50 protein-coding genes and 1 pseudogene (1 of these 51 only partly in view) are annotated in these 57,288 nt (G+C 62.0%); 20 read left to right on the top strand and 31 right to left on the bottom strand.

The features are described 5' to 3' along the window. A protein-coding gene (locus tag C4N04_RS29630; RefSeq protein WP_077989040.1) for a hybrid-cluster NAD(P)-dependent oxidoreductase crosses the window boundary here: on the bottom strand, positions 1–341 show its 5' end (the start). 751 nt of this gene lie to the left of the window's left edge; only the first 341 of its 1,092 coding nucleotides appear in the window; it begins with the start codon at positions 339–341; its stop codon lies beyond the left edge, outside the window. Beyond that, a complete protein-coding gene (locus C4N04_RS29625) occupies positions 331–1,584 on the bottom strand; it encodes an aromatic ring-hydroxylating dioxygenase subunit alpha (protein WP_096763116.1) in 1,254 nt (417 codons plus the stop codon). The genes C4N04_RS29630 and C4N04_RS29625 overlap by 11 nt, the downstream gene beginning before the upstream one ends. Positions 1,585–1,695: 111 nt before the next feature. Here C4N04_RS29625 and C4N04_RS29620 point away from each other — a divergent pair, with 111 nt between their 5' ends. Then, on the top strand, positions 1,696–2,583 hold the full coding sequence (locus C4N04_RS29620; protein ID WP_106797675.1) for a LysR substrate-binding domain-containing protein: 888 nt from the start codon (positions 1,696–1,698) through the stop codon (positions 2,581–2,583). Here C4N04_RS29620 and C4N04_RS29615 read toward each other — a convergent pair whose 3' ends face one another. Continuing rightward, on the bottom strand, positions 2,584–4,236 hold the full coding sequence (locus tag C4N04_RS29615; RefSeq protein ID WP_077989043.1) for an acyltransferase: 1,653 nt from the start codon (positions 4,234–4,236) through the stop codon (positions 2,584–2,586). It abuts the gene before it with no gap. A 380-nt stretch (positions 4,237–4,616) separates the two neighbouring features. On the opposite strand from C4N04_RS29615, the gene C4N04_RS29610 reads away from it, so the two are divergent. Then, positions 4,617–5,072, top strand: a complete 456-nt coding sequence (locus C4N04_RS29610) for a hypothetical protein (RefSeq protein ID WP_245425676.1) — start codon at positions 4,617–4,619, stop codon at positions 5,070–5,072. Between the two features lie 106 nt (positions 5,073–5,178). Here C4N04_RS29610 and C4N04_RS29605 read toward each other — a convergent pair whose 3' ends face one another. After that, a complete protein-coding gene (locus C4N04_RS29605) occupies positions 5,179–5,673 on the bottom strand; it encodes an Lrp/AsnC ligand binding domain-containing protein (RefSeq protein WP_077989045.1) in 495 nt (164 codons plus the stop codon). A 171-nt stretch (positions 5,674–5,844) separates the two neighbouring features. Between C4N04_RS29605 and C4N04_RS29600 the strand changes: the two genes are divergently transcribed. From C4N04_RS29600 to C4N04_RS29590, 3 genes are all read left to right on the top strand, one after another. Next, positions 5,845–6,051: a hypothetical protein gene (locus tag C4N04_RS29600; RefSeq protein WP_106797674.1), complete on the top strand. Its 207-nt coding sequence runs from the start codon at positions 5,845–5,847 to the stop codon at positions 6,049–6,051. A gap of 29 nt (positions 6,052–6,080) precedes the next feature. Next, positions 6,081–9,788 carry a trifunctional transcriptional regulator/proline dehydrogenase/L-glutamate gamma-semialdehyde dehydrogenase gene (gene putA, locus C4N04_RS29595; protein WP_106797673.1) on the top strand — a complete coding sequence of 1,236 codons (3,708 nt, stop codon included), beginning with the start codon at positions 6,081–6,083 and terminating at the stop codon, positions 9,786–9,788. Positions 9,789–10,010: 222 nt separating this feature from the next. Continuing rightward, positions 10,011–12,551: a HAMP domain-containing methyl-accepting chemotaxis protein gene (locus C4N04_RS29590; protein WP_077989048.1), complete on the top strand. Its 2,541-nt coding sequence runs from the start codon at positions 10,011–10,013 to the stop codon at positions 12,549–12,551. A gap of 33 nt (positions 12,552–12,584) precedes the next feature. On the opposite strand, the gene C4N04_RS29585 is transcribed toward C4N04_RS29590, so the two are convergent. Next, complete coding sequence (locus C4N04_RS29585) at positions 12,585–13,910, bottom strand: FAD-binding oxidoreductase (protein WP_077989049.1); 1,326 nt, start codon at positions 13,908–13,910, stop codon at positions 12,585–12,587. A gap of 231 nt (positions 13,911–14,141) precedes the next feature. Here C4N04_RS29585 and C4N04_RS29580 point away from each other — a divergent pair, with 231 nt between their 5' ends. Together C4N04_RS29580 and C4N04_RS29575 are read left to right on the top strand one after the other, a co-directional pair. Continuing rightward, a complete protein-coding gene (locus C4N04_RS29580; RefSeq protein WP_040112276.1) occupies positions 14,142–14,618 on the top strand; it encodes an Lrp/AsnC family transcriptional regulator in 477 nt (158 codons plus the stop codon). Between the two features lie 295 nt (positions 14,619–14,913). Beyond that, a complete protein-coding gene (locus C4N04_RS29575) occupies positions 14,914–15,270 on the top strand; it encodes a cupin domain-containing protein (protein ID WP_064685941.1) in 357 nt (118 codons plus the stop codon). A 238-nt stretch (positions 15,271–15,508) separates the two neighbouring features. Here the strand turns inward: C4N04_RS29575 and C4N04_RS29570 are convergent, their stop codons facing one another. Genes C4N04_RS29570 through C4N04_RS29555 form a run of 4 tightly spaced genes read right to left on the bottom strand, consistent with a single transcriptional unit; the run spans position 15,509 to position 19,794 of the window. Next, positions 15,509–17,011 (bottom strand): NAD(P)/FAD-dependent oxidoreductase, encoded by a 1,503-nt coding sequence (locus C4N04_RS29570; RefSeq protein WP_077989050.1) that lies wholly within the window; start codon positions 17,009–17,011, stop codon positions 15,509–15,511. Beyond that, the gene (locus C4N04_RS29565; protein WP_077989051.1) at positions 17,008–17,310 is read right to left on the bottom strand and encodes a (2Fe-2S)-binding protein; all 303 of its coding nucleotides are present in this window, start codon (positions 17,308–17,310) and stop codon (positions 17,008–17,010) included. Before C4N04_RS29565 ends, C4N04_RS29570 begins: the two co-directional genes overlap by 4 nt. Further along, entirely contained in the window at positions 17,291–18,418 is a 1,128-nt protein-coding gene (locus tag C4N04_RS29560) for an FAD-dependent oxidoreductase (RefSeq protein WP_077989052.1), read from the bottom strand. The genes C4N04_RS29565 and C4N04_RS29560 overlap by 20 nt, the downstream gene beginning before the upstream one ends. Positions 18,419–18,471: 53 nt before the next feature. Next, positions 18,472–19,794: an FAD-binding oxidoreductase gene (locus C4N04_RS29555; RefSeq protein ID WP_077989161.1), complete on the bottom strand. Its 1,323-nt coding sequence runs from the start codon at positions 19,792–19,794 to the stop codon at positions 18,472–18,474. 448 nt (positions 19,795–20,242) lie between these two features. Between C4N04_RS29555 and C4N04_RS29550 the strand changes: the two genes are divergently transcribed. Continuing rightward, entirely contained in the window at positions 20,243–20,941 is a 699-nt protein-coding gene (locus tag C4N04_RS29550) for an aspartate/glutamate racemase family protein (protein WP_077989053.1), read from the top strand. A 155-nt stretch (positions 20,942–21,096) separates the two neighbouring features. Here C4N04_RS29550 and C4N04_RS29545 read toward each other — a convergent pair whose 3' ends face one another. From C4N04_RS29545 to ltnD, 10 genes are all read right to left on the bottom strand, one after another. Continuing rightward, positions 21,097–22,752, bottom strand: a complete 1,656-nt coding sequence (locus tag C4N04_RS29545) for an ABC transporter ATP-binding protein (RefSeq protein ID WP_077989054.1) — start codon at positions 22,750–22,752, stop codon at positions 21,097–21,099. Next, positions 22,752–23,606: an ABC transporter permease gene (locus C4N04_RS29540; RefSeq protein ID WP_077989055.1), complete on the bottom strand. Its 855-nt coding sequence runs from the start codon at positions 23,604–23,606 to the stop codon at positions 22,752–22,754. Before C4N04_RS29540 ends, C4N04_RS29545 begins: the two co-directional genes overlap by 1 nt. Next, a complete protein-coding gene (locus tag C4N04_RS29535; RefSeq protein WP_077989056.1) occupies positions 23,603–24,553 on the bottom strand; it encodes an ABC transporter permease in 951 nt (316 codons plus the stop codon). The genes C4N04_RS29540 and C4N04_RS29535 overlap by 4 nt, the downstream gene beginning before the upstream one ends. Positions 24,554–24,639: 86 nt before the next feature. Beyond that, on the bottom strand, positions 24,640–26,250 hold the full coding sequence (locus C4N04_RS29530; protein ID WP_077989057.1) for an ABC transporter substrate-binding protein: 1,611 nt from the start codon (positions 26,248–26,250) through the stop codon (positions 24,640–24,642). A gap of 60 nt (positions 26,251–26,310) precedes the next feature. Continuing rightward, positions 26,311–27,024 carry an HAD-IA family hydrolase gene (locus C4N04_RS29525; protein WP_199852514.1) on the bottom strand — a complete coding sequence of 238 codons (714 nt, stop codon included), beginning with the start codon at positions 27,022–27,024 and terminating at the stop codon, positions 26,311–26,313. Positions 27,025–27,241: 217 nt separating this feature from the next. Next, positions 27,242–28,618 (bottom strand): aspartate aminotransferase family protein, encoded by a 1,377-nt coding sequence (locus C4N04_RS29520; protein ID WP_040112271.1) that lies wholly within the window; start codon positions 28,616–28,618, stop codon positions 27,242–27,244. Between the two features lie 11 nt (positions 28,619–28,629). After that, positions 28,630–28,755 carry a hypothetical protein gene (locus tag C4N04_RS32545; protein ID WP_280954374.1) on the bottom strand — a complete coding sequence of 42 codons (126 nt, stop codon included), beginning with the start codon at positions 28,753–28,755 and terminating at the stop codon, positions 28,630–28,632. A 104-nt stretch (positions 28,756–28,859) separates the two neighbouring features. Then, complete coding sequence (gene otnK, locus C4N04_RS29515; RefSeq protein WP_040112270.1) at positions 28,860–30,140, bottom strand: 3-oxo-tetronate kinase; 1,281 nt, start codon at positions 30,138–30,140, stop codon at positions 28,860–28,862. A 357-nt stretch (positions 30,141–30,497) separates the two neighbouring features. Then, a complete protein-coding gene (gene otnI / locus C4N04_RS29500; protein WP_106797672.1) occupies positions 30,498–31,274 on the bottom strand; it encodes a 2-oxo-tetronate isomerase in 777 nt (258 codons plus the stop codon). An 11-nt stretch (positions 31,275–31,285) separates the two neighbouring features. Next, entirely contained in the window at positions 31,286–32,230 is a 945-nt protein-coding gene (gene ltnD / locus C4N04_RS29495; protein WP_106797684.1) for an L-threonate dehydrogenase, read from the bottom strand. Positions 32,231–32,429: 199 nt separating this feature from the next. Between ltnD and C4N04_RS29490 the strand changes: the two genes are divergently transcribed. The 4 genes from C4N04_RS29490 to C4N04_RS29475 all read left to right on the top strand — a co-directional run bounded on the left by C4N04_RS29490 (position 32,430) and on the right by C4N04_RS29475 (position 35,951). Then, the gene (locus C4N04_RS29490; RefSeq protein WP_106797671.1) at positions 32,430–33,428 is read left to right on the top strand and encodes a LacI family DNA-binding transcriptional regulator; all 999 of its coding nucleotides are present in this window, start codon (positions 32,430–32,432) and stop codon (positions 33,426–33,428) included. A 15-nt stretch (positions 33,429–33,443) separates the two neighbouring features. Beyond that, positions 33,444–34,112 (top strand): aldolase, encoded by a 669-nt coding sequence (locus tag C4N04_RS29485; RefSeq protein WP_040112267.1) that lies wholly within the window; start codon positions 33,444–33,446, stop codon positions 34,110–34,112. A gap of 191 nt (positions 34,113–34,303) precedes the next feature. Then, a complete protein-coding gene (locus C4N04_RS29480; protein WP_009983979.1) occupies positions 34,304–34,972 on the top strand; it encodes a haloacid dehalogenase type II in 669 nt (222 codons plus the stop codon). Positions 34,973–34,985: 13 nt separating this feature from the next. Continuing rightward, complete coding sequence (locus C4N04_RS29475) at positions 34,986–35,951, top strand: FAD-binding oxidoreductase (RefSeq protein ID WP_106797670.1); 966 nt, start codon at positions 34,986–34,988, stop codon at positions 35,949–35,951. Between the two features lie 92 nt (positions 35,952–36,043). Here the strand turns inward: C4N04_RS29475 and C4N04_RS29470 are convergent, their stop codons facing one another. From C4N04_RS29470 to C4N04_RS29435, 8 genes and pseudogenes are all read right to left on the bottom strand, one after another. Further along, positions 36,044–37,501, bottom strand: a complete 1,458-nt coding sequence (locus C4N04_RS29470; RefSeq protein WP_096763125.1) for an NAD-dependent succinate-semialdehyde dehydrogenase — start codon at positions 37,499–37,501, stop codon at positions 36,044–36,046. A gap of 66 nt (positions 37,502–37,567) precedes the next feature. Continuing rightward, on the bottom strand, positions 37,568–38,611 hold the full coding sequence (locus C4N04_RS29465) for a tartrate dehydrogenase (RefSeq protein WP_077989065.1): 1,044 nt from the start codon (positions 38,609–38,611) through the stop codon (positions 37,568–37,570). Positions 38,612–38,620: 9 nt separating this feature from the next. Beyond that, positions 38,621–40,084 (bottom strand): aldehyde dehydrogenase family protein, encoded by a 1,464-nt coding sequence (locus tag C4N04_RS29460; RefSeq protein WP_106797669.1) that lies wholly within the window; start codon positions 40,082–40,084, stop codon positions 38,621–38,623. Positions 40,085–40,208: 124 nt separating this feature from the next. Then, a pseudogene (locus C4N04_RS29455) lies at positions 40,209–40,561 on the bottom strand (cupin domain-containing protein). Between the two features lie 37 nt (positions 40,562–40,598). Further along, positions 40,599–41,522: a glyoxylate/hydroxypyruvate reductase A gene (locus C4N04_RS29450; protein ID WP_106797668.1), complete on the bottom strand. Its 924-nt coding sequence runs from the start codon at positions 41,520–41,522 to the stop codon at positions 40,599–40,601. 23 nt (positions 41,523–41,545) lie between these two features. Continuing rightward, positions 41,546–42,670, bottom strand: coding sequence for an acetylornithine deacetylase (gene argE / locus C4N04_RS29445; protein ID WP_106797667.1), 1,125 nt, complete (start codon positions 42,668–42,670; stop codon positions 41,546–41,548). 474 nt (positions 42,671–43,144) lie between these two features. Next, positions 43,145–43,348: a hypothetical protein gene (locus C4N04_RS32365; RefSeq protein WP_106797666.1), complete on the bottom strand. Its 204-nt coding sequence runs from the start codon at positions 43,346–43,348 to the stop codon at positions 43,145–43,147. Positions 43,349–43,598: 250 nt separating this feature from the next. Continuing rightward, positions 43,599–43,910: a hypothetical protein gene (locus C4N04_RS29435; protein WP_106797665.1), complete on the bottom strand. Its 312-nt coding sequence runs from the start codon at positions 43,908–43,910 to the stop codon at positions 43,599–43,601. Between the two features lie 286 nt (positions 43,911–44,196). On the opposite strand from C4N04_RS29435, the gene C4N04_RS29430 reads away from it, so the two are divergent. Together C4N04_RS29430 and C4N04_RS29425 are read left to right on the top strand one after the other, a co-directional pair. Next, the gene (locus C4N04_RS29430) at positions 44,197–45,102 is read left to right on the top strand and encodes a LysR substrate-binding domain-containing protein (protein ID WP_106797664.1); all 906 of its coding nucleotides are present in this window, start codon (positions 44,197–44,199) and stop codon (positions 45,100–45,102) included. 54 nt (positions 45,103–45,156) lie between these two features. Beyond that, entirely contained in the window at positions 45,157–46,287 is a 1,131-nt protein-coding gene (locus C4N04_RS29425; protein ID WP_106797663.1) for an HPP family protein, read from the top strand. Between the two features lie 62 nt (positions 46,288–46,349). Here the strand turns inward: C4N04_RS29425 and C4N04_RS29420 are convergent, their stop codons facing one another. From C4N04_RS29420 to groES, 4 genes are all read right to left on the bottom strand, one after another. Beyond that, positions 46,350–49,418 (bottom strand): FAD-binding and (Fe-S)-binding domain-containing protein, encoded by a 3,069-nt coding sequence (locus C4N04_RS29420; RefSeq protein ID WP_106797662.1) that lies wholly within the window; start codon positions 49,416–49,418, stop codon positions 46,350–46,352. Between the two features lie 361 nt (positions 49,419–49,779). Continuing rightward, positions 49,780–50,031 (bottom strand): hypothetical protein, encoded by a 252-nt coding sequence (locus C4N04_RS29415; RefSeq protein WP_040112253.1) that lies wholly within the window; start codon positions 50,029–50,031, stop codon positions 49,780–49,782. A 57-nt stretch (positions 50,032–50,088) separates the two neighbouring features. After that, complete coding sequence (gene groL / locus C4N04_RS29410; protein ID WP_040141894.1) at positions 50,089–51,717, bottom strand: chaperonin GroEL; 1,629 nt, start codon at positions 51,715–51,717, stop codon at positions 50,089–50,091. Between the two features lie 48 nt (positions 51,718–51,765). Then, a complete protein-coding gene (gene groES, locus C4N04_RS29405) occupies positions 51,766–52,080 on the bottom strand; it encodes a co-chaperone GroES (protein ID WP_009992998.1) in 315 nt (104 codons plus the stop codon). Positions 52,081–52,429: 349 nt separating this feature from the next. On the opposite strand from groES, the gene C4N04_RS29400 reads away from it, so the two are divergent. From C4N04_RS29400 to C4N04_RS29375, 6 genes are all read left to right on the top strand, one after another. Then, positions 52,430–52,720: a hypothetical protein gene (locus tag C4N04_RS29400; protein ID WP_009992999.1), complete on the top strand. Its 291-nt coding sequence runs from the start codon at positions 52,430–52,432 to the stop codon at positions 52,718–52,720. A 6-nt stretch (positions 52,721–52,726) separates the two neighbouring features. After that, a complete protein-coding gene (locus C4N04_RS29395) occupies positions 52,727–53,083 on the top strand; it encodes a hypothetical protein (RefSeq protein WP_009993000.1) in 357 nt (118 codons plus the stop codon). A 46-nt stretch (positions 53,084–53,129) separates the two neighbouring features. Continuing rightward, positions 53,130–53,453 (top strand): DUF2934 domain-containing protein, encoded by a 324-nt coding sequence (locus C4N04_RS29390; protein ID WP_096763133.1) that lies wholly within the window; start codon positions 53,130–53,132, stop codon positions 53,451–53,453. A gap of 5 nt (positions 53,454–53,458) precedes the next feature. Next, entirely contained in the window at positions 53,459–53,878 is a 420-nt protein-coding gene (locus C4N04_RS29385; RefSeq protein WP_040112248.1) for an HD domain-containing protein, read from the top strand. 199 nt (positions 53,879–54,077) lie between these two features. Then, a complete protein-coding gene (locus C4N04_RS29380) occupies positions 54,078–56,453 on the top strand; it encodes a PAS-domain containing protein (protein ID WP_245425675.1) in 2,376 nt (791 codons plus the stop codon). 61 nt (positions 56,454–56,514) lie between these two features. Continuing rightward, entirely contained in the window at positions 56,515–57,090 is a 576-nt protein-coding gene (locus C4N04_RS29375; RefSeq protein WP_106797661.1) for a histidine phosphatase family protein, read from the top strand. Positions 57,091–57,288 lie beyond the last annotated feature (198 nt).

Here is a 57,288-nt window from a genome sequence, read left to right as displayed (position 1 = left end):
TTGACCGACGCGCCCGGCACCAGCGTGTCGTGAAGCCAGTTGGAGATCTTGCCGCCCGGAACGCGCTTCACCGTTACCGAGAAAGCGTTCGTGCGATGCGGCGACGAGGAGATGCTGTAGCAGCGGCTTTCAGGCTCTCCGTTATGCTCCAGGTCGAACAGGAAATACTGGCCGGCCTTGAAGGCGAACCGCTTGCCGTCAGGGGAGGCGAAGGTGAAGGTCTTGACGTCATGGGTCTCCTGCTGGACGTCGAGGCAGACGAGCGCATCGTCTTCCTCGGGATTCCAGACGTCGTGACGGGCGGTTTTTGCGAGCGGGGCTTGCGGGTTCCTAGTATCCATGAGCGCGCATCCGGTCGATGTACCAGCTGGCGAACTTGTCGAGGTTCGTCTCGGAGAAGCGGGAATAGGGACCCGGCCGATAAGCGGGATCGAGCGCACCGGCATGGGAGCGGGCGACGAGGTCGGCGTCCTGGTCCGTCGTTGCGACCCAGACATCCGTCAGCTTGTCGAGGTCGTAATCCACCCCTTCGACGGCGTCCTTGTGGACCAGCCACTTGGTCCTGACCAGCGTCTTGCCGGCCGAAAGCGGGATGACGGTCGCCACGATGGCATGGTCGCCCATGAAGTGGTTCCAGCTGTTATGGCCCCAGAGATGGGTGTCGCCGAGATCCTTGCGGGTCATCTGCCCGAGGAGCTTGGAGGATGCGGCGGTGGCGTCATGCGTCTGGGATTCGCCGGCGCCTGATATGATCAGCCGCTGCGTGCGGAAGTTCGTGGCGCAGTCGGCGAGCTGCTCGATGGCGGCGGACGGGAAGCCATCGGCTTCCCATGCCTGGGTGCGCTCCTCGTAAAGCCGGAAATGCTCCTCGGCCTGTTCGCGATCCTCCGGGCTCAGCGTTTCGGGATCGAAGCCGAAGTCGAGGTCGACGAAGGAGACGCAGAGCTCTGGATGGTTGGCGGAGCAATGATAGCACTCGCGATTGTTCTCCATCGTCAGCTTCCAGTTGCCGTCCTCGATGACGTCGGTCTGGTGGGCGATCTTGGCATTGCGGATGTCGTAGGGCGCGAGACGCTCGACCATCGCCTGCTCGAGGCCGGCAATGTCCTCCGGCGGATTGTCGGACAGGCAGACATAGATCAGGCCGCCGATCGATTTGAAGGTAACCGGCTTCAGACCGTGACAGTCCTTGTCGAAATCCTTGCCCATATGCGGGGCATAGCTGAGCTCGCCCGTCAGCTCATAGGTCCAAGTATGATAGGGACAGACGAGCTTCGAGACGATCGTCTTGCCCGGGTTGAGAAGACGGGAACCGCGATGGCGGCAGACATTGTGCAGCACGCGGATTTCGCCGTCGTCGTCACGCAGCAGGATCAGGCTCGTCTTGCCGATGTCGACGACTGTGGCGTCGCCGGCCTCCGGAACATCGCAGTCGAGGCCGACGCAGATCCAGTGCTTGTGGAAGAAGACGTCGATATCCGCTTCGAACACGTCTTCTCTAACGTAGAGGCCGGCCGGCAACGAATGGCCTTCCGCGCGGGAGTCGAGAAGCGCCGAAATGGAAGAAGGAAGCCTGTTTAGCATGAGAACCTCTTATGTGAGAGTTTCCCTAGATTGCTCTTGCAGCGTCGGCCTTTCAACGGCATAAAAAATTAGCTTCGCATAAGTTTTTATCATGCGAATAGGAGTCTTGTGATGCAATTTCGAAGACGGCTCCCGTCGCTGACGGCGCTGGTGACGCTGGAAGCGGTGCTGCGCAGGAAGAGTTTCACCACGGCGGCGAGCGAACTCGGCGTTACCCAGGCAGCCGTCAGCCGGCAGATCGCCGCTTTGGAAGAGGAACTCGGCCAGCCGCTCTTCCTGCGCAAGCACCGGGCGATCGAGCCGACGGCGGCCTGCGTCAGCCTCGGCGCGACGCTGGCGAAGAGCTTTGCCGATATCGCGGAAAGCGTGGAGGCGATCCAGTCGCGCAGCCAGGACGTGGTGACGATCGGCGCGACCGTCGCCTTCTCCTCCTTCTGGCTGCTGCCGCGGCTTGCCGAGTTCCGCCGGGCCAATCCCGGCATTCTGGTGCGGGTGATATCCCAGGATAACCCGATCACTCTGGACGATGGAGAGATCGACGTTGCGATCCGATACGGCGTGCCGCCCTTCAGCGATGGCACTGTCATTGCCTCGCGCGGCGACGTCGTCTGCCCGGTCTGCTCTCCCGACCACCTCAGGCGCCGCGGAGATGGCCCGCTCGGCTCTGCCGACGAATTCATCGAAACGGATGTGCTCGATCGTTCCTGGTATGGCTGGGCGCAATGGGTGTCGCTGACCGGCGGCAATATCGAGATCAAGCCGTCGCTTCGATTCAACCATTACACGGAAAGCATCGCGGCGGCGCGTGCGGGGCAGGGGATCGCCTTGGGATGGCGCATGCTGATCGGCACTTTCCTCGATGATCGAACCCTGGTGCCGGCCGCGGAAACCGAGCTTGCCGCCGAAGGCCGCTACAACGTGATCGTGCCGATCAAGGCCAAGCGCAGCCATGCGGGCGATCTCGCCGCCGCCTGGCTGACGGCATCGCTGCACGGTTGATCAGAGACCAAGGCCGGGTGTCGCCGTCCGATGCACGCCCTTCGGGACGAAGGCGAACTGATCCGCCAGGTCGAGGAAGTCGGCCGCCAGGTGAATGACCGAGAGCCACATTTCCGTTCCCTGCAGGCTCGGCTCGCCGCCGTCGGCGAATGGGAAACCCCCGCCGTCCCGCCATCTGTCGAGTGCCCTGGATATCAAGCTGCGGGCGATCGCCTCGCCATCGGTCCGGCGGTAGTCGGTCTGCCGCCCGATCAGCAGGAGAGGATGGATCGTGTCGAGCAGGTTGCAGGCATTGTATTTCTCGGCAACGAAGCCTTTGTGGTTGCGATAATTCAGATGAACCGTCTCGATCGCGGCATGCGGATGCGGAAGCGGCATGCCGAACTGCGCGTAAGTACCGCGCGTCAGGCGATAAAATCCATTCACCGGCTGGAGCCATCCCTCCAGCGCCGTCGGCTCACCCCAGAGGCCAGAGACGCTGTTGGCATTGCGGCTCAGCCACTCGAAGAGCGCCTGTCGCGGCCCTTTGATGCCGAAATACCTGGCGTTGAAATACATGGCGGTTCCGATGGCATCGACGACGCTACCGGCGTGCCATGCCCGGCTCGACCAGGGCAGGGTGCTCAGCCATTGCTCCAGCTCTTCAGCCCCGAGTAGCACCGCCTGGATCGGTTGCCGTGGTCCGGAGCCGAGCAGTTCGAGCGCATAACCGACCGAAAGCACGTTGTAGAGCGCCTTCGGATCTTCTCTCAACGCCCAGTCCTGGACACGCGAATGCGCTTGCGGAAAGAGGCCGGTCTCCCGATCCTGGAGGCCTTGGAGACGCTCGACGGTTTGCGCCGGATCGAGCCCGGGCGGCAGCTGATCGAAGCCGGCGGCGATCTCGATGGCATCGCAGAGATGCCGGATCGCCGGCCGCCTGACGCCGTCCGCTTCCAGCGATTCATAGCCCTCAGGTGTCTTCCATTGCGCAAGGATATCAGGCCATTGCTCTCTCGCCTTCTGCCCAAGCCTGACCAGCCGATCCTCGATCTCTCCAATGGCGGATTTCCTCGCCGGTGCGCCCCGGCTCCGCAGCACCTTTGCCGGTACGCCGCCGGCAATCGCAAGCGCAGGAATATCTTGCGTGACGACCGCTCCGGCCGCAATGACGGCGCCGTTGCCGATCGTGACGCCATCGAGGATCACGCAATTGGCGCCGATCCAGACATCGTCGCCGATCACAATGCCGATGCTGACGACGCCCTGGCGATGGATGGGCCGATCGGGATCGTCGAAACCGTGATTGAAGCCGACGATCGACGCATGCGAGGCAATCCTGACCCCATTGCCGCACGTCACCTTGCCGGAAACGCAGGCATAGGGATTGATCGAGCAATCCTCACCGAGGATCACATCGCCCCGCACCAGCGCATGCCCGCCAATCCAGGACCGCTCGCCCATCGCCAGGCTCTCGGTGAAGATCGCAGCGTTTTCGGCGATATAGGAGGTCTCGGCCAATTCTGCGCCGCACGCTCGCTGTAGCGCTGCCTTGCGGGCGAGATGAGCGGGATGGTCGAGATCCGCCGCGATGTGCTCCCAGGGGAGATATTGCAGCCTGCGCGCTTCTCGTTGTACGTTCGCCGATGCTGGCGAGCTGCTGGTCTGGTCCATCTTTCCTCATTCTATATTTCGGCAGCAAAGCACCATAAACGCACATTGCCTCCATCGTAGAACGTTGTTAGGCCGGCGCAATTTCAATGTCCGCACGCCTATTTGAGAATCCAATCATGTCCTTGGCAAGTTACGAGTCCATATGAGTTTCATCATTATTACACTAGTCGTGCTCGCCATTTGCGTCCTGTTGTTCATCGCGGCCATAGCAATTGTCTTTCTTTGGGCTGCGCCGTATCTGGCGACGGACACAACCCAACCAAGTCGTTTTAAGAAGCGTCATCATAGCTTGTGGTCTGGGCGCTGTCGCACTGCCATACGTTGCCATCAAAGTTAGCGAGCGAAACAACCTTCTCGCACGCGTTCCCGAACCCCTTGAAGTGGCTGAAATTGAATACCGCCTGGAAGAATCTTGGGGCCTCGGTTTCATGCCCGGAGACAACGAAACCGGCTTTGTCGTCTATCGGCTGACCAATGATAGTGCAGACTGGGCACGGAAACAGGGAAGCCGGCTAGGCGATATGCTTTCGGGAACAAGGGGAACGTGGCATGAAACACCGGTCGACGACAGGAGCGACCAGACCGCGATAAGCCAATGGCACCCCTACGACCGTGATCCGGAGATGATGGCAATGGAGCGTATTCAGCGCCACCCTCCTACAATATTTGAATACCTGGAAAAGTACGGTTTCATAATCTCGATCGAAAAAGGTCGCGATCACGAAGCCGACCGGGCAATCCAGTCAAGTGGGTCGTTTTACTCCTACGGAAAGGGCGGCAGCGTCACGATCGTTGATCCGGCAAGGGGCAAGGTTTATTTCGCCTATGCTGGATGAGCATCGACGGCCTGCCGCAACACTATACACGTAAGTCTGTCGCCCAGTATGGCCGCGTAGGTGGTCTGTATTGCTCATCGCGCCAGAGGTCTGCCACGGATCACCTTCACGAAAGACTCGACCCGAATTTGTCCCAGCCTTCCTTGATTGTCTCCATCGCCACATTCGTCGAGGTGTTGGCTACATGGGGCAGCGTTGAGATGCGTTCGCCGAGAACGCGGCGGTAGCGACCGATGTCGCGGGTGCGGATCTTCAGGAGATAATCGAAGCGGCCGGCGATCATGTGGCACTCCTCGACTTCCCTGATCTTCTTGATGGCCTCATTGAAGCTCTTCAGCGCATCCTCGCGGGTGTCGGAAAGCTTCACCTCGACGAAGGCGATGTGGTCGAGCTGCATTTTCGATGGATTGAGGACGGCCTTGAAGCCTTCGATATAGCCGTCGCTGATCAGCCGTTTGAAGCGGATCTGGCAGGGCGTCTTCGAAAGCCCGACGCGCGCGGCGAGATCTGTGATCGACAGCCTGCCATCCTCGGCGAGTGCGGCGAGGATCTTTCTGTCGAATTGGTCCAATTCACTAAAGATATCGGCTTCCGTGGCCATTTGAACTCTCGATGATCGCTTTATAAGTTCATACAGCTTGAAAACTATTGAAATCAAGTGAGATCGCGATCTGCGGCTGTGGTAGATTATGCCTCGGCAATGGGAGGAAGGGCGCGGACGCTCGGCGCATTGCCGGGATCGATGGCTGCGACGCGCAAAGGGAGATCACAGATGCATGAGAGAAAAGCGGACGGCGATCAGAAACCCGATCTGCTCGCTCACTATCGGCCGGTGGCCATTAGAGCGGTCGCGGCGGCATTCACCCTTAAGCGCGACAAGCCCAATGCGCGTCCACTTCACGAGACGGAATATTCCGGCCCGATTTTCACGGACGATGCCACCTGGGATGATGAGCCCGGTGTTCCATTTATCCGTTAGACGAAACATTCACTGATCAGGGATTTCCCATGTTGAACGCAGCGATCGACCCCGCATCCTCCAAAGAACCTGCCTGCGGCGCGCCGTTCGCCGCTTTTGCGCCGCCGATCCGGCCGCAATCGGAACTTCGCCAGGCGATCACGGCAGCCTATCGCCGTCCGGAAACCGAATGCCTGCCGCCCCTCGTTGCGGCCGCGCGCGTTTCCGAGGCGAAACGCTATGACATCCGCAGCACCGCTCGCACGCTGATCGAAGCCTTGCGCGCCAAGCACAAGGGCACCGGCGTCGAAGGGCTCGTGCAGGAATATTCGCTCTCCAGCCAGGAAGGCGTGGCGCTGATGTGCCTTGCCGAAGCGCTGTTGCGCATTCCCGATACCGACACCCGCGACGCGCTGATCCGCGACAAGATCGCCGAGGGCAACTGGACCTCCCATATCGGCGGCGGCAAATCGATGTTCGTCAACGCCGCCACCTGGGGCCTCGTCGTCACCGGCAAGCTGACGTCCACGGTCAACGCCCGCAGCCTGTCGGCAGCGCTGACGCGGCTGATCGCGCGCGCCGGCGAGCCGGTCATCCGCCGCGGCGTCGATATGGCGATGCGCATGATGGGCGAGCAGTTCGTCACCGGTGAGACGATCGAGGAGGCGCTGAAGCGCGCCCGGCCGCTCGAAGCGCGTGGCTTCCGCTATTCCTACGACATGCTCGGCGAGGCCGCGACGACGGCCGCCGACGCCGAGCGTTATTTCAAGGATTATGAAAAGGCGATCCACGCCATCGGCAAGGCCTCGAACGGACGCGGCATCTATGACGGCCCGGGCATCTCGATCAAGCTTTCGGCGCTGCACCCCCGCTATGTCAGGGCGCAGGCCGGTCGCGTAATGGGAGAATTGCTGCCCAAGGTCAAGGCGCTCGCCGTTCTCGCCAAGACCTATGATATCGGCCTCAATATCGATGCCGAGGAGGCCGATCGGCTGGAGCTTTCGCTCGATCTGCTCGAGGAGCTCTGCTTCGCGCCGGAGCTTGCCGGATGGAACGGGCTTGGCTTCGTCGTGCAGGCCTATGGCAAGCGCTGCCCCTTCGTCCTCGATTACATTATCGATCTCGCCCGCCGGTCCGGGCGCCGGATGATGGTCCGTCTCGTCAAGGGCGCCTATTGGGATGCGGAAATCAAGCGCGCCCAACTGGATGGCCTCGAGGACTATCCCGTTTATACCCGCAAGATCTACACCGACGTCGCCTATATCGCCTGCGCGCGCAAGCTGCTCGGTGCGCCGGATGCGGTTTTCCCGCAGTTCGCGACCCACAATGCGCAGACGCTGGCGACGATCTATCATCTCGCCGGTCCCGATTTCGCGGTCGGCAAATACGAGTTCCAGTGCCTGCACGGCATGGGCGAGCCGCTCTATGACGAGGTCGTCGGCAAGGAAAAGCTCGACCGCCCCTGCCGCATCTATGCGCCAGTCGGAACCCATGAGACGTTGCTCGCTTATCTGGTGCGCCGCCTCCTGGAAAACGGCGCCAACTCCTCCTTCGTGCACCGCATCTCCGATCCGAACGTTTCGGTCGAGGCGCTGATCGCCGATCCCGCCGAGACCGTTGCGGCTATGCCCGTCGTCGGCGCTCCTCATGTGCAGATCGCTGCGCCGAAGGCGCTCTACGGCCATGCTCGCGCCAATTCGGACGGGCTCGATCTCTCGAACGAGGCGACGCTGACGGATCTGGCGCAGGCGCTCGCCTCCACGGCCGCGAACCCGTGGCATGCGCTTCCGATCCTCGCCGACGGTTCCACCGATGGGGTGACGCGCGACGTCCTTAATCCCGCCGATCACCGCGACGTCGTCGGCACGGTCACCGAGCTGAAGGTCGAAGAGGCCGCCCGCATCGTTGCGATGGCGGCCGACTATGCACCGCAATGGGCGGCCGTGCCGCCGGCCGAACGGGCGGCCTGCCTGGAGCGGGCGGCCGACATCATGCAGGCCCGCATCAAGACCCTGATGGGCATCGTCATGCGCGAGGCCGGCAAATCGGCGGCAAACGCCGTCGGCGAAGTGCGTGAGGCGATCGACTTCCTGCGCTATTACGCCGAACAGGCGCGCAAGACCCTCGGGCCGTCCCACGCGCCGCTTGGGCCCATCGTCTGCATCAGCCCGTGGAATTTCCCGCTGGCGATCTTCACCGGACAGGTGGCCGCCGCCCTCGTGGCCGGCAATCCCGTGCTGGCCAAGCCCGCCGGCATGACGCCGATCATCGCCTCGGAGAGCGTCAAGATTCTCCACGAGGCGGGCGTGCCGGTCGGCGCTCTGCAATTCGTGCCCGGCAGCGGCCGGCTCGGCGCCGGCATGGTCGGGGCTCCTGAAACCGCCGGCGTCATGTTTACCGGCTCGACCGAGGTCGCCCGCATGATCCAGGCGCAACTGGCCGAACGGCTGTCGCCGAGCGGCAAACCGATCCCGCTGATCGCCGAAACCGGCGGTCAGAACGGCATGATCGTCGATTCCTCGGCATTGGCCGAGCAGGTCGTCGCCGACGTCATTGCCTCTGCTTTCGACAGCGCCGGCCAGCGGTGCTCGGCTCTTCGGGTTCTGTGCCTTCAGGACGATATCGCCGACAGGACGCTTGCCATGTTGAAGGGCGCCTTCCGTGAACTGACGGTCGGCCGGACCGATCGCCTGAGCGTCGATGTCGGCCCCGTCATCAACGACGGCGCCAAGGCCGAGATCGACGAGCATATCGCGCAGATGCGCGGCTCCGGCTGCAAGGTGGAGCAGCTGGCGCTGCCCGCAAGTGCTGCGGCGGGCACCTTCGTTCCGCCGACGATCATCGAGATCAAGTCGCTGTCGGATCTGACCAAGGAGGTCTTCGGACCGGTCCTGCACGTTTACCGCTTCAAGAGAAACGGGCTCGACCGCCTGATCGACGACATCAATGCCTCGGGCTACGGCCTCACATTCGGACTTCACACGCGGCTTGACGAAACCATCGCGCATGTGACGAGCCGCATCAAGGCCGGCAACCTCTACGTCAACCGCAACATTATCGGCGCCGTCGTCGGCGTCCAGCCGTTCGGCGGCCGCGGCCTGTCGGGAACGGGTCCGAAGGCGGGCGGTCCGCTCTATATCGGCCGCCTGGTGCAGCGCGCGCCGGTGCCGCCGCAACAGGATTCGGTTCATACGGACCTTGCCCTTCGCGATTACATCGTCTGGCTCGACAAGAAGGGCCTGACGGGCGAAGGGGAGGCGGCGCGCGGTTATGCCGGCCGCTCGGCACTTGGGCTCGAACGCGAGCTCACCGGCCCGGTCGGCGAGCGCAATCTTTACGCGCTGCACCCGCGCGGCCGCATTCTGCTCGTGCCGCAGACGGAGAGCGGGCTCTATCGCCAGATCGCCGCAGCCCTTGCAACGGGCAATCATGTCGCGGTGGATGCCGGTTCCCTCTCGAAATCGGCGCTCGCCGATCTTCCGGCGGCGGTCGCAAGCCGCTTTTCCTGGACCTCGGACTGGGAAAAGGACGGACCTTTCTCGGGCGCGCTCGTCGAGGGCGATCGCGACAGGGTCCACGCGGTCAACAAAAGGATCGCGGCTTTGCCCGGTCCGCTTCTCCTGGTTCAGGCCGCCACGAGCGAAGAGCTTGCCGGCGATCCTGAGGCCTATTGCCTGAACTGGCTGTTGGAAGAGGTCTCGACCTCGATTAATACCGCCGCTGCCGGCGGCAATGCCAGCCTGATGGCGATCGGCTGACCGAAACCGACGAGGGCGCAGAAAACACGCCCTCGTCCTACCTTCTATGCTCCGACGAAACTCGACACCATTGACTATTTTTTTAAGAGTTATGCCTATCGTGATGGCCTTGGGCGCGGCCACCGCCAATTGAGGACAATGGTCAATTTGCACGCAGGCGTGCTGTTGCATGGTGGGCGCCGGAGTTAAGAGCCGAATTTCCTGGGCGGGGGCCACCATTTCATGTCGTTGATTGATCGTCTGTTGCAGCGTATGCGGATCGTAACGAAGGTCCTCTTCTTCGTGGTGCCTCTCGTCATCCTCATCGCGGGCATCGGCCTGTTCGGTTATTTCACGGCTGGTACGCTGAATGGCCAGATGACCCTGACCCGGCAGACGATCGATACGCTTTCCAGTTTCCAGCAGCTGCGCTCGTCGCTCACCGCCTTTACCGATCTTCCGACACCGGCCACGCGCGATCGGCTGGTCGCCAGCATCGCCGATCAGCAGAAGGGTGCGGCGACGCTCGATGCCATGTTGATCGATCCCGCCCAGAAACAGCAGATCTCCGCCGTGCGCGAACTCGGCGGCAAGATGCAGGGCGGCGCCGACGCGCTCTGGGCGGTGGCGCAGGAGCGGGCCAATACCGAACTGGCGATCGATGGGGCGGTGGCGCAACTTTTCAAGGAAAGCCAGACCGCCCGCAAGCAGCTCGACGTTCTTCAGGATCAGGCCAACGGCAAGGAGGCCTTCGTCCGGGCGCTTCTTCTCGACGCCTCGGCCTACAAAAATCTCGCGGAACGCATTGCGAAATTGCGCAACGCGACCGCAGCCGCAGCCGACCCTCAGAAGCTTGGCCAGGCCATAGGCAACCTTCTGCCGCCACTCGTCAAGGAAGTCGGCGAGAGCGAGGCGCTTGGCTCTGATAAGGCGAAAAGCCAGATCGCACCGCTGAAGCCGGTTCTGGACAAGCTTGCCGCCATGGTGAAGGACAGCGCCAATCTGTCGCTCGAGGGCTATGCTCCCGTCGACCAGGATCTGCAGCGGTTCGAGGAGCAGTTTGCAAAACTTGCTTCCGGCAATGCGGATACAGCGATCGAGCGTTTTGCCGGCATGGATGCGAGTATAGCAACGCTTCGCTCGATGGTGGCGATCGTCAATGCCGCGTTCAAATCGATCGACGATCTGCGACTGCACCTGAGCGAACTGAACAGGCGGGTCGATACCGCGTCGCGGGATGCGGTTCTGGTGGATCTGAAGGCCCTGCGCGAAAGCGCTGCAAAGCTGGAGCCCTTGAGCGGCAAGAACGCCGCTTTGAAGGATCTTGCCAAGAAGATCGAGCCTTCCCTTGTCTTGATCGAAAAGGGTACCTCGGCACTGATATCGATCGCCGATCGGTGGCAGGGCAACAAGCAGGCGGCGACGGAGCTGGTTGCAGCTGCAAGTCACACGCTCGAACAGTTCGTCAGCACGGCGCAGGAGAGCGGCAAGGAAATCAGCCAGCGCTCGGCCACAATGTCGCTCTCGGCGATGATTGCGGGCACGGTGCTTGCCATCATCGGCGGCCTGATGCTGATCGAGACGCTGCGCGGACCGATGAAGCGGATCACCCAGACGATGACGAGACTCGCTGCTGGCGATCTCAATGTTCCGATCGGCGACGGCAAGCGCGGCGATGAAATCGGCGATATGATCCGCTCCGTGACGGTCTTCCGTGACCAGGCGCTCGAAAAGACGAGGCTCGAAGAGGTCGCTGAAACGAACAGGGCGCGGGACGAACAGGAACAGGCCCGCCGCGCGGCCGAGCAGGCCCGCATCGAAGCCGAGCAGAGCGAGGCCCTGGACGCGCTGTCCGACATGCTCGGCAAACTCGCCGACGGCAACCTCGCTGCCGTGATGAGCGAGGAGCTGGCCGCCGATTATGTCGCGATGGCCAGGACCTACAACCAGGCGATCGATGCGTTGCGCCGCACACTCGCCGAGGTTCGCAACACCACCTATGAAATCGCCGAGGGCAGCACCAATCTTTCGGGTGCGGCCGACGATCTGGCGCGGCGCACGGAACAGCAGGCGGCCGCTCTCGAAGACAGTTCACGCGTGCTCGGCGAGCTGACCGCCAGCGTCCGCACGACTGCCGAAAACGCGCGCCAGACGTCGGTTTCCGTCGCAGAGGCGCACCGGCAGGCGGAGCATTCCGCGGCCGTCGTCGCCAAGGCCGTCGAGGCCATGGACGCCATCAACCGGTCGTCGGACAAGGTCACCAGCATCATCGGCGTGATCGACGAGATCGCCTTTCAGACCAACCTTCTCGCACTCAATGCCGGCGTCGAGGCGGCGCGCGCGGGAGAGGCAGGCAGGGGTTTTGCCGTTGTCGCGCAGGAAGTGCGCGAGCTGGCACAGCGCTGCGCCAAGGCCGCCCGCGAGATCAAGGATCTGATCTCCAACAGCGCGTCGCAGGTCGGCACCGGCGTTCGGCTCGTCGAAGAGACCGGCGAGGCGCTTTCGGCGATCATGGAACACTTCACCTCGATCAACGGGCTGGTGCAGGTCATTTCGACGGCCACGAGTACCCAGTACAAGGGGATCGACGAGGTCAACAACGCCGTTCGCGACATCGAGCATATTACCCAGCACAATGCCGCCATGGTCGAGGAAAATACCGCGGAAATTCACCGGCTCCGGCAGCAGGTGGAACTGCTGAACGAACGCATCTCCCGCTTCCAGACCGCCGACGGCCGCAAGGCTTCACAGGCCGCCGGCCAGCGGATCGCCCTGGCCTCCTGAGCGGCGTCTATGTCTTTCCGTTGGGGCGCGCCTTTAGAAATCGGCGACTTTGCCCCAGGCGGACGCCGCGAAGCGGCTGGGATGGTAGGGCCGCGGATCGACGATCGGCTCATCGCCGGTGACGATGTCGGCAATCAGATGACCGGCGCCGGGTCCGATGCCGAAGCCATGACCGCTGAAGCCCGCAGCGAGGATGAAGCCGGGGAGGGTGGCGATCTCACCGATCCCAGGCACGCCGTCGGGCGTGCTGTCGATATAGCCCGCCCAGGCTGCACTGATACCGGTGCCCTTCAAGGCAGGCAGAAGCTTAAGCGCCCGCGCATGCGTCAGAGCAATGGTGGCCGCGTCGACTGCCGGGTCGAGGATGCGCATGCGCTCCATCGGCGTCCGGCTGTCGAGCCGCCAGCGCGCCAGGGATTCATGACCGGAACGAATCCCCTCCAACCCGCCGGGCGCGAGGCTCCGCCAGCGCCGGGCGAACATCGGCAGGAACTGCGGCGTGAAACGGAGCTGCTGCGCAGTGGGATCGACGCGACCGCGGCCGCTGATCGCCAAAGTGTAACCGCCATCGCCACGACGCGTCACGGAAACCGCCGATGTATGCAGCGCATCCGGCAGGCCGCTCGCACCTGGTGACACCGAGAGGATCGACGAGCGGATCGACGCTTGCGGAAATCGAATGCCAAGTTGCCGGCAGAAGGAGGAGGCCCAGGCCCCGCCAGCCAGGATTGCGACTTTTGTCCGGATCGTGCCGTGCTCGGTAACGACACCCGCAAGCCTGCCGCCTTCAATGTCGATGCCGCGCGCTGCGCAGGATTGATGCACTGTGCCGCCGAGCTTCAGGATCGCACGCGCGACGGCCGGCGCGGCATTGGCCGGATCGGCGATTCCGTCCGTTGGTGAAAACACCCCGCCCTTCCACGCGGCGCCGGTGGCACGCCCCCGTTCGGTTGCTTCCGCGCCGCTCAGCATATGAGTCGTGACGCCGACCGACCGGGCAAAATCGCGCCAGCTAGCCCAGCCGGATAGTTCCTCCTCACTGTTGCTAAGATAGAAAAGACCGCAGCGCCGGAAGCCGGTCTCCTCGCCGGTTTCGGTCGCGAATTGCTCCCACAGGTCGAGGCTCTTCGTCGACATCGGCAATTCCCGTGCGTCGCGGTTCTGCTGCCGGCACCAGCCCCAATTGCGGCTCGACTGTTCCGCCCCGATCCGGCCCTTCTCGATCAGGGCGACCTTCAATCCGCGCCGGACGAGATAATAGGCTGCGAAAACGCCGACGATGCCGCCGCCGATCACCACCGCATCGGCGGCAGAAGGTATCTCTGGTGTGGTGTCGACGCGCGTTAGCGGTGCGGGCATGGCATGGTCTCCGGTTCAGGGCTAGTCTAACGGATCCTAAGCCACGCCTTTGCCGGAGATCGACCGGCGGCAGCAGAAGATTCTGTCTTGCGGGGAGCCCGGCAGCCATTTGTGCTTCGCCATGTCCCGCAATCTGATCGACACCGCCTTGGTATATGTTAAGCTCGGTGTTGGAAAGCCGCAGCATAATCTGCTGCGTCATTGGCGATCTCAAGCACACGAAGGCGCGTGATGAAACTCGACCGGATCGACATAAAAATCCTCTACGAACTGCAGAAGAATGGCCGCGTCACCAATGTTGAACTGGCCGAGCTGGTCAACCTGTCGCCGAGCCCGTGCCTAATGCGGGTGAAGAAGCTGCAATCCGAAGGTTACATCGAAGGCTATTCGGCTCAGATCAATGTCAGCAAGCTCGGTCAGACGCTCACCGTGTTCACCGAGATTACGCTGAAGAACCATCGGCAGATCGACTTCGCCCGTTTCCTCGCGGTAATCGAGAAGGTCGATCAGGTGATCGAATGTCATCTGGTTTCCGGAGGCTATGATTATCTCTTGAAATTCGTCACCGCCGGCATCGACGAATACCAGACGATCATGGAACGGCTCACCGACATGGACGTCGGCATCGACAAATATTTCAGTTTCGTCGTCCTGAAGTCGCCGATCATCAAAGCCCACATGCCGCTGACCACGCTGTTTCCGCATTAAAGAGCGCGCATCGCTCGGAGATTTATGGCCCGCACGTTGTCTCCTCGGTGACAGCTGTCGCAGCAGCCGGCAGGTTTGGCTGGGTCGTGGATAGATTTCGAAATTATCGACTAAAGCGAGGCCTTCTTCGGCAACGCTGGCTTCCGCATTGCCTTAATCTCGGGTGACACCACGATCCACCCTAGAGGCAATAGGTGGTCCGTATTGCTCAACCTGGCCGCCGCCCCATCGCGCTCGGAAGCAGTCTACCCCCCGCCTCGTAGATTCAGAACCGCCTCCCAAGAAGGAAGATGACATGTCACTGTTGGTTACCATCGACACCGATCCGGATTTCACGCCGAAGGACGCGATCCCCGGACCGGAGCGGCTCATTTCAGGCAATCCCTTTTTCAAGACCTGGGCTCAGGATGCTTCTAAGGGAGAGAAGGTGTTAACCGGCGTCTGGGAAGCGACGCCTGGCGAGCATCATTCGATCAAGGGTACGACCTACGAATTCTGTCACATCATTTCGGGTCTCGTAGAAATCGAGGAGAAGGGCGGGGAGACGAAAACCTACCGTGCTGGTGACAGCTTCGTGATGAAGCCGGGTTTCGTCGGTGTTTGGCGCACGATCGAGACTGTCCGCAAAATCTATCTTTGTGTTTACGAGTGACCCGCAAAACTCAGGTGCGCCGACGACTGGCGCACCTTTGAACCGCCGTGATGGTGCGCCTCCTCAAAAGCCCAGGGCGATGATCTGCCCGCTCTTGTAATGTTGCGGGGCTCGCGAGCAGCTCCTCGTGCCCGCCTCAGAATGGCCCCCACTGCGGCCTGCGGACGCTCCATCAGGTTCTTGCCGGCGCCGCAAGATGATCGCGACGACAATGCCCCGACGACAGCGGCAGGGGAGATCAGTGGTCCTGCGGACTATCGGCGGCCCTTTCGACGAATCCGGCGACGGCGATGATGGCTGCCTCCGTGTGCGGCAAAGCGGCGAGCTCGCCCAGCGTTACCGGTTTGATGGGTGGGCGCAGCCGATAGTAACCGAGCTCGCCGGGCGCTACGCCACGGCATTGCGCCAGCAGCTCAACCGCGGTCAGACCGCATAGACGGCCCTGGCATGGTCCCATTCCGCATCGGGTGAACGCCTTCATTTGGTTAGGGCCCGGCACGCCGAGCGCCGCAACTTCACGCAGCTTGCCAGCCGTAATTTCCTCACAGCGGCAGACGATGGTGCCGTCGTCTTCTGGCACACGACACGTTTTGGCGGGCCGGAACCGATGCTCTATGAAACTCCTGCCTCTGAGGGCGCGCGCGAGCTTTCGTGCGAGTTCGTTGCGGCGCTGTTCGTAGACACCCTGGCTAATTCGATGGAGATCGAGCGCCGCGGTCAGGCCCGCCAGCTCACCTTGGTGAGCCGAGGCAACCGCCCCGACAATTCCCGCCGCATCACCGGCGATCGAGACCCCCGGAACCGAACTTGCGCCGCAAATGTCAACGGCCGGGCGGAAGGCTGCCAGGCGCTCGTCCCAGACGTAGTCGCAGCCGGCCGCCAGCGCGAGATTGAGGTTTGGTGCGATCCCTTGGTGCAGAAGGAGCAGGTCGCCCGGAATGTCCCGGGACCTGTTGCCGCGAAGAACCCTTAGAGCACTGAATTGTCCGGAACCAACCGCCTCGACCGCGGTCGCTCCGCGGATGACACGGGTTCGACGGTGAACCTCCCAGAGGAGCTTCAGGCCCTTGAGGGCATAGGGCGACGCGGCAAAGCCAAGCACGTGAGGCAGGGCAAAGCGCCAGTTCTCGACCGGCGTGGTATCGACGACCGCTATCACGGACACGCCTGCCCGGAGAAGCTGGCTTGCCAGCAAATACAGCAGGGGCCCGGTCCCGGCGAGAATGGTTCGCCCGGACGGCACGAGACCCGACGACTTCATCAGGATCTGCGCCGCCCCCGCCGACATGACCCCGGGCATGGTCCACCCCGGGAATGGGAACGGACGCTCGAGCGCGCCGGTCGCGAGGATCACGCGATGGGCTGCGATCGGTCGAGCGATGCCTCCGAGCGAGATGCCGACCTCGAGCCCATGCGCGCCGTCGCCAGTTTCCTCGTCGGCAGGCCCGACGCTCCAGACCGTCGCCCGACGGGCATAGCTCAAGTCTGCCGCCTGAAACCGCTTTATCAGCGTTCGACCGGCAGTGTAGTCCGGCCCCATGCGCGCGAGATCGGCGTTCGAAGCCCGGTCGACCGCCCGATAGATCTGGCCACCGGGGGATTCGTTTTCGTCGGCCAGCAATACGGTGATGCCGTGGGCCGACGCTTCAACGGCTGCCGCGAGGCCGGAAGGCCCCGCGCCAACAATGATCAGGTCGTAGGCAGGTGCGAGATCAATGGCAGAGTGAATGTTCCGGATCATGCTTGCTGTCCTACCACGGCGGCGCCATCCTGCGTTTCGACCCGCATGCCCTCTTCCACGGTGATCAGGCAAGCCTGTCGGTTCGCTTGGCCGTCGATCTTGACGAGGCACTCGAAGCACACGCCCATCATGCAATAAGGAGCGCGGGCAGCGCCGGAAACCGGAGAGCGGCGCGTGATGCAATGTCCGGCAGCCAGCAGTGCAGCGGCGACGCTGTCACCGCTGCAGGCAGTGGTCCGCGTGCCGTTGAATGTGAAGGAGACAGAACTCTCCGTTCTGTCAGGCAGCCGTTGGAACACGGAACCTCCGGGAATGAAAGACGGAGAGATCTGCGCAGAGCTCGCCGGCCGAAATTTGCCGCGGCAGGACCAGCGCATGGTTCGCCGCCAGCGTCACGCCGGAATGGCAGGCGAATGCAAACGCACCTGGAAAACTCTCCGATTGCTCGTAAATGGGGTAGCCATCCGGCGTGACCACACGGAATGCCGCCCAGGTCCGCACCGACTTCACATCCCTCAGAAGTGGGAATGTGCGCACAGCGCGTTCGGCGAGGACCGCGGAAATCGGGCCGCGTGGCCGCTGGTGATCGATTGTCGCTTCCTTGCTCTCACCAATCAGTACTGAGCCCTCGTCTGTCTGCCGCAGGTAGCCGGTGGCATGGCTGAGGAAGGGCTTCAGCCGCTCGGTGACGATAATTTGGCCGCGGCTGGGCGAGAGTGGAACGTTCAGCCCAACCATCGGGGCGAGGGCGGTGTTACCGATCCCGGCCGCAAGCACGATCTTGCCGGAAGTCAGCCTCCACCCGTCCCCGGTCAATTCGAACACGCCGGCCCGATGGCGGATCGCCGTCGTCTTCCGATGCGGCAGATAATGAACGCCACGCTGCTGCAGCGCCTTGTGAAAGGCCGCGAACAGCCGCAGCGGGTTGACGTGTCCATCAAGAGGACTGAAAATCGCGCCTGCCACCGTCTCCCCGACCAGCGGCAAGCGGCGGCGTGTCTCCGCCTGATCGAGTATCTCATATTCGAGCGGCGGAGTACCTTCCGCCTCCATTCCCGGCTGGCTGGCGAGTTTCGCCATGGATGCGATCCCGCGCTCCAGCTCCGTTGGCGTGAGCCGAATTGAGAAACCGCCTGATTGGATGAAGCCAGTGTCGATGCCGGTTTCTCCCTTGAGCTCGGCTGCTAGCTGGTGCCAGTTCGCTGTGGAGGTTCGCGACCAACGGGAGTAGGCCGCGTTGCCGAGACCTTTGCTTGAGCTCCAGACGAGACCGAAATTTGCCCTGGCGGCCCTGTCTGCAACGTCGCCTTCATCAACGACAGCAACCCTCTGCCCGCACTTCGAGAGGCCCCAGGCAATGGATACGCCTACGAGCCCGCCGCCGATGACGATTATGTCGTAATCCATTCCGCTAGCTGTCCCGAGGCACCCCATGGCTTTCTCCGGATTTGGCCTCACGATCAGATTGCGCCGACTTTGACCTTCGAACCGTCAAGAAGGCGCGACAGGCGGAAGGGGGTGGGGTCGACACAGGGTGTATCATTGGCAACCAGGTCGGCCGCCAGGCGGCCGATGCCCGGGCCAAGGCCGAACCCGTGGCCAGAGCAGCCCGCAGCCAAGTATAGACCTCTCACGCCATCGGCAGGTGAGATGACCGGCACTGCGTCCGGTGTGAAATCCACATAAGCTCCCCAGCTGTCGGCGATTTCGATCCCAGCCAGCGCGGGAAATTGTTCTTTGACCCGTTTCAAAATAGCGGCGGCCGTCTGACGGCTCGGAGACGGATCAAGCACGCGCGTCTTCTCGAAGGGCGACCTTCCACGCCCATCCCAACTCTCAAATGCTTCTGGACCTTTGAAAAAGGATTCGCCGATCCCGAATTGCACCGCCTTCAGACGCTTCATGAACATCGGCATGAACCAGCGGGCGTAGCGAAGGCCCTGTGGTGTTATGTCCAGCGTCGCCCGGCCGCTGATCGCAAGTGTGTAGCTGCCATCCAACCGGCGGGTCAAAGCACACTCGGGCGTGTAGATCGCCTCGCCGAGATCGGCCGTAGGGCGCGTGCGAAGCGCGGTCTGACGCACGCTCGCCTGTGGAAAGAGAACGCCATGCTGACGGCAAAACATCGACGTCCAGGCACCGCCGGCGCAGAGAACGGCTTGGGTCCGGATCAGCCCCTTTTCTGTGATCACTCCGGCTACTGCTCCATTCGCCAGATCAAGACCTCGCGCAGCGCAATCTTGATGGACCGTCGCTCCAAGTTTGCGAGCGCCCTCAGCGATGGTCGGCGCGGCGATAGCGGGCTCGCCCTTGCCATCGTCAATGGAATGAACCCCGCCGAGCCATAGGCGACCATTTGCCGGGATTGCGGCAGCCGCTTCTGCGGCACCAAGCATCTTCGTATTGACGTTGAACTGGCGAGCCGTATCACGCCATGCTTCCCATTCCGCCAGTTGCTGCGGGTTGTCAGTAGCGTAGAGCAAACCGCATCGACGGAAACCGACGTCCTCGCCAATTTTGGATTCAAACTCACCCCAGAGCCGCAGCGCGACACCCGAGAGCGGCAACTCCCGCTCATCCCGGTTCTGCTGGCGGCACCAACCCCAGTTGCGGCTCGACTGCTCGCAGCCGACCTGGCCTTTTTCGACCAGAGCGACCGAGAGTCCCCGCTCCGCTAGAAAGAAAGCCGCCGTTGCGCCAATGATGCCGCCGCCGATGACGACGACATCCGCCTTGGCGGGGAGTGCTTCATCGCTGTGTATTCGTTTGAGGAGTGGAGACATGGAGGCTGACCTGAACTGATTTGGAACCGACTTATACGGCACTGTTTCTGCCCCTCAGGCAGAAGTATCTGAGCCGATGACGGCTATTGTATTGAGTTGAAATGGCGGTGCGAGCTGCCCGCAAATTCGGTGGGCAGGGGCAGACTGCCTGGATCAAAGATTGGTGTCATGGCGCGTCCTCGAAGTGAACTCAGCTGAAGCTACCGGAGGAAGGCGAGCAGCATGCATCGAATGAAAATGCACGGACGGCGGAATGTTCCGTGTTCGGCGGCATGACAGTCAAAACTTTGGCCGTTGAGCTGGTAAATTGTAAAGCATCCTCTGACGACAGTGGTTTTGAATCGACTTCCGGTCGTAGCACGACAGACGCCGGGTTCAGGGCCACATCAACCCGACTGCTGCCGGCTCCAATTGATGAGCGCGCACAACCAAAATAGAGATCTAAGCCATGCCTACGGAAATTAATGATCGCCCTGCGCTTGCCATGATCCATACGGTTCCCGGGATCATCCCCTCATTTAACGAACTCGTCGGTCTCCATCTGCCCGGTTGGCGCGCGTTCAACATGTTAGATGAGAGCCTGCTGGGAAACACAATTCGTGAAGGCGCGTTGTCACCTCAAACTATGCGGCGGCTTGCGGGTCATATTTGGTCGGCGGTGGATGCAGGGGCTTCGGCGGTCCTCGTCACCTGTTCCTCACTCGGTCCGGCAGTGGATGCGGCAATGCCGCTCTGCCCCGTCCCACTCTTCCGAATAGATGATGGCATGGCGATTGAGGCGATCCGGCGCGGGAACCGAATTGGCGTCCTTGCAACTCTGGCTACGACAATGAACCCTACAACCCGGCTAATTGAACGCCATGCTCAAGGAATAGGTCATACTGTATCTGTGACCGGTCGTCTTTGTGATGGCGCCTTTGATAAGTTGCGAAGCGGTGACAGGGCAGCGCATGATGCAATGATACGTGAAGGCTTCGCTTCGCTCGTGGGCAGCGTCGACGTGGTTGTTCTTGCTCAAGCGTCAATGGCGAATGCTCTCAATGAAATGAGCGAGGCATCGATGCCGGTACTTACCAGCCCTGAGCTTGGTATCCTGCACATGGCCGCCGCGCTAAATGCGCGCTCCCGCATCCAGGAAAGGCTCTAGGCCAGCGGGTTCACCGGTTTTCCGCAGTTCGACCAGGCCGGCTTGGTACTGCGCGATCCTGATCGCAAAGCAGTGAACAAGACGGCCTCGCGCATCAGGCGGCGCGGCTTTGTAGAACAAGCCAGTCTACCGCGAGCCGCACCATCGGCCTGACCTCAGTGACGGCAATAGGCCCGCACGAGTTCCGGATCCTGCCTGAGCCCGTCGAGCCACGCCGGATCGAGCTTCGGCACCGACGAGAACAGCAGTTGCGAATAGGGATGCTGCGGCGTTTTCACTTTCGAGGGGGTGATTTCCTCGACTTTCCGGCCGCCATACATCACGACGATCTCGTCGCAGATCGCCTCCACCACCGAGAGGTCGTGGCTGATGAAGATGTAGGAGAGGCCGAGTTCGCGCTGCAATTCCTTGAGCAGGTCGATGACGGCGGCGGCGACAACGGTGTCGAGTGCCGAGGTGATCTCGTCGCAAAGGATAAGCTTCGGATCGGCGGCGAGCGCGCGGGCGAAGTTGACGCGCTGCTTCTGTCCACCCGAGAGTTCTCCCGGCCTGCGGTGGCGCAGGTTGCGGGGCAGGCGCACCATGTCGAGCAGTTGGTTGATCCTGATGTTCTGCGCCTGTCGATCCATGCTGTGGTAGAACACCAGCGGCCTGGCGAGGATATCCTCGACGGATTTCGCCGGATTGAGGGCGGTATCGGCATATTGGAAGACGATCTGCATCTCGCGCAGCTGATCGCGTGAACGCTCGCGCGCATTGCGGCGCAGCTCCGTGCCGTCGAAGACGATCTTCCCGACTGCGGCCGGCAGGATGCCTGCGATGGTGCGCGCGAGAGTCGACTTGCCACAACCGGATTCACCGATGATGCCGAGGTTGCGTCCTCTTTCGACTGTCAGGCTCACATGCTCGACCGCACGAACGAGAGGCAGGCCGTCAGCCTGGCGCTGCCCGTAACCGGCAACGACGTCTTCGATTTTCAAGAGCGGCGCCGGCGCGTTCTCGGCAAGGCTTGCTGGGCCGCGCCGTTTCGGTTCGAAGGCTTCGAGCAGTTGCCGGGTATAGGGATGCTTCGCATTGTTGAGGATTTCATCGGTGGTGCCGATTTCCTGGGTCTCCCCCCCTTTCAACACGACGATTCGGTCGGCGATCTGTGCGACGACAGCAAGGTCGTGCGAGACATAGACGCCTGATATGCCGCCCTTCTTCATGACCGATTTGAAGGCGCGCAGCACTTCGATCTGGGTCGTCACGTCGAGCGCCGTCGTCGGCTCGTCGAAGATGACAAGAGTCGGGTTGCCGATCAGCGCCATGGCGGCAGCCAGACGCTGCAGCTGACCGCCGGAAACCTGGTGCGGATAGCGGCTGCCGATCGTTTCCGGTTCCGGCAGGGACAGCGCCCGGAAGAGTTCGATGGCCTTGGCACGCGCTTCTTCCGGCGACATCAGCTGATGAATACGCGTGATCTCGACCACCTGATCCATGATTGATGTGGCCGGGTTGAAAGCGGCAGCGGCCGATTGCGGCACGTAAGCAACCTGGGTGCCGCGTAGTTTGGCCCGCTGCTTTCCGCTGAGCGCCACCAAATCCTTGCCGGCGACCGATACAGTGCCGCCGGAGATGCGACAGCCTGGGCGGGTATGACCCATGAGGGTCAGCGCGATCGTGGTCTTGCCGGAGCCGCTCTCGCCGATCAGCGCGACGATCTCACCCTCGGCAATGTCGAGGTTGACATCTTTGATGATCTCGACACGTCGGCCGGAATCGGTAGTGGCTTCGACCCGGAGGTTACGAATTTCGACAAGATTGCTCATCACTCGCTCCGATCCCGGATTTTCTGCGGCAGGTTGTCGATCAGTAGGTTCACGCTGATCGTGAGGCTGGCAATGGCAAGCGATGGGAACATGACGGCGGGAGCCCCGAATGGCAGGCCGCCGATGTTTTCACGCACGAGCGCACCCCAGTCCGCATACGGTGGCTGCACGCCCAGTCCCAGGAAGGAAAGGCCGGAGAGCAGGAGAACGATGAAGACGAAGCGGAGCCCGAAATCGGCAAGTACGGGACCCATGATATTGGGCAGAATTTCCGAGCGGATCAGATAGAGCGTGCTTTCACCGCGGATGCGGGCGACAGTGATGAAGTCCATGGAATTGACGTTGACGGCGAGCGCCCGAGCGAAACGATAGGAGCCCGGAATATAAATTACCGAAAGCGTCAGGATCAGCACCGGGATCGACGATCCGACGGCTGCGACCACGACCAGGCCGAAGAGCTTGGACGGAATGGAATTCATGGCATCGAGAAAACGGGAGAGCAACGTGTCGAGCCAACCACCGGCGACCGCCGCGATCATGCCGAGTACGACGCCGCTGAAGCAGGCGATCGTCACCGCCGCAAGAGAGATGCCGACCGTGTAGCGCGCGCCCATCAGGATGCGCGAGAAGACATCGCGGCCGAGATAATCCGATCCCATCCAAAACTGCTGGGATATCGGCCCGAAATAGTCGTAATCGACGATTTCGCCCACTGGGTAGGGGATGAGCGTGTGCGCGAAGATCGCGATAAAGGCCCAGAACAGGATGACGGCAAGCCCCAGGAGCCCAACGAGATTGAAGCGGTAGCTGAGCCGGCGCGCCATGGCGGGCCGTTGTTCGATATGGGATGTCATCGCAGCCTCGGATTGGAAAGAATGGCAATGATATCGGCAAGGGTGATGAGGATGAGGTAGCCGACACAGAAGATCATAGCGCAGGTCTGAATGAGCGGCAGGTCGCGCGTGGCCACCGCATCCACCATCAGTTTGGCAATGCCCGGATAGTTGAAGATGGTCTCAACGATGATGACCCCGCCCAGCAGATAGGATAGCGAAAGCGCGATCGCGTTGACGATCGGACCAAGGGCGTTCGGCAATGCATGCTTCAGAACAATGCGACTGCGGGAGGCGCCTTTCAGCAACGCCATTTCGGCATAGGGCGTGTTCAGAGTTTCAACCACGGCAGCCCGCGTCATCCGGATCATCTGCGCCGATACGCCGAAGGTCAGTGTGATCACCGGCATCGCATAGACCCGCAGCAGATCGGTGAAGGTTTTCGCTTCATTCGTAAAGGAAATTGCCGGGAGCCACTGCAGATAGACCGCAAAGAACAGGACCGCCGATGTTGCAATCATGAATTCGGGCACGGAGATCACGCCAATCGTAAGCACCGTGACCGCCCGGTCATAGAGCGAGCCACGCATCATGGCGGCCGTGATGCCGAGCGTCAGCGCGATCGGAACCGCGAACAAGGCGGTTATGCCGGCGAGTTTCATAGAGTTTACGAAACGCCCTCCGATCAAGTCGGCGATCGGCATGTCGTTGGCGTAAGACGTGCCGAGGTCGCCGGACAGGAGCCCTGTCATCCAGTAGACGAAACGCAGGAACGCCGGCTCGTCGAGATGCATGGCCTTGCGTAGCCCCTCGACCGCCTCCGGGGTCGCGGCCTGCCCGAGCAGGATCGACGCCGTGTCACCGGGAAGCATCGTCGTTGCGAAGAACACCGCTAAGGAGACGATCAGAAGCGTGACAGCGGAGATGAACAGTCGACTGGCAATAAGAGACAGGACCGGATTCTTCATATGCAGGCCTCCCGTCGGCCGTTGGCTGACAGTACATTACGAAACAGGGGGACGAGCGGGGACTTATCGCCCCCGGCATGTGCCGATCAGCCTTCCAGCCAGATATATTCCGGGAAGGAGTAGCCCATCATTCCGCCGAGCGGGTTGGTCTCGAGTCCCTTGACCTTGGAGGACACCGCATCGACGTTGGAGAGGTAAGCCGGAATGATGGTGCCGGCTTCTTCCGACACCATGACCTGCATCTCGTTGTAGATCTCGCGGCGCTTGGCCTGGTCGAGCGAGCCGCGCGCTTCGAGCAGCATCCGGTCGAATTTTTCCGACTTGTATTGGCTCTCGTTCCATGGCGCATCGGATGCATAGAGGAGCGAGAACAGGATGTCAGGTGTCGGCCGCGGATTGATATTGCCAAAATGGATCGGCGCCTTGAGCCAGTAGTTGTCCCAATATCCGTCGGACGGTACGCGCTGCACGTCGAACTTCATGCCGATTTCTGCGCCGGCGGCCTGGACGATCATGGCCATGTCGATCGCCGAATTCGCTGCATCGGACGCGATCACCGGGATCGACTGACCGAGAAGGCCGGCTTTCTCGAAGAGGAACTTTGCTTTTTCGGGATCGAACGATTTCGGTTTCAGGTCCCCATTATAATAGAAGTTCGACGGTGAGATCGGCTGATCGTTTCCGATCTCGGCGAGCCCGCGCAAGGCCGATTTTTGAATCTGCTCGCGATTGATCAGATATTTCATGCCCTCTACGAAGCCCTTTTTGTCGCCGGGCGCTGTGTCCAGGCGGATATTCAGGTTCGTGTAATTGCCGGCGGTCGTCTTATTAAGGAAGAATCCTTCCTTGCCATCCACGAGGCGCACAGAGCGCGGATTGATGGCGGCAGCGAGGTGGATGTCGCCCGAGAGCAATGCATTGACGCGGGCGTTGTCCTCAGCGATCGCGAAGAATTCGAACGAGTCAACGTTCGGATGGTTGGGCTTCCAATAATTCTTGTTCTTCAGGCCGACCGAGCGAACGCCGGGCTCGAAGACCTCGCGGACGAAAGCGCCGGTACCGTTGCCCTTGGAGAAGTCGGTCGTGCCGTCGGCGACGATCATGAAATGGTGCATGCCGAGGATCATCGGCAGGTCGGCATTCGCGGTTTCCAGCGTGATCTCAACCGTCAATTTGTCGACCGCCTTGAACCCGGTCATCTGCTTGGCGATCTTAGCGACCTTCGAGCCGACCGCCGGGTCGAGATGACGCTTCATCGAGAAGACGACGTCGTCGGCCGTAAGCGGCTTGCCGTCGTGGAAGGTGACGCCGCTGCGCAGCTTGATCGTCCAGACCTTTGCGTCCTTGGTTTCGACCGACTCGGCGAGCTCCATTCGCGGCGTGCCATCGGACTGAATATAGGTGAGGCGATTGTAGAATGCGCAGCAGCGCACATAGTCGGTCGAAAGCGAAGCTTTCGCCGGGTCGAGCGTGTCGGCCGTCGAGGACGACCAGCCGGCCGCCTTAAGGGCGCCGCCGGCAACGGGCGTGGCCGCGACCGCCTGCGAGGCGCGGCCGAGGATGAGGCCGCCCGCTGACATCGCGACGCCGCCGGCCAGCATCAGTTGCAGAAGTTCGCGCCGAGTCGCGCCGCGGCGGATGGCGGTTTCGATCATGGCGTCGTCGGCTCTGGTCCAATTGGTGATCTTGTCGTTCATCTCATTCCCCTTTTCTTTTGCGGCGGCTGCCTTGCGAGGCGAGTCCGCACCGGTTCATAGTCAGGCACGCGCGGCGGCCACGGCAGCGGAAAGGCCTGCCATGGACGTGAAATGATAGTCTGGTGTCGTGAATTCGGCCGGTTCGATCGTGCCGCCGTAACCCTTCTGGTCATGGCGCCGCTCGATCCAGCAATTGGTCAGCCCCAGCTTCCTGGAAATCCCGATATCGTGATGCTGGCTCTGGGCGACATGCAGGATGTCGTCCTTGGAATGCCCTTCCGAAGCGATGTAGGCGAAGACCGTCTCGAAGAAGGCGGGATCGGGTTTTTCGGTCCCTGTGTCGTCGGCGGTGAAGGCGGCATAGAAGGGATTGCCGAGCTCTTTCTCAAAGAAGGCGAAGGCCCAGCGTCGGGCATTGGTCATCGCAACCAGACGGTAGTTTTTCGCCAGGCTTGCCAGTGCTGCGGTGCTGTCTGCGAAACCTTTCCAGTTTTTCGCCGAGTCCCGCAGCCGCTCGCCGTATTTGCGATCGGCGGGAAGGCCGAGCGTCGGCGCGATTGTGAGATAGACGCGCACGAGGTCGTCGGGAAAGAGGTCGGCGTCGCCGGAATAGCGGGCCTCGCGATAGAGGCTGAGGGCACGTTCGCCATCGATTTCAATTCCCGTTTCGGCCGCGATCTCGGCGAGACAGGCCTTGAGGCCGCCCTCGAAGTCGATGAGCGTGCCGACGACGTCGAAGGTCATATACTTGAATCCCAAAAGGCTCTTGCTCACGCGAATTCCCCAGTGTTCGGCTCCGATGGGAGCACGCTTCTCAAAGAAGAATATTCTGTTCCCGGCGGGATCTTTGTCCCGCTCTTGTGGAAGGCCCGCCTTTGCCGGGATCAAGGCCTTTCGTCGATTTCAGTTTGTCACCTGCACTGCGCCGGATTCTCCGAAATGACGCCCTTGAGCGGCACAAAATTCCGAATCCGGCAGTTTCGCGGTATACTCAGGCGCGCAGCGCCCGGCGCACATCCGGGTCCTCAAGCGTCTCGTCCAGCGTGATGCGCGTGCGCTCGACGATCGCATCGATTTCCGTTTCGGTGCAGCATAGCGGCGGCGCATAACCGAGGACGCCGTTGGCGAAGGCGCGGATGACGAGGCCGTTCTCCCATGCGCGATCGAAGATCCGGCGGGCGGGTTCAGCAGATGACGGCAGCGGCGTCTTGTTGCTTTTGTCGACCACCAGTTCGACGGCCGCGAGCATGCCGCGGCCACGGACATCGCCGACGAGCGGGTGATCTCTCAGCGATTGCAGGCCCCGCATCAGCCGCGCCCCGGCTCTGACGCCATTCTCGAGAAGGCCATTTTCGTAAAGCTTCAGGACTTCCAGGCCGACCGCGGCGCTGACGGGATGGGCCGAGTAGGTGTAGCCGTGACCGATGGCGGTGGCGCCGGCCCCCTCGGCAATCGTTTCATAGACGTGGTCGGCCATGAAGACGGCACCCATCGGGACATAGCCGGAGGTGAGGCCCTTGGCAGTCGTTATGAAATCCGGCACGACCTCTTCCTCGCTGCAGGCAAAAAGCGGCCCGGTGCGGCCAAAGCCGGTGATCACCTCATCCGCCACGAAAAGGATGTCGTGCTCACGGCAGAATTCGCGCATTGCCTTCAGCCAGCCTTTCGGCGGTACGAGGACGCCGCCCGAACCCTGGATCGGTTCGACGTAAAAGGCGGCGACCCGCTCCGGCCCGATCGCCTCGACCTTGCTTTTCAGCGCGGCGAGCGAGGCTTCGATGATCGCCTGTGGATCATCGCCGACGGGGTTGCGATAGGCGTAGTGAGACGGAATTTTATGCTGCCAGTCAAAGGGAAGGCCGAAGCCGGCATGGAAGGCAGGCAAGGCGGTCAGGCCCGCACCCGCCGTCGAGGAGCCGTGATATCCCTGTTCGACCGAGATGAACTGGTCGCGCTCGGGACGGCCTCGGGCATTCCAGTAGTAGCGGATGAACCGGATTGTGCTGTCCACTGCGTCGGAGCCGCCGAGGGTGAAGTAGACATGGTTGAGATCGCCTGGCGCCCGATCGGCGAGTTCTGAGGCAAGCCGGATCGCCGGCTCCGAGCCGAGGCCGAAATAGGCGGTTGCGTAGGGAAGCTCCCGCATCTGCCGGGCCGCTGCCTCGACGATGCTCTCGTGGCCGTAACCAGCATTGACGCACCAGAGGCCGGCGAAGCCGTCGATCAGCTGTTTGCCGGAAGCGTCGGTGACCGTTGCGCCCTTGGCCGAGGTCAGCACGCGCACGCCATGCTTCTCGTGGCTGCGGTAGGAGGCGACCGGATGGATGAGATGGGCGCGGTCGAGTTCGATGAGCGAATTGGCGTACATGAGGTCTCCGATCAGCCGAGCGCCTGGCTGGCAAGCGCGAAGGTGGTGGCAGCAGGGGCGGCGGCATGGCCGACCCATGGCTTCCCGCAAGTCTGCCGGAGTGCCGGCGGGCAGATCGTCTGAAGGCCCTGGTTCAAGCAGTATCTTATGGCTTTGCGATCATGGGTCGCCGCATCTTATGCTGGCGGACCGACCCTCTCGCAAACCGCTTGCTGCGAGTGTGTTGCAGGCCTGAGTCTTGTCACTGCATCATCGCCAGCGCGGCAGTGAAGAAATCTTCGCCTCCGAAATTGCCTGATTTCAACGCCAGAAGCATATCGCCTTGCGCATTGCCGACCGTGCGCAGCACCGGCACGCCGGGAGCAATTTCGGGGCCGATCAGAAATGCCGGGATGGCGAGCTTGTCGACTGCGGCCCCCGATGTCTCGCCGCCTGCGACCACGAGGCGCCGCACGCCTCTCTCCACCAGTTCGGCGGCGATGATCGATGTGGCGGTCTCGATCGCGTGGCCGGAGGCCTCCCGCCCATATTGCGATTGCAGCCGGGAGACGGTTTCGGGCGCCGCGCTCGCGGCGACCACGACGGGACCGGCGGCGATGCGCTCTCCGGCCCAGGAAATCGCCGCGGCGATCTCATCCGGGCCGGCGGCGAGCAACCGCTCGGGATCAAGCCGCAGCACGGGCATCACTCGTTCGGCGACGTCGATCTGGCGCAGCGTCGCCTTCGAGCAGCTGCCGGCAATGATCGCCGAAAGCCCGCCTACGGGGCGAATGACGTCTTCACCTGTCGCGCGGCCGGATATTCGGCCGGAGCGAACGAGGGCGCGGGCAAGGCCGAGGCCGAGGCCGGACGCGCCGGTGGATACCGGTGTTTCCAGCGCGACCTCGCCCAGCGTTTCCAGATCGCGTTCGAAAATCGCGTCGGCGATAGCCATGGTCGCGCCGGTCCTGAGCAGGGCATCGAGTTTCGCCTTGGCGGCGGCCGGTCCGGCTGCGATGGCTGGGAGATCGATCAGTCCGACGGTGCCGCGCGATTGCCGGGCGAGAACCCGCACGAGATTGGCGTCGTGCATTGGGTTCAGCGGGTGGTCCTTGAGCGGGCTTTCGTTCAGCGGCTGGCCGCCGACGAAGAGGTGGCCGAGATAGACGGTGCGCCCCGTCTCCGGAAAGGCTGGTGTAACCAGCACGCCACCGCCGCCCGCAGCCTCGATCAAGGCCTCGGTGACCGGGCCGATATTGCCGGCATCGGTGGAATCGAAGGTCGAACAGATCTTGTAAAGCACATGGCCCGCGCCCTGCTGGCGCAGCCAGCGCTCAGCTTTGGTCGCAGCGGTCACGGCGTCAGAAGCCGGAACGGAGCGGATCTTCAGGGAGACGACCACAGCATCGACATCCGGCAGCGCGAGCGACGGATCGGGAATGCCGACCGTCTGCACCGTGCGCAGGCCGTTTTTCGTCAGCGTGTTGGCGAGGTCGGACGCGCCGGTATAGTCGTCTGCGATCGATCCAAGTGAAATTGCCATCGTTTAGAGCCTTTCCTGGTTAGATTGAAGCATTCTGCCGGAGCAGGTTTTCGTCAGGGCAGAGGCGATTGGCGATGGGCATACCCCCAGGTACGTCCGAGCCGATCGCCTCTGATCCAGGCGGAAAGATGCCCGGCCCACCGGCCGCACCGCTTCGCCGTGGCGAAGCGGTCAGTGCGTCCGGCGTTTTTCAGTCTTGCAGATTTGCCTGGCAAATCTGCGGGAGGGTTGGCTGAAACGGGCCGGCTGATCGACCGGCCGGCTTGGCCGTAGAGCCGGGCTACGACGCGCGCCGGCAGGTCGACCATCCGACTCCGTTTGAGCCAACAGAATGTTTCAATCTGACCAGGAAAGGCTCTAACTCCGTGCAAAAGGTTTGAACCAGCCAAGGCCGTCCAGGGTCCGGCCGCGCGGGACATATTCGCAGCCAATGAAGCCGTCATAACCCAGCCGGTCGATTTCGCCGAACAGGTAGGGGTAGTTCAGCTCCTCTCCGTCCGGCTCGTTGCGTGACGGCACGCTGGCGATCTGGATATGGCCGGTGATCGGCAGCAGGCGTCGCATCGCCATGGCGACGTCGCCATGGATGATCTGACGGTGATAGATGTCGAACTGGAGTTTCAGGTTGGGCAGGCCGCATTCGGCGATCAGCCGCTCGGCCGCGGCGAAGTCGTTGAGAAAATATCCCGGCATATTGCGCCAGTTGATCGGCTCCAGCAGGAGATCGATGCCTTTTTCCGCAAGCCGGCCGGCGGTGTAGGCGACGGAGCGCCGGTAGGAGACGGCGGCCTCCTGATCACGAGGGTCGGCGATACCCGCCATCAGGTGCAATCGCCTGACGCCCGTCGCCGCCGCATAGTCCAATGCCCGCTCGACATCCGCCTTGAGGTCGTCGAACCGTCCGGGAAGGGCCGCGACGCCGCGCTCCCCCGCACCCCAGTCGCCCGGCGGCAGGTTGAACAAAGCCTGTTGCAGGTCGTTGCGGGCAAGTCGTTCGGCGATCGCCTCCGGTGCGGCCTCGTAGGGAAAAAGGTACTCGACGGCGGAAAACCCCGCATCGGCTGCCGCGTCGAAGCGGTCGAGGAAGTCCCATTCGTTGAACATCATCGTCAGGTTGGCGGCGAAAACAGGCATATCGATATTCCTTACCGGCTCTGCGGCTCTTTGGCGGAGCCGGGCAATTGCGCGCCGGAAAGCTGCGCGTAGAGGCGCGCAAGCGAGGAATCGTCGTCACGGCCCATGCCGGCTCCGGCGGCCGCCAGGTACATCTGCAGGGCCGCTGCCGCGAGCGGTGCCGGATAACGCTCGGAACGGGCCATATCCTGGACGATGCCGAGATCCTTGACGAAGATCTCGATGCTGCTGAGCGGCGTATAATCTCCGGTCAGCACGTGCGGCACGCGATTTTCGAACATCCAGGAATTGCCGGCCGAGGCGGTGATGACTTCATAGACCTTGTCGAGGTCGAGGCCCTGTTTGGCGGCAAAGCTTATCGCCTCGCATGCGGCTGCGATGTGCACGCCGGCGAGAAGCTGGTTGATCATCTTGAACGCAGCGCCTGTTCCGGCGGTATCGCCGAGCTCGTAGACCTTGCCGGCCATGGCATCGAGGGCGGGGCGCGCCGTATCGAAAGCCTGCCTGGAGCCGGACGCCATGATCGTCAGCTCACCAAGCGCCGCCTTGGCCGCACCGCCTGAAATCGGCGCGTCGAGGTAGAGCAGGCCGAGGGCCTCAGTCCGTCCCGCCAGATCGCGCGCCACGGCGGGATCCATGGTCGCCGACGAGATGAAGACGGCGCCGGGCTTCATCGTGGTCGCAGCGCCCTGCGGTCCGAACAGCACCGTCTCGGTCTGCGCGCCGTTGACCACCACGGAGACGACGATGTCGGCGTCCTTAGCGGTGTCGGCCGGGGTCGCCGCGCCACGCCCGCCTTCGGCGACGAAACGGTCCACCGCTGCCGGGGTTATGTCATATCCAACGACGTCGAGACCCGCGCGCTTCATCGACCGGGCCATTCCCAGCCCCATGGAGCCAAGACCGATAACGGCGACAACGACGGCAAGGCTCGAGTTTTCAGCAGACGGTGTCATGAGAATGTCCTTCAGGCTCATTTTGGCAGCGCTGCCATTCCTTTTAAATCAATCGCGGGGCATTGCCAACGGGAAATTGGCAGCGCTGCCAAAAATAACTTGCTTCTTGTCCGAAGTGGTGAAAAATGACAGTGGCAGCCTTGGCGCCCAACAACTGGTGCGCGCCTCAAAGCTTCCTAGCGCCGGATCTGAAATAGACATGGAACTCAAACATCAGGCGACGGTCACCATTGCAGAAGTCGCGGAGGCTGCCGGAGTTGGGGAGAGCACGGTGTCGCGCGTTCTGCGCAACCATGGTTCGTTTTCAGGCAAGACGCGCGAGCGGGTGATGGCTGCCGTTGAACGGCTAGGCTATGTGCCGAACCGGATTGCCGGAACGCTCGCTTCCACCACCTCACGCCTTGTCGCCTTCGTCATTCCCTCGCTGTCCAACATCGTCTTTGCCGACGTGCTGCGCGGTGCCAGCGCTGTTCTGGAGGAAAACCGTTATCAGGCGGTTTTCTCCGTGACCGACTATGATCCGGGCAAGGAGGAAGCACTCGCCGCCGCGATGCTAGCCTGGCGGCCGGCGGCGGTGATGCTGGCAGGGTACGAGCATACCGAAGGCACGGCGAAGATGCTGCGCGCCAGCGGATGCCGGGTCGTGGAACTGCTGGATCTGGACGGCGATGCCCTTGATATCGCGGTCGGCTTCTCGAACCGCGCGGCCGGACGCGAGAGCGCTGCCTTCCTGCTCAAGCGGGGTTATCGCCGGATCGGCTATGTCGGTCACGACCTGAAGCGGGACACCCGCGCCGGCAAGCGCTTTTCCAGTTTTTGCGAAACGCTCGATGCCGCCGGCGCCCCCCTGGTCGCCCAGGAAATTCTTGCCGGCCCATCCTCGGTGGAGAACGGCAGGTTGGCGCTGGAGCGACTGCTTGCACGCGCGACCGATCTCGATGCGGTCTATTTTTCCAACGACGACATGGCGCTCGGCGGTTATTTTCATTGTCTCGCTCAGGGGATCGCAATCCCGTCGCAGCTCGCCATTTTTGGCTATAACGGCCTCGATATCGGCCGGGCGATACCGCAACCCTTGTCGACCATCCGGACGCCGCGCGTGGCGACGGGTGAGCTAGCCGCGCAGTTGGTCGTCGCCAACGCGCCGCCGCAGGCCATCGATCTCGGCTTTGAGCTGATCGAAGGGGCAACCGCATGAATTGGAGGAACTGTCATGTCCGACGCGCGCCTGCGTGAGGAAATCTGCCGGTACGGCCGCTCGCTGTTTGAGCGCGGGCTGACGCCCGGATCGTCGGGCAACATATCGTTGCGGCTGGAGGACGGCGGCTGGCTGGTCACGCCGACCAACGCCTCGCTCGGCTTTCTCGATCCGGCGCGTATTTCAAGGCTCGATGCCGAAGGCCGGCTTCTGTCCGGCGACAAGCCGACCAAGGAAATCCCGCTCCACACCGCCCTCTACGAGACACGCGGCAGCGCCCGCGCCATCGTCCATCTTCATTCCACTCATGCGGTGGCGCTGACCATGCTGCCGGAGATCGATCCGCGTGCCGCTTTGCCGCCGATGACGCCATATTATCTGATGCGGGCCGGCGAGACTGCTTTGGTTCCCTATTACCGTCCCGGCGATCCGGCGGTGGCCGATGCGATCCGCGGACTGGCGGGCAAATATTCGTCTGTGCTTCTGGCCAATCATGGACCCGTCGTCGCCGGTGACAGTCTGGAGGCGGCGGTCTTCGCAACCGAGGAACTGGAGGAAACGGCGAAGCTATATCTGCTGCTGCGAAACCTCAATCCCCGCTTCCTCAGCCCGGAGCAAGTGGCCGATCTCGTCAAGACCTTTGGCCTCGATCTTCCCTCGCACCGCGATCACGATCACGATTGAACCCTCATCGCTTCGAGGATCGTCGAGCTCGACGGCATGATCGCCTGCGGGAGCGCGCAACCTTCTGCCAAACGCCGGTTTCTATACGATAGATTCTGCTTCCGATGCCGCCGATTCAGGCAAGCGATGGGCAAAGCGGTGCCTATGATTGTGAACACGTTCCACAGCTCCGATCGTTCGAGGATATGCAGATGACCACGTTCCGTCCGAAATACATCACCTTCGATTGCTACGGCACGCTGACCAACTTCCAGATGGCGGAAGCGGCGCGCGACCTTTACGGCGACCAGCTCGACGAGCCGCGCATGGCGGAGTTCATCAAGAATTTCGCGGCCTATCGTCTCGACGAGATCATGGGCGCCTGGAAGCCCTATGCGGAGGTCGTGCACAATTCGCTCGAGCGGACATGCAAGCGCAACGGCGTGACCTTTCGCGACGAAGCCGCGCAAATGGTTTACGAGCGTGTTCCGACCTGGGGGCCGCATCGCGACGTACCCGAGGGTCTTGCCAGGGTTGCCAAGGAGATTCCCTTGGTCATCCTGTCCAACGCCATGAACGCTCAGATCATGTCGAATGTCGAAAAGCTCGCGGCGCCCTTTCACGCGGTCTATACCGCTGAGCAGGCCAATGCCTACAAGCCGCGTTTCCAGGCTTTCGAATACATGTTCGACATGCTGGGCTGCGGGCCGGAGGATGTGCTGCATTGCTCGTCCTCCTTCCGCTACGATCTGATGTCTGCGCATGATCTCGGCATCAAGAACAAGGTCTGGGTCAATCGCGGTCACGAGCCGGCCAATCCCTATTACGGCTATGTCGAAATCCCGAATATTTCGGGCCTCCCGGGCGTCGTCGGGCTCTGATGGAGACAAGCGGATGCAGTTCCAATCCTACTGGCACGCCACGGCCCCTCCTTTTGCGGAGGCGGCCAAAGGTCCTGTCGAAGGACATTATGATGTGGCCGTCATCGGCGCCGGGTTCACCGGGCTCGCAGCCGCGCGCCAGCTTGCGAAAGCCGGCGTCATGGTCGTTGTGCTGGAGGCCGAACGCGTCGGCTGGGGAGCATCGGGACGCAATGGCGGCCATCTCAATAACGGGCTCGCCCATATGGGCCGCTATGTCGCCGGGCTTGCCGCCGCAGCCGCCCGCCATGGAGCGACGATCTTCGAACAGGCTGCGGTGACCGCTCACAGGCAGGGTAATGGCCGCCACAGCCTTCAGACCGCGCGGGGCACCGTTACCGCCGATCACGTCCTTGTCGCGACCGGCGCCTACACGCCGTCGCTCTTTCGCTATTTCCGCCGGCGGGTCATTTCCGTCGGCAGCTTCCTGATCGCCACCCGTCCGCTCAGCGATGCTGAAATCGCCGCGACGATGCCGGGAAATCGGACCTGTGTCACCTCGATGAACATCGGCAACTATTTCCGGCTGTCGCCGGACAAGCGGCTGATCTTCGGCGGTCGCGCCCGCTTTTCCGCAACGTCGGATCAGCGATCGGATGCAAAGAGCGGCGATATTCTGCGTACCAGTCTCGCCGAGATCTTCCCGCAGCTTGCCGGCGTCGAAGTCGATTACTGCTGGGGCGGGCTCGTCGATATGACGAAGGACCGCTATCCGCGTGCCGGCTATGTCGACGGCGTATGGTACGCGATGGGCTATTCCGGCCATGGCGCCCAGCTTTCCACCCACCTCGGCATGATCATGGCCGATGCCATTATGGGCAAGACGGACCGCAACCCGGTAAAGGGGCTCGAATGGCCCGCCGTTCCAGGCCATTTCGGCAAGCCGTGGTTCCTGCCAATGGTCGGGCTTTATTACAAGGCGCTTGATCGCTTCAAGTAAGCGGCGCGCACGCGAGAGCGGTTCGATCTTTCCAGAACATAGATGGTGCATGGGCGCCGGGATGAATTTCCGGCGCCCTTTGTTTTTGCGGGTCAGGAAAGCCCGCCGATGTGGAAGCTCTTCATTTCCAGATATTCCTCGATGCCGCACTGCGCGCCCTCACGGCCAACGCCGGATTGCTTGACGCCGCCGAACGGGGCGACCTCGGTGGAAATGGCGCCGGTGTTGAGGCCGATCATACCGAATTCGAGCGCTTCGCCGACACGCCAGGAGCGCTTCAGGCTCTCGGTGTAGAAGTAGGCGGCAAGGCCGAAGGGGGTCGCATTGGCAATGCGGATCGCCTCTTCCTCCGTGTCGAAGCGGAAGAGCGGCGCAACCGGCCCGAATGTCTCTTCGCTGGCAAGCTGCATGTCGGTTGTCGCCCCGCCAAGCACCATCGGCACCGCATATTGATCACCGGCCGGCACAGAACTCGCAGTGGCGAGGATTCTCGCGCCCTTTTTCACCGCATCGTCTACATGACGTTTGATCTTCTCGATCGCCGCCTTGTTGATCATCGGCCCGATATCCGTGCCGGCATCCGTGCCGACGCCGACTTTCATGGCCGAGATGCGCGCGCCAAGTTTGGCGGCAAAGGCATCGTAGACGCCGGACTGGACGAGAAGGCGGTTGGCACAGACGCAGGTCTGGCCGCCATTGCGGAATTTCGAGGCAATCGCACCTTCCACGGCAAGATCGAGATCGGCATCGTCGAAAACGATAAAGGGCGCGTTGCCGCCGAGTTCGAGGCTGAGCCGCTTGACGCTGTCGGCCGCGCCGCGCATCAGCAGCGAGCCGATGCGGGTCGAGCCGGTGAAGGAAATCTTGCGGACGGTCTGGTTGGTCATCAACTCGTCGCCGATTCCGGCCGGCATGCCGGTGACAATGTTAATCACGCCCTTTGGGATGCCGGCCCTCTCGGCCAGGACGCCAAGCGCCAGCGCCGAAAACGGGGTCAGGTCCGAGGGCTTGATGACGACGGTGCAGCCGGCCGCAAGCGCCGGCCCCACCTTGCGGGTGATCATCGCATTGGGGAAATTCCACGGCGTGATGATTGCCGAAACGCCGACAGGCTCCTTCAAAACGACGATCCGCCGATCGGCTGTCGGCGAGGGAATGGTCGTTCCGCCGATGCGGCGGGCTTCCTCGGAGAACCATTTGATGAACGAAGCGCCGTAACGGATTTCGCCGCGTGCTTCCGTCAGCGGTTTGCCCTGTTCCCTGGTGAGGATCAGCGCCAGATCCTCGATATTGTCGAGCATCAGATCGTGCCAGGCTTCCAGCAAGGCGGCGCGCTCGGCATGGGTCTTTTTCCGCCACGAGCTAAAGGCTTTTTCCGCCGCCGCGATTGCGGCCCTTGTATCGGCTCCGTCCATATCGGGCACCGTGCCCAGCACATGCTGCGTCGCCGGGTCGGTCACCTCGATCGTGTGGCCGGCTGCAGCTCCGCACCATTCACCGTCGATGAGCCCTTGCTGGCGAAGCAGGCTGCCATCCCTTAATCCGTTCATTTTATCCCCTTTCATCAGAACATTTTATTTCCACAAGTTCGGGCGCGCCGTTTTGCGCGGCATCCGCTAGTCGAGTGCTGAAAGCACCGACGCCGTGATCGCGTCGGTTTTGTCCTTGCCGGGAATTGCGCCAATGCCGCGCGCTGTCGTCGCTTCGATTGCGGCCATCACCTTTTCGGCGGCAGCCGTTTCTCCGAGATGCTCCAGCATCATTGCGCCCGACCAGATGGCGGCGATCGGATTGGCGATCCCGAGATGAGCGATATCGGGCGCGGACCCGTGAACGGGTTCGAACATGGATGGCGCCGATCGATCAGGATTGATGTTGGCCGATGCCGCAAAGCCGAGTCCGCCCTGGATGGCGGCGCCGAGATCGGTCAGGATGTCGCCGAACAGGTTGGAGGCGACCACGACATCGAGGCTTTCGGGCGCCATGACCATGCGGGCGGCCATGGCGTCGATATGGTAGCTGGTCACCTCGACGTCGGGATATTCCGCAGCAAGCATCTGGGTAATCTCGTCCCAGAAGACCATCGAATATTTCTGCGCATTGGACTTTGTCACCGAGGCAAGCTTGCCGCGCCGCCGATGCGCCTGCTCGAAGGCGAAACGCAGAATGCGTTCGACGCCCTTGCGGGTGAAGATCGAGGTCTCCACGGCGACTTCGCTGTCGGTGCCCTGGTGGACGCGGCCGCCGGCTCCGGAATATTCCCCCTCGGTATTTTCACGAATACAGAGGATGTCGAAGCCCTCAGACCGCAGCGGCCCCTGCACGCCAGGTAGCAGCCGATGCGGGCGGATATTGGCATATTGCACGAAGGCCTTGCGGATCGGCAGCAGGAGGCCGTGCAGCGACACGGAATCCGGCACTTCACGAGGCCATCCGACGGCGCCAAGCAGGATCGCATCGGAGGATCTCAGCGTCTCGATGCCGTCGGCGGGCATCATGCTGCCGTTTTCCAGATAATAGTCGCAGGACCAGGGGTGGCGGATTGCCTCGAGAGAAAATCCGCTTGAACCGGCTGTCTTCTCGAGCACGGCCCAGGCCGCTTCGGTCACGTCCCGGCCGATGCCGTCTCCGGGCAGAAGGGCGATCTTGTAGGTTTTCATCGCAGCTCCTTAAAGGCTGATGAGCACGCTCTTGCTCTTGCGGTTGGCGTGATAGGCTTCGCGGCCGAGATCCTTGCCGATGCCCGACTGTTTGTAGCCGCCGGTCGGCAGGATATGGTCGCGCGAGCGGCCGTAGCGGTTGACCCAGACGGTGCCGGCCTGCAGGCGGCGAGTGAGGCGGATCGCGCGCGAGAGATCGCGGGTGAAGAGGCCGGCGGCCAGCCCATAAGATGGATGGTCTGCCAGCCTCAGCGCCTCCTCCTCATCCTCGAAAGTCTGGATGGTCAGCACCGGTCCAAAGATTTCTTCCAGAACCGCGGGCGATGTTGCCGTCACACCTGACATCAGCGTCGGCGCGTAGAAATAACCTTCGCGGTCGAGCCGGCCGCCGCCCGTGAGGCATTCGGCCCCGCCTTCGATCGCGGCGCGGATTATGCCATCCATGCGGGCGATCTGGCGTTCTGAGATGACGGGCGAATAGTCGGTCGTTTCCTCCCAGGTGGGACCGGGACGGATTGCCGCCAACCTCGCGAGAAGTGCGGCTGCGAGCGCTTCCGCCACCTTTGCTTCGACGATGAGGCGGGATCCGCAAACGCAGGCCTGGCCGGCATTGGACAAGATGCTGCCGGCGATGGCGCCTGCGGCGAGTTCGAGATCGGCATCGGCGAAGACCAGCTGCGGGCTCTTGCCGCCGAGTTCCAGCGTCATCGGCTTCACCCCGGTCCGGGCAATATTGGCCATGATCGCCGCGCCGGCCGCGGTCGAGCCGGTGAAGCTGACCTTGGAAATTCCCGGATGTCCGGTGATGGCGGTTCCGGTGGTCGGACCGTCGCCGAGGACGACGTTGACGAGGCCAGCGGGCAGGCCGGCCCGCACCGAAAGTTCGGCAAGGTAGAGCGTCGAAAATGGCGTCATCTCCGATGGCTTCAACACCACCGCATTGCCCGCCGCCAGCGCCGGGGCAAGTTTCCACCCCGCCATCGACAATGGAAAATTCCACGGCGTGATCGCGCCGACGACGCCGTAGGGCTCCGTCACGATCATGCCGAAATTTTCGTCGTCGGTCGGGACGAGATCGCTGCCTTCCTTATCGGCGAATTCGGCGAAGAAGCGGATCTGCTCGGCGGTGACGGCGATATCGCCGGCGATAAGCTGGCCGACGGGGCGGGTCGAGGAGAGCGCTTCGAGCTTGGCGAGGGTCCCCGCCTCGGCTTCGATCAGGTCCGCCCAGCGCTGCAGCGCCTTGGTGCGCTCGCGCGGCCGCACGCCGCCCCAGTTGCTGCTGTTCAATGCTTTTCCCGCCGTCTCGACGGCGTGGTCGACAAGGGCCTCGTCGGCAAGCGGGCAGCCCGCATAGGCTTTGCCGTCGGACGGCCGATGCATGTCGATGACGGCTTCGGCCGGAACCAGCTGGCCGCCGATGAAATGTCCTACGGGCAAGGAAATCGTGTTTGGGTCGAAGCTGAGTGTCATCGCATGTCCTCGGGATGGGCTAACACAAGCCTAACCGGGGAAAGCGAGCAGCATGCATCGACCGGAGGTGCCGAGGCGGCGAAAAATTGCGTTTTCGCCGCCGCCACCAGTCAATTCTACGGCGTCACGTGACGGTCACGTAAATCTTGCGCACCGTCTCGATCGTCTTCCAGACGCCGACGAAGCCAGGTTTCATCACGAAACTGTCGCCGGCCTTGTAGACCACCGGATCGCCGCCTTCGGGCGTGAGTTCGACCAGGCCAGAAAGGATATGGCAGAACTCGAACGTTTCGCCTTTGATCGAACGCGTCTCGCCGGGCGTTGCCTCCCATACGCCGGTATGAACCGTCTCTGCGCGGGCGACGTCCTGCGCCCAGGTCTTGAAGGTGGGACTGCCTGAGATCAGGCGCTCGGCAAGGGGGCGGACACGCGCGGCGCCTGGGATGGGTTGGTGTCGATCGTCTTGAGCAGGGACATGGCTTTTCTTTCCGGGTTTACGTTTGGACGGGATGAATCAGTAGCCGCGGCTGCGGTCGATGAGCCCGATCGGATCGAGGCCCGCCCCGTGCCGCTTGATATTGTCGATCACCGCCGCCGCGGCCGTTTCGGCTTGGGTGACGCTGGCAATGTGCGGCGTCAGCAGGATCTGCGGATGGTTCCAGAAGACGTGACCCGCAGGCAGGGGCTCCGGATCGGTGACATCGACGACGGCGCTGGAGAGATGGCCGGTATTGAGGGCATCGACGAGCGCCTGATGATCGAGCTGCGCGCCGCGGCCGACATGGACGAGCGCAGCGCCGGCCGGCAGCCTTGCGAAGAGCTCGGCATTCAGGAAGCCGCGCGTTTCCTCCGTCAGCGGCAGCAGGCAGACGAGAATGTCGGTGGTTGCAAGCAGGGTGTCGAGACCGTCGCTGCCGCTAAGGCAGCGCACGCCGTCGATCGCGCGTGGACTGCGGCTCCAGCCGGAAAGTGGGAAGCCGAAGGGTTGCAGACGTTCGAGCACTGCGCTTCCAAGCATGCCGAGCCCGAGCACGCCAATGCGGCGTTCTGCGGCCTGTACCGGTTTGATCGGCTGCCAGATGCCGCGCCGCTGCTGGTCGAGATAGGCCGGCAGGTCGCGATGGAGCGCAAGGACGGCGAGTGTCGCATATTCCTGCATCATCCTGACGATGCCTTCCTCGACCATCCGCACCACCTTGACCCGCGCAGGCACGGTATCGATGCGAAACTGGTCGATGCCGGCGCCGATCGAGAACAGGATTTCGAGATTGCGATAGCGCGCGAGATCGTCGGGTACGGTCCAGGTGATCAGGTAACGCACAGCTCCCGGTTCGACGGATGCCGGGTCCATGGAAAAGGCGATGTCGGGCAGTTCGCGCGCGAAGGCTTCTGCGAATATGGTCCCGCGCTTCGCGTCGGAATTGAAGAGAAAGGTCATTGCATCGGCTCCTTGATCTCAAGTCAGGCGGTGCAGCGGCGGGCGAGCGCTTCGACCATTGCCTGGCAGGCCAGGAGTTCGCTGCCGTGAATGAATTCGTCCGGCTTGTGGGCCCGGCCGATATCGCCTGGCCCGCAGATGATCGCATCGATGCCGGCGCGCTGGAAAAGGCCGGCCTCGGTGCCGTAACTGACGGCGGGGAGCGGTGCGATGCCGGTCAGTTCGCCAAGTAGGCGGGCAAGCGGCGCATCGGCGGCAAGCGACAGAGCCGGATAGGCGCTGAGTTCGCGCCATTCGACCTGGAAGCCGCGATGCGACAGCGCCTCGGCCGCCGCGCGCAGCGGCGCCAGCAGCATGGCCGGATCGACGCCGGAAATGGCTCTCGCTTCGAACTCGGCCTCGCAGGTATCGGGGATGATGTTGACCGCCTGGCCGCCCTTCAACGTGCCGACCTGGAGAGATGAGTAGGGCGGCTCGAACACATCCTCGAATGGGCCGTCTGTCAGCCGCACTGCTTCGGCATTGGCGCAAGCCAGGACGCTGCTCATTGCGTGGATCGCGTTCAGTCCCTGGTCCGGGCGGGAGGAATGGCCGGACCGGCCCCTGACCGTCAGCCGGGCGGCGGCCTTGCCCTTGTGGGCGCGGATTGCCCGCATGTTGCTCGGCTCGCCGATGATCGCGCCAAGCGGAGGCCTACAGAGTTCCGGCAGCCGGGCGATCATGTGCGGGACGCCGCGGCAGCCGGCCTCCTCATCGTAGGAAAAGGCGAAGTGGATGGGCCGGCGGAGCCGCATTGATGCGAGCGTCGGAACGGCAGCAAGAACGGCGGCCAGAAAACCCTTCATGTCGGTAGTGCCGCGGCCGTAGTAGCGATCCGCTTCGGCGCGCAGGCGGAAGGGGTCGCTGCTCCAGCCGGCCTCGGCGGCGGGGACCACGTCCATATGGCCGGAGAGGATATAACCCGGCACTTCGTTCGGACCGATCGTTGCAAACAGGTTCGAACGGTCACCCTCGGGGCCTGGAAGCTCTGCGGCGGCGATGCCGTGACTTTGCAGATAGTGCCGGATCCAGGCGACGATCTCGCCGTTCGGTGTTCCAACGACGGAGGCGAAACCAACGAGCCTTTCCAGAATATCAGTTGCCTGCATGGGCGTCCTCACGGCGGGGGATATCGAGGCGATCGGGCTTTGCGGTCAATGGTGCCGTTGGGCCTATCGCGTCTGGTCAACGACTGTAGAGACCTGCCCTGGCTTTATTTACCGAAAGTGCGCCGGATTTGGTCGATTGTTGTGTTTGCACGGGCTTCGTCAGTGATTTGTATCGCGCAATCCGTCCTAATCTCGACGAGGGAGTTTCCATGGATAGCTTTCCCTGGGGGCTTGTCCAGGTTGCTGCCGGATGTGGAACAGTCGCCAGGTGCCGCGTTACGGGCCGTGGAAGTGGATGATCTGACGGCGATCGCCGTCTTGGATCGATGGCCTTCGGCATGGATCGCACGCTGCTTCTTGCCGGCTCCTGAAAAATTCCAAGGGTGTGGTGCGGATCCGCGCCGGCCGGATCGTGGCCTTCTCCGCTTCACGAGTCGAAAACCTATGCGCTCGTCAGCCAGGCGCTCGGGTGAATTAAGCGCCGGGACAGAGGGGCAGCGATGCCAGATCCTGAATGCGTTCGCACTCGGGTCTGAACGAGCGATATTGCCAGAAACCGTCCGGAGATTCTCGCCGGTATACGGTCTCGAGCCAATAGATGGTGTCGTCGAGCGGCAAGACGGGATGCCAAGCATACCATTGCGACCAGATCTTTCTTCCCGGTTCGTTTCCTCTCATCGCCCCCTCTCTTTCCCTGAGCGGTCCGCTCCGACAAATATTCAGAGGATGAGAATAATATTACAAAAGTATTCTTCTACGAAGATCCTTTTAGGATTAGTCAAAATTGTCCTTCATTCAATGAGGCAATTCCGCACGATATGGATGGGCACGACCTGTTTGCGGGGAGTCTGCGCGCCGCGTGATGGAATGAGAACGACTCTCGCAACGGCTCTATCGCCGTCTCCCGGGTCATGAGGCAGAGCGATGCTCAGTTGATCGAGCGCAGCCCGAGATAAGCGGCCAAGCAGACGGCGGAAAGGCTGATGGTCAGCCTGGGTCTGGCGTCGTCGAACATTGCCGCCAGCGAAAGGCAGAGCATCAGGATGACCGATTTCGCCCAAAGATCCTGATCGGAGAGGGTGAAGGCGACTGCCGCCAGAAAGACCGCACTCGCGACGATCGTGACGGGAGCGGATTTCTCGGCGAGATCGCCGCCAGAAAAATACGGCAGGAGAAAACGGCGCATGCTCAGGCCTGAAGCGACGCTTAGGAGAAGACAGGTCAAGACAAGGTGCAACATGGGTCGTCGATGATCGCTCTGCAGATAGCGTAAAGATGCAAACGCCATGCCAGCCGCAATTGGCCTGCCGCAGAGGCAAGGCTGGGGATTCTATGGCTATTTCGGCGGCGGCGCGATCCTTTTTTCGGCAGTCGCCGGCTTGTCCACGCGCTGAATAGCGCGCATGCAGCCCGGCAAGCCGGGATGACGAGGCGGAACTGCGCGACGCAGAAACCTGCTTGAGCGGATGCAATCATTTTTATATAGAGAATGATAAATCACCTAAATTCTGAAAAAGAGATTTTCTTTGGACCTTTCCTCGATCGAGATATTTCTCGCCGTCGCCAGCGACCGCAGCGTTACAAAGGCTGCCAAAGCCGTCGGGCGGGTGCCGTCGAACGTGACGACACGTATCCAGCAGCTGGAGGAAGACCTCGGCGCTTCCCTCTTCAGCCGTGACGGCAAGAAGATGACGTTGACGCGGGAGGGCGAGACGTTTCTCACCTACGCCAACCGGCTTATGGCGCTTGCGCTGGAAGCGCGCCAAGCCGTGCGGCCTCTTGCCCCATCGGGAACATTGCGGGTCGGCACGATGGAGAGCACGGCGGCAAGCCGCCTGCCGGCTGCGCTGACGCAATTCAACCGGATGTGGCCTGATGTGTCACTGCATCTGACGATGGGCGCGTCGCGCGATCTCGCCCGCGATGTTCTGGCCGACGCACTGGACTGCGCCTTGATCGCCCGGCCGCCGAAGACGATGCGCGAGGATGACCTGGATTTCGATGCCGAACTCAAGGCGCTGGAGATGGAGACTGTCTTCGTCGAAGATCTGTTGATCGTGCTGCCGTCAGGACATCCCGCCATCAAATCCGCTGCCGACCTGCGTGTCGGAGCGCTCGCGGCTTTGGAGCCCGGCTGCACCTATCGCAGGATTGCCGAAAGCTGGGCGCGCAATTCGAGCGCTCTGCCGACGAGCGAGCTCGGCTCCTACCACGCGATCCTGGCGAGCGTTGCGACCGGCAATACCGCGGGTGTCATGCCGAAATCCGTGCTCGACCTCATGCACTGGCCGACCGCTGTCCAGACCCATCAGCTCGGCCCAGTCGAGACGCTGCTGGTTTACCGTAGGGATAACCGCCCCAGCGCCTTCAGCGCCTTCCACGAAGTCCTCAGTGCTAAAAAGGGCAGAGACATCCGGCTGGCGACAAACTAGTTTCCGTCTTCGCCTTCGCCCGCCAAACAATCTTCGCTTATAATTGGTCTTCGCATGCAATTTCCCGTTTCACCGAAGGTGGGGCCGAGCCGTTTTCGCCGCTTCCGCCTGTTTTCGCCCATCCTGGCCGGAGCGACGTTAAGAGAACGGTTGATCGCCTGTTTCGGCGCGTTGCTGGGCATTGGTCTCACCGGCGTCATCAGCGGCTATCTGTTCAGCCAGGGACCGCATCTACCCTTGATCGTGGCGCCAATGGGCGCCTCGGCGGTGCTGCTTTTTGCGGTGCCGGCAAGCCCGCTGGCGCAGCCATGGTCGATTATCGGCGGCAACACCATCTCCGCGATGATGGGCATCATTGCCGCATATTTCATTCGTGATCCGATCATCGCAACCGGCGTCGGAGTTTCACTGGCAATCGGCGCGATGTCGTTCACGCGGTCGCTTCATCCTCCGGGAGGGGCTGCGGCGCTGACCGCGGTGCTCGGCGGTCCGGTCGTTGCCGGCTGGGGCTTCCTCTTTCCCTTCGTGCCCGTCGCCTTGAACTCCTGCATTCTCGTTGCACTTGGCCTGCTGTTCCACAAGCTTTCCAGGCGGAATTATCCGCATGTCGTGCCCAAGCCGGCGGAGAATACCCATCAGACGGTCGACCCGCCATCTGCCGTCCGGGTGGGCTTTCGCGAGGAGGATGTCGACGCTGCCCTCGAAGCGCTCGATGAAACCTTCGATATCGATCGGGCAGATCTCGGCCGGCTGCTGCAGCAGGTCGAGCTGCAGGCGGCCATTCGCTCGAACGACAAGATCAACTGTGCCGATATCATGTCGCGTGACGTCATTGCCATCGGCGACATGTCGGAACCGGATGCTGCCCGGCATCTTCTGCTGAAGCACAACATTCGCACCTTGCCGGTGAAGGATCCGGAGGGTCGCCTTATCGGCACCGTCGGCCTGCGGGAATTGTTTACGAGCGGCGATACAATTGCGCAAGCAATCTCGAAGCCGGCGGTGGCGAGAGCCTCGGATGCCGCTCTGTCGCTGCTGCCCGTTCTGACGGACGGGCGCACGCACGCCGTCATCATTGTCGATGACGATCATCGGATCCTCGGCCTGATATCGCAGACCGATCTGCTGAGCGCCGTGGCGCGGCTGCTGCCGAACGATAGCACCGCGATCGCGGCCGTGGCGTGAGTCACGAAGCGGCTCGGCTATCGCCGGCCGGTCTTTGCTTCACAGGCGACATGCCTTCGTCGTCAGCCCCGTGGAGCTGTCGTGTGTGACTGTGGGATTTCGGCCTTTTCCGACACTATCCCGGCGATGACTTCGAGCGGATGCGGCATCCGCCTGCCGTCGATTTCCTTCACCTGGGAGCGGCATGAATATCCTGTCGCCATGAGGATATCGGAGTCGCCAGCCGCGTCGAGCTCCGGCTTCCAGCTCAGCGCATAAAGGCGCTCCGCGATCGGCCGGTTGCGGGCCTCGTGTCCGAAGGTGCCGGCCATGCCGCAGCAACCGGTTTGCGCCGCCTGAAGATCGACGCCGAGGCTGTCGAACACTTTTTGCCATTGTGCGACGGAGGCCGGCGCATTGGTGCGTTCGGTGCAATGGGCCATCAATCGGAAGCTACTGCCCTTGATGGCAGAAGGCGAAGCGGTCAGCCGGTCGAGGTTGGCGGCGAGCCATTCCTGTGGGAGCAGCACCGTCGCCTTCAGCAATCCCTTGTATTCGCTGCGGAAGGCGAGCGTCATGGACGGATCGAGTCCGACGAGCGCCACGCCCGTTTCATCCAGTCGCTGGAGGTAGCGCGCTGTCCGCTTGGCCGCAGCCTCGAAGCGTCCGAGATAGCCATGAACATGCAGGGCTTTGCCATTGACGTGGGACGCCGCAAGAAGCGGCGTCAGTCCCATTTTGCGGGCGAGCCCGATGGCCGCGAGGGCGACATCGGGATCGAAATAGGCTGTAAAGGTGTCGGCGACGAAAACCACGGTCCGCTGCCTCTCCTGCGGCGACAGGACTTCGATCGAATGGGGCGTCGCAAGCGGTACGCCGAGGCGGGCGGCTTCCCTGGCGAGCGAGATTCGCGGCAGATGCGGCAGGGAGGTTAGTCCGGCGACACGCATCATCGTTCTGCCGGCGCGCGTGCCCACGACCAGGTTATAGGCAGGCCGAATGCGCCGGACGAACGGCAGGGTGGTTTCGATCGCGGCGACCAGCGGGTCCTTCAGCGGACGCAGATAGCGTCCATAATAGAGTTCCAGGAATTTCGAGCGGAAGGCTGGCACGCTGACCTTCACCGGACACTGCCCCGCGCAGGCCTTGCAGGCCAGACACGTGTCCATCGCCGCGCGCACCTCGTGGGAAAAGTCGTCCCGATTTGCCGGGTTCAGCGAATTGAAGGCGCGCCGCGCCAGGCTGGCGAGCGGAATGCTCCGCCGCAGGCGCATCGCCTCCTGGCGGGCATCGATGCCCTTCTCGGCAAGCAGCCTTAGCCATTCCCGCATTAGGGCGGCACGGCCTTTGGGCGAAAAGCGCCGGTCGCGCGTCGCCTTGTAGGAGGGGCACATCGGGCTCGTCTCGTCGAAATCGAAACAGGCGCCGTTGCCGTTGCAATAGGCGGCGTTGTCGAAGGCGGAGCGGATCTCGTTGCCGATGATGCGGTCGGTATCTCCCCGCAGCGGGACTTCGTCGATCTTCGTCAGCGCTCCCGTGGAAGGGGTTGCGATCTTGCCGGGATTGAGCCGATTTTCAGGATCGAAAGCCCTCTTGATTTCCTGCAGGCTGGGATAAAGATCGCCGAAAAACTCCGGCACATATTCCGAACGCACGCCCTTGCCATGTTCGCCCCAGAGCACTCCGCCATATTTGCGGGTCAGCGCCACGACGGCGTCGCTGACCTCTCGAACCAGCCGGACGTGATCAGTGCGGGTGAGGTCCAGTGCCGGCCGCACGTGCAGGACGCCGGCATCGACATGGCCGAACATGCCGTAGGAGAGACCGGCGCCATCGAGAAGCGCGCGGAACTCGCGAATATAGGCCGCCAAATTCTCCGGCGGCACCGCCGTATCCTCGACGAAAGCAACCGGCCTGACCGGCCCTTCCACATTACCGAGCAGGCCCACCGCGCGCTTGCGCATCGACCAGATCGCCTCGACATCGGCATGGCCCCGGGCGATCGTATAACCAGCATGGCGGGCATTCGCGCCCGTGTCGAGCGCGGCGGTCACCTCCGCAAGCTTGCGCTCGAGTTCGTCTTCATTATCGGCCAGCACTTCGGCGATGTTGATGCCATTGGTCGCAATGCTCGGATCGTCGGGAAAGACGCGGGCAATGCCGGTCCAGACGATATCGCCTTTCGCGAGGCCGAGCACTTTCTCGTCGACCGTTTCCACCGAGGCGACCTTCAGCGCCACGAGATTGCGCGCGTCCTCCAGGGCGGTGTTGAAATCGCCGTAGCGGATGTTGATCAGCGCTGCATGGGCGGGGATCGGCAGAAGGTTGAGTTCTGCTTCGGCGATCATCGCCAGCGTTCCCTCCGAGCCGCTAAGAACGGCATTGAGGTCGAAGCGTCCGTCGTCACGCCTGATATGGGCGAGGTCGTAGCCGGTCATGTAGCGGTTAAGCTTCGGAAAGATCTCGGCGATCCGCTCGTGCTTCTCCCGCGCGATCCGTTCGACCGTCCTGTGGATATTGCCGACGCGGTCCTCGCGCGCGGCAACCCTCGCGTACGCCTCTGCGTCGATCGGGCGCGACCAAAAATCGGACCCGTCCATCAGGACGATACGCAATCCGAGGACGTGGTTGCTGGTCTTGCCGTAGAGGCATGAACCCTGGCCGCAGGCATCGGTGGAGATCATGCCGCCGATGGTGGCGCGGTTGGAGGTGGAAAGTTCGGGCGCGAAGAACAGGCCGTAGGGCTTCAGGGCTCGGTTCAGCTCATCCTTGACGACGCCCGCCTGGACACGCGCGATCCTTCGGACGGGATCGATATCGAGAATGGATTTCATATGGCGCGAACAGTCCACCACGACGCCGGATGTCAGGGATTGACCGTTTGTGCCGGTGCCGCCGCCGCGCGGCGCGATGCTGATCTCCTGGAAGGCCGGTCCCGACAGCACGGTCGCCACGACCTGCAGGTCTTCGACGCTCCTCGGAAAAAGAATGCCGCCCGGAGCGACTTGGTAGATGGAATTGTCGGTTGAAAATACGGTTCCGCTCGCCGCACCGGTCTCGATATCGCCGTCGAACCCCGCCTCGACGAGCCGCTGGAAAAACCCCGCGGCTGGAAGAGGGATGGAATCCCTCGATTGGAGGCGTGGAATCATTTCGAAACCTTCAGAATGCACTCGAGCCTTGTCACTAGCGCATCGGCTCTTAAATCGGAATCGATTTTCCGAAAGGCTATCCGAGGAAATCTCGATCCCGCGTCTGATGGGCAGGCGTCGCTGTGATGGCGATGCCCGATCATGAGTGAAGCTTCAAAGGATCGGAGCGAAATGATCGGCGATGACGTTGGATTGAAGACCGTGAGCTCTTGAATCACCGACAAGACGATGCCCGGATCGCGCTTGTCGAGCGCGCCGAATGGTTTGTGCTGAGGCTAAGGAACGCTATGGCCGCCGCACCCGAGGAAGCTCTCGTCAGCGGCGGCCGATATAAATGACCTAAGCGTCTTGCTCTATGGGGTCACCCCGCAGCCGGCGCCTCCTGGCGCGTTTCGAAGAGCCCGCGGGCCGCCTCGACCATCGATTGCAGGTGGTTGGGGTCGCGTACGCCCTGCCGGTAGAGCTCGATGATGATGCTCGCCATTCGTTCGGCTTCGTCGCTGTCCCTTGCCACCCCGTAGTCGGTGCGGAGCTTGTCGAAGACTTGCTGGCAGGTTGCCAGATCGCGGGAGTCCAGCGGCACCTGCGATCGGTTTAGGATCGTTTGAACCATTTTCATTCCCTCGAAAAAGGCCCGCCCGGCAGAGCGTGCGGGCCTATCTGTCATCTGTCAGAAATCCATGCCGGCACCGGGGGGCAATGGCGGAGCGGCATCCTTCTTCGGCTTCTCGGCGACCATGGCTTCCGTCGTCACGAGAAGACCAGCGATGGAGGCCGCGTCCTGAAGGGCGGTGCGAACGACCTTGGCCGGATCGATGACGCCCTGCGCATAAAGGTCGCCATATTCGTCCGTCTGCGCGTTCCAGCCATAGGAGAACTCGCTTTTCTCGCGCAGCTTGCCGACGACCACCGAGCCCTCCGCACCGGCGTTCTCGGCGATCTGGCGAGCCGGCGCCTCGAGTGCGCGGCGAACGATCTCGACGCCGACGCGCTGGTCGGCATTGGCGGTCTGGACTTTTTCAAGCGCCTTGACGGTGCGCAGCAGCGCCACGCCGCCGCCCGGCAGGATGCCTTCCTCGACCGCCGCGCGGGTTGCGTGAAGTGCATCGTCGACGCGGTCCTTCTTTTCCTTCACTTCGACCTCCGTCGAGCCGCCGACGCGGATGACGGCAACGCCGCCGGCGAGCTTGGCAAGACGTTCCTGCAGCTTCTCGCGGTCGTAGTCAGAGGTGGTCTCTTCGATCTGCGCCTTGATCTGGGCAATCCGGCCTTCGATGTCGGACTTGGCGCCCGAACCGTCGACGATCGTGGTGTTCTCCTTCTCGACCGACACTTTCTTGGCGCGGCCGAGCATGTCGAGCGTGACCGATTCGAGCTTGATGCCGAGGTCTTCGGAGATGACAGTGCCGGCAGTGAGCACGGCGATGTCTTCGAGCATCGCCTTGCGGCGGTCGCCGAAGCCAGGGGCCTTGACGGCAGCGATCTTCAGGCCGCCGCGGAGCTTGTTGACGACGAGCGTTGCAAGCGCTTCGCCTTCCACGTCTTCGGCGATGATGAGAAGCGGCTTGCCGGACTGGACGACGGCTTCGAGGATCGGGAGCATCGACTGCAGGTTCGACAGTTTCTTCTCGTGGATCAGGATATAGGGATCCTCGAACTCGACCCGCATCTTGTCGGCATTGGTGACGAAATAGGGGCTGAGATAGCCGCGGTCGAACTGCATGCCTTCGACGACTTCGAGTTCGGTTTCGGCGGTCTTGGCTTCTTCAACCGTGATGACGCCGTCATTGCCGACCTTTTCCATCGCCTCCGCCAGGAAGCGGCCGATCTCGGAATCACCGTTGGCTGAAATAGTGCCGACCTGGGCAATTTCGGAATTGTTGGAGATACTACGGGCGTTGGCCTTCAGTTCCGCGACGATAGCGGTGACGGCGAGATCGATGCCGCGCTTCAGGTCCATCGGGTTCATGCCTGAGGTAACGGCCTTGGCGCCCTCCTTGACGATCGCCTGGGCGAGAACGGTCGCAGTCGTGGTACCGTCGCCGGCGATGTCGCTGGTCTTCGAAGCCACTTCGCGGACCATCTGAGCGCCCATGTTTTCGAACTTGTCTTCAAGTTCGATTTCCTTGGCGACGGAAACGCCGTCCTTGGTGATGCGCGGCGCGCCGAAGGATTTGTCGATCACGACGTTGCGGCCCTTCGGGCCAAGCGTTACCTTCACGGCGTTGGCCAGGATGTCGACGCCGCGCAGCAGCTTCTCACGGGCTTCGACGTTGAATTTGACTTCTTTAGCAGCCATGTCCTCACTCCTTCATAGGCAGCTAGCATTGACCACGTCCTGAGGGTCTCAGGCGGCCTGCTTTCCTTCGCTCTGGGCTTCGATGATACCCATCACGTCGCTCTCCTTCATGATCAGCAGGTCTTCGCCATTGATCTTGATCTCGGTGCCGGACCACTTGCCGAACAGGATGCGGTCGCCGACCTTGACGTCGAGCGGCTGGACCTGGCCAGCATCATCGCGCGCGCCGGGGCCGACGGCGATGACCTCGCCTTCCTGCGGCTTTTCCTTGGCGGTGTCGGGAATGATGATACCGCCCTTGGTCTTTTCCTCGGAATCGACGCGGCGGACGAGAATGCGGTCATGAAGCGGTCGGAACGACATGTCTTCCTCCATCGACAAACAATGATGACGTTGTTCGCCAGACCGGACCTGATGACCAGTCCGGACGGGTGCAAGGTCGCGCGCCTTGCGCGATTGATCTGGTTCGATGGTTTTTCGATTTCAAGGGGCGACGCAGAAAAATTAGCACTCTCTGCAGGTGACTGCTAATGGCGCCGGGGAACCGAAGGCCGGCTCCTGCGTTCGGGCTAATGACGATGGTCGTCCCCTCGTCTGATAAGACGAGTTCAAAACTGTTCCGGCTTGAATCCGGATTTCGGCGTTCCTAGCTCTCAGGCGATCGAGGCTCGATGAGCTCGATCACCGTCCCACGTCTTTAGGAGTGAGTGACATGGAAGAGAAGACCAATATTATCAAAGACCTCAGTATCGAGGAACGCGAGGAAATCTTCGTCGATATCGCTCGTACGCTGGAGGATACGGCGCGCGAGGCCCTCGTCGAGGGCAATATGCACTTTGCTGTACTGTCGAACAACATGGCCGAAGCGATCCGCGTCAACGCCGACGAACTCGCCCGGGACGATCCCGAGAATGCCGAGCGCGTATTGCTCGAGGCGACGGCGATGATCTCGCAGTTCGAGGCTATGCACCCTTATCGCATGGTAAGCATGGCCGTTCACTGATTGCCCATGACGACTCCTAAAACCAGCACGCCACCTGAAAGCGGAACCGACGACGCGCGTTCCTTCGACACTGAGCGAGCCGAAACCGATCGTCAAAGAGCGTCGGACGCAGCCCGGCGCAATGCGGATTCGACGTTGGATCGAGACAGCGGCGCTGAAACTCCGAGCCTGAAACTCGCGAGAGAGTATCTGAGCCTCGGGGGGCGCCGCCGGTCCAAGATCGACGACAACATCACCACTGTTCGTCAATGGGAGGAGGATCCGCCGGCGGCTGAACGCTTCTGGCAGGAGCGGGTGGAGACGCTTTCAAAGAATGAGCGCAAGCAGGTGGAGGATTTTCTTCCCACCATCAACACGCCTTAAGACACGGCGAACCAACCGCGAGGTCAGGTCGGAACTGGAGAAGATCATGGCCACAGACAAACACGAACAGATACGCCGGCGGGCCTACGAAATCTGGGAGGCCGAAGGCCGCCCTGAAGGGGCGGACCTGCGTCATTGGATGCAAGCCTGCGACGAGTTGGCTGGTGAGGACGAGGATGCGACGCTGCAGGACCTGCTCGATCAAGACGACAGGGACGACGCGGCGCTGCTTCAAGGCGCCGGGGAAAGCGGCGATCTCGACCGGCCAAGCCTCGGGTCTGGTCAAGATGCCGGGGAGACGGCGGATATCGAAATAACCACGGGGGAGAAACCTTCCCGAGAAAAGATCAGAGAGACCGAAGGACCGTAATCGTCATGCAGCATCTCGACCACGCCATGCAAGTCGCTATGGACGCGCATGATGGCCAGACGGATAAAACCGGCCGGCCCTTTTTCGAGCACTGTCAGCGGGTTGCGCTTCTCGTGTCGGGCGACGAGGCGCGAACCGTCGCCTACCTTCACGACGTTGCAGAAAAAGGCAGCGGCTGGACGCTCGACAGGTTGAGAGAGGAAGGCTTCCCGCCGGCGATCATCTCTGCAGTGGATGCGTTGACCCGGCGGTCCGACGAGCCGGATGAGGAATTCGTCAGGCGTGCGGCAGCAAATCCGCTCGCTCTGACCGTCAAGCGGGCCGACCTCGAAGACAATCTCCGACAGGCCGAACAGACCGGCAAAGACAAGGAAAAGTATCAACGCGGCCTCGATCTGGTGCGCGATATAGAGAACGGACGATAGGTGTTCCGTTCTGCGAACGCAGCGCAGGCTGTCGCAATTTCTGGCGCGGCGAGCGAAACTCTTCCGAAGTTCAAGAAATAGCCGCCAGCCGCTAACCATTTCCTGACTATGAAACAGGCCGCGGCGGCATGCCGACCAGCGGTAAGTTGCTTATTAACTCATACGACTTATGGTCGTGGGTACTTGGGCGAACGGGGGAATGGTCTTGTCCGACGAGCTGCACATGATCTCCGCAATGGGTGGTGCGTTGACGGGCCTGCCCGGAATTGGCGATTGCCTTGATCAACACGGTATCGTGCTCGGCGTTCATCTTGATCGAGATGGATTTCATGAATGCGCCGCCAAGCGGCCGTTACCGGAGCTTATCCTGCTCGACGCTCTGTCGCCGGAGGGGGACGGTCTCGAAGACTGCCGGCGTCTCAAGGGAAACGTCGTAACGCGTGATATCCCTGTGATTATCCTGGTCTCGCCTCAGGACGAGCAGACCAAGATTGCGGGGTTTGCCGCCGGTGCGGTGGATTGTGTCTCCAACCTCGTGTCCGCCGCCGAGCTCGTCGCCCGCTTTAAGCGACACATCGAGCTCGCCGCCGCGCAGGCGCGACTGCAGCGGCGCAACGAGCAACTCGAAACGGCGCTTGCCAGCATGGGACAGGGCGTCTGCCTGTTTGACGAAAGCGGTCGGCTGCTTCTTTCGAATAATCGTTATGCTGAGGTTTATGGACTCGATCCCGCCGTCATCCACCCTGGACAGTCGCTGGAAGACATCCTGAATCTCAGACTGGAGGTCGGCGCCGTTCCCGCCACCTCCACATCGGACTATCTCGCCTGGGCCGAAGCGACCAATATGGGCGATGTGCCCCAGGATTGGATCAAGGAACTGAAATCCGGCCGGATCATCCGCGGTTATCATCAGCGGACGCCGGAGGGCGGCTGGGTATCGACCCATGAGGATATCACAAAGGCCTGGTTTGCTGAAAAAGCCCTTGCAGAGGCGCACGCCCAGGCAGAACGCGCCGAGCAGGAGGCGCGGGCGGCGCATGCCCGGCTTTTGGCAGCTTTCGAAGTCGTCCCGGAAGGCCTCGTCCTGTTCGACGCAGAAGACCGCTTCGTCCTGTGGAACCGACGATACGAACAGCTTTACGCCGAAAGCGGCGATATGCTCGCCAAGGGGATGCGCTTCGAAGACCGCCTGCGTGCAGGCCTCGAACGCGGCCAGTATCCGGAGGCGGTCGGGCGCGAAGACGAATGGCTTGAGGAGCGGCTGGCCCATCATGCCGCGCCCACCAGCAACCACGAGCAGCGCCTGCCCGGAAACCGGTGGATCCGGATCGAGGAACGCCGGATCTCCGAAGGCGGCAGCGTCGGCATCCGAGTCGATATCACCGATCTCAAGATGCAGGAGGCCTCGTTCAGGCTGCTGTTCGAAGGCAACCCCATGCCGATGTGGGTGTATGACCGCGAAACCCTGAAATTCCTCCATGTCAACCAGGCCGCCATCGATCACTATGGCTACCGTCTGGAGCAGTTTGTGACAATGACGCTGCGTGACATCCAGGTGCCGCAGGACGCCGCCCGGGCAACGGCGGCCGTCTTCGACGCCGAGGATCCAGCCGCCACGACCTGCTCGTCGCGCCACCTCAAGGCAGATGGCGGCGCCATTGAAGTCACCGTCTATTCCACCTGCTTGAACTACAAGGGCAAAGCGGCAGCGCTGATGGCCGTCGCCGACGTCACCGAGGCCAAGCGTGCCGAGAAGGCATTGCTGCAGCACCGCGACACGCTGGAAGAGATGGTGCGTTCCCGCACCGTCGAACTGGCGCGGCAGACGGAAGAACTCGAACGCATGCTCGAACAGGAAAAGCACATCAACGAGTTGCAGCGCCAGTTCGTCTCGATGGCGTCGCATGAGTTCCGTACCCCGCTGGCGGTAATCGACGGCGCGGCGCAGCGGCTCATTCGCCGCAAGGAGGCGGCGACACCGGAATTCCTTGCCGAAAAGACCGACCAGATCCGCAGCTCGGTTTCCCGTATGCTCGAACTGATGGAAAGCATTCTTGCCGCCGGGCGGTTGGATCATGGCCGGATCACCATCGTGCCTAAGCCGTGCTCAATTGCCGAAATCATCGAAACCTGCAGTGCGCGTCAGGAAAGCATCCGGCGATCCCATCGCTTTCTGCTCGAACTCGACCGGATTCCTGAGACCATTTATGGTGATCGCCCCGCGCTCGATCAGGTCTTCAGCAACCTCTTCTCGAACGCCGTCAAATACGCGCCGGATTCTCCAAACGTCCACGTCACAGGATGGCAGGAAGGAGAAAGCGTCTGCATCACCGTGCGCGACGAAGGCATCGGCATCGACGCCGATGATCTCCCGAAGATGTTCCAGCGTTATTTCCGCGCCAGAAGCTCCACAGGCATTGCCGGCACCGGCATCGGCCTCAATCTCGTCAAACAGATCGTCGAGCTTCACGGGGGAACGATAGAAGTGGTGAGCAGCCGCGGAAACGGCACGACGTTTACGCTCCGGATTCCGATAGGCGCCGAGATGTCGGACGAACTGCGCGTTGCCGGCTAGGCAGGCGGGTCGCGAAGATATTGCCAAATTTCAGTAGCACCCGATAAAAGGGTTTAGAGGATTGACGATAATTTTTCTCCTTCGGCACGGAGAGACGATCTGGAATGCGGCAGGTCGGTTTCAAGGACAAAAGGATTCTCCTCTTACGGAAAGAGGACGGCGGCAAGCGGATCAGGCTGGCAAACTTCTCGGCCGAGAACTTGAGCGGCATACCGGTGAAATCGATGTCCACGTCAGCCCGTTGGGCCGCGCAAAAGAAACAGCGGCGCGCATCGCGCGCTATGTACCTGTGGCCAGCTGCGATGAACCACGATTGATGGAGGTGACGACCGGATCCTGGGATGGCATGACCCATTATGAAATCGACATGGAATATCCGGGCATGCTCGAAGGCGCCGATGCCTTCAACTGGTTCTTTCGATCGCCGGATGGAGAAACATTCGACGCAGCTTGCGCTCGCGTCAAGGAATGGTTGTCACAGCTTCGCTCCACGACGATAGCCATATCCCACGGGCTGACGGGGAGACTGATACGAGGCGTGTATCTTGGATTGTCCCGAGAGGAAATGCTGGAACTGCCGGTGCCGCAAACTGGATTTTATCGGCTCCAGAATGGCCAGGCTCACCTTATCGAATAGCCCCGCGGCTGAACCCAAGATCGGCCGGCTTTTCTGCTCTCCCCACCGCGCTGCTCCTGCCGAGACAAACCTAGAGCGGTTTGCGACTTGGTTGAATCGGGATTCCGCTTTTGTCGCAAATCAGATTTGATTGAATGAGCGATGGAGGCTTGTTCGATGGGTCGTGCTTATTCGATGGATTTGCGTGAACTGGCGATG

The organism is Rhizobium sp. H4, assembly GCF_003013335.1.
In the GTDB taxonomy this organism is placed as follows: Bacteria; Pseudomonadota; Alphaproteobacteria; order Rhizobiales; family Rhizobiaceae; genus Rhizobium; species Rhizobium sophoriradicis.
The sequence above is the reverse complement of the archived record's forward strand: the minus strand, read 5'-3'. Positions and strand labels throughout refer to the sequence as shown.

What these genes read in the sequence shown, in the direction of transcription:
- C4N04_RS29625 (WP_096763116.1), bottom strand. Translation starts at nt 1,584, where the DNA reads ATGCTAAACAGGCTTCCTTCTTCCATTTCGGCGCTTCTCGACTCCCGC.
- C4N04_RS29620 (WP_106797675.1), top strand. Translation starts at nt 1,696, where the DNA reads ATGCAATTTCGAAGACGGCTCCCGTCGCTGACGGCGCTGGTGACGCTG.
- C4N04_RS29615 (WP_077989043.1), bottom strand. Translation starts at nt 4,236, where the DNA reads ATGGACCAGACCAGCAGCTCGCCAGCATCGGCGAACGTACAACGAGAA.
- C4N04_RS29605 (WP_077989045.1), bottom strand. Translation starts at nt 5,673, where the DNA reads ATGGCCACGGAAGCCGATATCTTTAGTGAATTGGACCAATTCGACAGA.
- C4N04_RS29600 (WP_106797674.1), top strand. Translation starts at nt 5,845, where the DNA reads ATGCATGAGAGAAAAGCGGACGGCGATCAGAAACCCGATCTGCTCGCT.
- putA (WP_106797673.1), top strand. Translation starts at nt 6,081, where the DNA reads ATGTTGAACGCAGCGATCGACCCCGCATCCTCCAAAGAACCTGCCTGC.
- C4N04_RS29590 (WP_077989048.1), top strand. Translation starts at nt 10,011, where the DNA reads ATGTCGTTGATTGATCGTCTGTTGCAGCGTATGCGGATCGTAACGAAG.
- C4N04_RS29585 (WP_077989049.1), bottom strand. Translation starts at nt 13,910, where the DNA reads ATGCCCGCACCGCTAACGCGCGTCGACACCACACCAGAGATACCTTCT.
- C4N04_RS29580 (WP_040112276.1), top strand. Translation starts at nt 14,142, where the DNA reads ATGAAACTCGACCGGATCGACATAAAAATCCTCTACGAACTGCAGAAG.
- C4N04_RS29575 (WP_064685941.1), top strand. Translation starts at nt 14,914, where the DNA reads ATGTCACTGTTGGTTACCATCGACACCGATCCGGATTTCACGCCGAAG.
- C4N04_RS29570 (WP_077989050.1), bottom strand. Translation starts at nt 17,011, where the DNA reads ATGATCCGGAACATTCACTCTGCCATTGATCTCGCACCTGCCTACGAC.
- C4N04_RS29560 (WP_077989052.1), bottom strand. Translation starts at nt 18,418, where the DNA reads ATGGATTACGACATAATCGTCATCGGCGGCGGGCTCGTAGGCGTATCC.
- C4N04_RS29555 (WP_077989161.1), bottom strand. Translation starts at nt 19,794, where the DNA reads ATGTCTCCACTCCTCAAACGAATACACAGCGATGAAGCACTCCCCGCC.
- C4N04_RS29550 (WP_077989053.1), top strand. Translation starts at nt 20,243, where the DNA reads ATGCCTACGGAAATTAATGATCGCCCTGCGCTTGCCATGATCCATACG.
- C4N04_RS29545 (WP_077989054.1), bottom strand. Translation starts at nt 22,752, where the DNA reads ATGAGCAATCTTGTCGAAATTCGTAACCTCCGGGTCGAAGCCACTACC.
- C4N04_RS29540 (WP_077989055.1), bottom strand. Translation starts at nt 23,606, where the DNA reads ATGACATCCCATATCGAACAACGGCCCGCCATGGCGCGCCGGCTCAGC.
- C4N04_RS29535 (WP_077989056.1), bottom strand. Translation starts at nt 24,553, where the DNA reads ATGAAGAATCCGGTCCTGTCTCTTATTGCCAGTCGACTGTTCATCTCC.
- C4N04_RS29530 (WP_077989057.1), bottom strand. Translation starts at nt 26,250, where the DNA reads ATGAACGACAAGATCACCAATTGGACCAGAGCCGACGACGCCATGATC.
- C4N04_RS29520 (WP_040112271.1), bottom strand. Translation starts at nt 28,618, where the DNA reads ATGTACGCCAATTCGCTCATCGAACTCGACCGCGCCCATCTCATCCAT.
- otnK (WP_040112270.1), bottom strand. Translation starts at nt 30,140, where the DNA reads ATGGCAATTTCACTTGGATCGATCGCAGACGACTATACCGGCGCGTCC.
- otnI (WP_106797672.1), bottom strand. Translation starts at nt 31,274, where the DNA reads ATGCCTGTTTTCGCCGCCAACCTGACGATGATGTTCAACGAATGGGAC.
- ltnD (WP_106797684.1), bottom strand. Translation starts at nt 32,230, where the DNA reads ATGACACCGTCTGCTGAAAACTCGAGCCTTGCCGTCGTTGTCGCCGTT.
- C4N04_RS29490 (WP_106797671.1), top strand. Translation starts at nt 32,430, where the DNA reads ATGGAACTCAAACATCAGGCGACGGTCACCATTGCAGAAGTCGCGGAG.
- C4N04_RS29485 (WP_040112267.1), top strand. Translation starts at nt 33,444, where the DNA reads ATGTCCGACGCGCGCCTGCGTGAGGAAATCTGCCGGTACGGCCGCTCG.
- C4N04_RS29480 (WP_009983979.1), top strand. Translation starts at nt 34,304, where the DNA reads ATGACCACGTTCCGTCCGAAATACATCACCTTCGATTGCTACGGCACG.
- C4N04_RS29475 (WP_106797670.1), top strand. Translation starts at nt 34,986, where the DNA reads ATGCAGTTCCAATCCTACTGGCACGCCACGGCCCCTCCTTTTGCGGAG.
- C4N04_RS29470 (WP_096763125.1), bottom strand. Translation starts at nt 37,501, where the DNA reads ATGAACGGATTAAGGGATGGCAGCCTGCTTCGCCAGCAAGGGCTCATC.
- C4N04_RS29465 (WP_077989065.1), bottom strand. Translation starts at nt 38,611, where the DNA reads ATGAAAACCTACAAGATCGCCCTTCTGCCCGGAGACGGCATCGGCCGG.
- C4N04_RS29460 (WP_106797669.1), bottom strand. Translation starts at nt 40,084, where the DNA reads ATGACACTCAGCTTCGACCCAAACACGATTTCCTTGCCCGTAGGACAT.
- C4N04_RS29450 (WP_106797668.1), bottom strand. Translation starts at nt 41,522, where the DNA reads ATGACCTTTCTCTTCAATTCCGACGCGAAGCGCGGGACCATATTCGCA.
- argE (WP_106797667.1), bottom strand. Translation starts at nt 42,670, where the DNA reads ATGCAGGCAACTGATATTCTGGAAAGGCTCGTTGGTTTCGCCTCCGTC.
- C4N04_RS32365 (WP_106797666.1), bottom strand. Translation starts at nt 43,348, where the DNA reads ATGAGAGGAAACGAACCGGGAAGAAAGATCTGGTCGCAATGGTATGCT.
- C4N04_RS29435 (WP_106797665.1), bottom strand. Translation starts at nt 43,910, where the DNA reads ATGTTGCACCTTGTCTTGACCTGTCTTCTCCTAAGCGTCGCTTCAGGC.
- C4N04_RS29425 (WP_106797663.1), top strand. Translation starts at nt 45,157, where the DNA reads ATGCAATTTCCCGTTTCACCGAAGGTGGGGCCGAGCCGTTTTCGCCGC.
- C4N04_RS29420 (WP_106797662.1), bottom strand. Translation starts at nt 49,418, where the DNA reads ATGATTCCACGCCTCCAATCGAGGGATTCCATCCCTCTTCCAGCCGCG.
- C4N04_RS29415 (WP_040112253.1), bottom strand. Translation starts at nt 50,031, where the DNA reads ATGGTTCAAACGATCCTAAACCGATCGCAGGTGCCGCTGGACTCCCGC.
- groL (WP_040141894.1), bottom strand. Translation starts at nt 51,717, where the DNA reads ATGGCTGCTAAAGAAGTCAAATTCAACGTCGAAGCCCGTGAGAAGCTG.
- groES (WP_009992998.1), bottom strand. Translation starts at nt 52,080, where the DNA reads ATGTCGTTCCGACCGCTTCATGACCGCATTCTCGTCCGCCGCGTCGAT.
- C4N04_RS29400 (WP_009992999.1), top strand. Translation starts at nt 52,430, where the DNA reads ATGGAAGAGAAGACCAATATTATCAAAGACCTCAGTATCGAGGAACGC.
- C4N04_RS29395 (WP_009993000.1), top strand. Translation starts at nt 52,727, where the DNA reads ATGACGACTCCTAAAACCAGCACGCCACCTGAAAGCGGAACCGACGAC.
- C4N04_RS29390 (WP_096763133.1), top strand. Translation starts at nt 53,130, where the DNA reads ATGGCCACAGACAAACACGAACAGATACGCCGGCGGGCCTACGAAATC.
- C4N04_RS29385 (WP_040112248.1), top strand. Translation starts at nt 53,459, where the DNA reads ATGCAGCATCTCGACCACGCCATGCAAGTCGCTATGGACGCGCATGAT.
- C4N04_RS29380 (WP_245425675.1), top strand. Translation starts at nt 54,078, where the DNA reads ATGGTCTTGTCCGACGAGCTGCACATGATCTCCGCAATGGGTGGTGCG.